50 protein-coding genes, 1 tRNA gene and 3 pseudogenes are annotated in these 55,493 nt (G+C 68.3%); 14 read left to right on the plus strand and 40 right to left on the minus strand.

Annotation, left to right across the window (positions count from 1 at the left end):
- The 4 genes and pseudogenes from ACTMTI_RS51445 to ACTMTI_RS51460 all read right to left on the minus strand — a co-directional run.
- Positions 1-63: pseudogene (locus ACTMTI_RS51445) on the minus strand (IS200/IS605 family transposase); the annotation flags it as partial.
- Between the two features lie 131 nt (positions 64-194).
- Positions 195-521: a DUF1048 domain-containing protein gene (locus ACTMTI_RS51450; protein ID WP_441128228.1), complete on the minus strand. Its 327-nt coding sequence runs from the start codon at positions 519-521 to the stop codon at positions 195-197.
- Between the two features lies 1 nt (position 522).
- Positions 523-879 carry a DUF1048 domain-containing protein gene (locus ACTMTI_RS51455; RefSeq protein ID WP_441128229.1) on the minus strand — a complete coding sequence of 119 codons (357 nt, stop codon included), beginning with the start codon at positions 877-879 and terminating at the stop codon, positions 523-525.
- Positions 876-1,202 carry a PadR family transcriptional regulator gene (locus tag ACTMTI_RS51460; protein ID WP_441128230.1) on the minus strand — a complete coding sequence of 109 codons (327 nt, stop codon included), beginning with the start codon at positions 1,200-1,202 and terminating at the stop codon, positions 876-878. Before ACTMTI_RS51460 ends, ACTMTI_RS51455 begins: the two co-directional genes overlap by 4 nt.
- A gap of 438 nt (positions 1,203-1,640) precedes the next feature.
- Between ACTMTI_RS51460 and ACTMTI_RS51465 the strand changes: the two genes are divergently transcribed.
- Positions 1,641-1,901, plus strand: a complete 261-nt coding sequence (locus ACTMTI_RS51465; RefSeq protein WP_441128231.1) for a hypothetical protein — start codon at positions 1,641-1,643, stop codon at positions 1,899-1,901.
- Between the two features lie 49 nt (positions 1,902-1,950).
- Here the strand turns inward: ACTMTI_RS51465 and ACTMTI_RS51470 are convergent, their stop codons facing one another.
- The 6 genes from ACTMTI_RS51470 to ACTMTI_RS51495 form a co-directional block, all read right to left on the minus strand.
- The gene (locus ACTMTI_RS51470) at positions 1,951-2,607 is read right to left on the minus strand and encodes a TetR/AcrR family transcriptional regulator (RefSeq protein WP_441128232.1); all 657 of its coding nucleotides are present in this window, start codon (positions 2,605-2,607) and stop codon (positions 1,951-1,953) included.
- Positions 2,604-4,133: an N-acyl homoserine lactonase family protein gene (locus ACTMTI_RS51475; protein WP_441128233.1), complete on the minus strand. Its 1,530-nt coding sequence runs from the start codon at positions 4,131-4,133 to the stop codon at positions 2,604-2,606. Before ACTMTI_RS51475 ends, ACTMTI_RS51470 begins: the two co-directional genes overlap by 4 nt.
- A 537-nt stretch (positions 4,134-4,670) precedes the next feature.
- Entirely contained in the window at positions 4,671-5,135 is a 465-nt protein-coding gene (locus ACTMTI_RS51480; protein ID WP_441128234.1) for a hypothetical protein, read from the minus strand.
- Between the two features lie 216 nt (positions 5,136-5,351).
- Positions 5,352-5,549 (minus strand): Tn3 family transposase, encoded by a 198-nt coding sequence (locus tag ACTMTI_RS51485; RefSeq protein ID WP_441128275.1) that lies wholly within the window; start codon positions 5,547-5,549, stop codon positions 5,352-5,354.
- Positions 5,550-5,865: 316 nt separating this feature from the next.
- Positions 5,866-6,186, minus strand: coding sequence for a hypothetical protein (locus ACTMTI_RS51490; RefSeq protein ID WP_441128276.1), 321 nt, complete (start codon positions 6,184-6,186; stop codon positions 5,866-5,868).
- On the minus strand, positions 6,129-6,332 hold the full coding sequence (locus tag ACTMTI_RS51495; protein ID WP_441128235.1) for a hypothetical protein: 204 nt from the start codon (positions 6,330-6,332) through the stop codon (positions 6,129-6,131). The genes ACTMTI_RS51490 and ACTMTI_RS51495 overlap by 58 nt, the downstream gene beginning before the upstream one ends.
- Positions 6,333-6,604: 272 nt before the next feature.
- Between ACTMTI_RS51495 and ACTMTI_RS51500 the strand changes: the two genes are divergently transcribed.
- Positions 6,605-7,879: a hypothetical protein gene (locus ACTMTI_RS51500; protein ID WP_441128236.1), complete on the plus strand. Its 1,275-nt coding sequence runs from the start codon at positions 6,605-6,607 to the stop codon at positions 7,877-7,879.
- A gap of 85 nt (positions 7,880-7,964) precedes the next feature.
- Here the strand turns inward: ACTMTI_RS51500 and ACTMTI_RS51505 are convergent, their stop codons facing one another.
- From ACTMTI_RS51505 to ACTMTI_RS51520, 4 genes are all read right to left on the minus strand, one after another.
- Positions 7,965-8,228: a transposase family protein gene (locus tag ACTMTI_RS51505; protein WP_441128237.1), complete on the minus strand. Its 264-nt coding sequence runs from the start codon at positions 8,226-8,228 to the stop codon at positions 7,965-7,967.
- Positions 8,225-8,575, minus strand: coding sequence for a DUF4158 domain-containing protein (locus ACTMTI_RS51510; protein WP_441128238.1), 351 nt, complete (start codon positions 8,573-8,575; stop codon positions 8,225-8,227). The genes ACTMTI_RS51505 and ACTMTI_RS51510 overlap by 4 nt, the downstream gene beginning before the upstream one ends.
- A gap of 100 nt (positions 8,576-8,675) precedes the next feature.
- Entirely contained in the window at positions 8,676-9,515 is an 840-nt protein-coding gene (locus ACTMTI_RS51515; protein WP_441128239.1) for an MBL fold metallo-hydrolase, read from the minus strand.
- Entirely contained in the window at positions 9,509-9,826 is a 318-nt protein-coding gene (locus ACTMTI_RS51520) for a hypothetical protein (protein ID WP_441128240.1), read from the minus strand. The genes ACTMTI_RS51515 and ACTMTI_RS51520 overlap by 7 nt, the downstream gene beginning before the upstream one ends.
- 180 nt (positions 9,827-10,006) lie before the next feature.
- Between ACTMTI_RS51520 and pdxR the strand changes: the two genes are divergently transcribed.
- Positions 10,007-11,443, plus strand: a complete 1,437-nt coding sequence (gene pdxR, locus ACTMTI_RS51525) for a MocR-like pyridoxine biosynthesis transcription factor PdxR (protein ID WP_441128241.1) — start codon at positions 10,007-10,009, stop codon at positions 11,441-11,443.
- 9 nt (positions 11,444-11,452) lie between these two features.
- Here pdxR and ACTMTI_RS51530 read toward each other — a convergent pair whose 3' ends face one another.
- Both ACTMTI_RS51530 and ACTMTI_RS51535 read right to left on the minus strand, forming a co-directional pair.
- The gene (locus ACTMTI_RS51530) at positions 11,453-12,541 is read right to left on the minus strand and encodes an FAD-binding oxidoreductase (RefSeq protein ID WP_441128242.1); all 1,089 of its coding nucleotides are present in this window, start codon (positions 12,539-12,541) and stop codon (positions 11,453-11,455) included.
- Positions 12,542-12,554: 13 nt separating this feature from the next.
- Positions 12,555-13,439, minus strand: a pseudogene (locus ACTMTI_RS51535) (FAD-binding protein); the annotation flags it as partial.
- Here ACTMTI_RS51535 and ACTMTI_RS51540 point away from each other — a divergent pair.
- The 3 genes and pseudogenes from ACTMTI_RS51540 to ACTMTI_RS51550 form a co-directional block, all read left to right on the plus strand.
- Positions 13,369-13,726 (plus strand): annotated as a pseudogene (locus ACTMTI_RS51540) (phosphotransferase); the annotation flags it as partial. The pseudogenes ACTMTI_RS51535 and ACTMTI_RS51540 overlap by 71 nt on opposite strands.
- A 209-nt stretch (positions 13,727-13,935) precedes the next feature.
- The gene (locus tag ACTMTI_RS51545) at positions 13,936-15,138 is read left to right on the plus strand and encodes an ISAs1 family transposase (RefSeq protein ID WP_441128243.1); all 1,203 of its coding nucleotides are present in this window, start codon (positions 13,936-13,938) and stop codon (positions 15,136-15,138) included.
- Between the two features lie 197 nt (positions 15,139-15,335).
- Positions 15,336-22,115, plus strand: coding sequence for a DNRLRE domain-containing protein (locus tag ACTMTI_RS51550; RefSeq protein WP_441128244.1), 6,780 nt, complete (start codon positions 15,336-15,338; stop codon positions 22,113-22,115).
- A gap of 58 nt (positions 22,116-22,173) precedes the next feature.
- Here the strand turns inward: ACTMTI_RS51550 and ACTMTI_RS51555 are convergent, their stop codons facing one another.
- Complete coding sequence (locus tag ACTMTI_RS51555; RefSeq protein WP_441128245.1) at positions 22,174-22,728, minus strand: hypothetical protein; 555 nt, start codon at positions 22,726-22,728, stop codon at positions 22,174-22,176.
- A gap of 359 nt (positions 22,729-23,087) precedes the next feature.
- Here ACTMTI_RS51555 and ACTMTI_RS51560 point away from each other — a divergent pair, with 359 nt between their 5' ends.
- On the plus strand, positions 23,088-24,287 hold the full coding sequence (locus ACTMTI_RS51560; protein ID WP_441128246.1) for an ISAs1 family transposase: 1,200 nt from the start codon (positions 23,088-23,090) through the stop codon (positions 24,285-24,287).
- 238 nt (positions 24,288-24,525) lie between these two features.
- Here the strand turns inward: ACTMTI_RS51560 and ACTMTI_RS51565 are convergent.
- Positions 24,526-24,600 (minus strand) — tRNA-Val (locus tag ACTMTI_RS51565).
- Positions 24,601-25,446: 846 nt separating this feature from the next.
- Between ACTMTI_RS51565 and ACTMTI_RS51570 the strand changes: the two genes are divergently transcribed.
- Together ACTMTI_RS51570 and ACTMTI_RS51575 are read left to right on the plus strand one after the other, a co-directional pair.
- Positions 25,447-25,866, plus strand: coding sequence for a MerR family transcriptional regulator (locus tag ACTMTI_RS51570; RefSeq protein ID WP_441128247.1), 420 nt, complete (start codon positions 25,447-25,449; stop codon positions 25,864-25,866).
- 580 nt (positions 25,867-26,446) lie between these two features.
- Entirely contained in the window at positions 26,447-26,905 is a 459-nt protein-coding gene (locus tag ACTMTI_RS51575) for a hypothetical protein (RefSeq protein WP_441128248.1), read from the plus strand.
- 476 nt (positions 26,906-27,381) lie between these two features.
- On the opposite strand, the gene ACTMTI_RS51580 is transcribed toward ACTMTI_RS51575, so the two are convergent.
- Complete coding sequence (locus ACTMTI_RS51580) at positions 27,382-27,807, minus strand: hypothetical protein (protein ID WP_441128249.1); 426 nt, start codon at positions 27,805-27,807, stop codon at positions 27,382-27,384.
- A 32-nt stretch (positions 27,808-27,839) separates the two neighbouring features.
- On the opposite strand from ACTMTI_RS51580, the gene ACTMTI_RS51585 reads away from it, so the two are divergent.
- A complete protein-coding gene (locus ACTMTI_RS51585; protein ID WP_441128250.1) occupies positions 27,840-28,310 on the plus strand; it encodes a hypothetical protein in 471 nt (156 codons plus the stop codon).
- 463 nt (positions 28,311-28,773) lie between these two features.
- Here ACTMTI_RS51585 and rph read toward each other — a convergent pair whose 3' ends face one another.
- The 16 genes from rph to ACTMTI_RS51665 all read right to left on the minus strand — a co-directional run bounded on the left by rph (position 28,774) and on the right by ACTMTI_RS51665 (position 48,671).
- Entirely contained in the window at positions 28,774-31,371 is a 2,598-nt protein-coding gene (gene rph, locus ACTMTI_RS51590) for a rifamycin-inactivating phosphotransferase (protein WP_441128277.1), read from the minus strand.
- A gap of 553 nt (positions 31,372-31,924) precedes the next feature.
- Positions 31,925-33,076, minus strand: coding sequence for a SagB/ThcOx family dehydrogenase (locus tag ACTMTI_RS51595; protein ID WP_441128251.1), 1,152 nt, complete (start codon positions 33,074-33,076; stop codon positions 31,925-31,927).
- Positions 33,077-33,144: 68 nt separating this feature from the next.
- On the minus strand, positions 33,145-33,318 hold the full coding sequence (locus ACTMTI_RS51600; RefSeq protein WP_441128252.1) for a hypothetical protein: 174 nt from the start codon (positions 33,316-33,318) through the stop codon (positions 33,145-33,147).
- A 67-nt stretch (positions 33,319-33,385) separates the two neighbouring features.
- Positions 33,386-34,456: a hypothetical protein gene (locus ACTMTI_RS51605; protein ID WP_441128253.1), complete on the minus strand. Its 1,071-nt coding sequence runs from the start codon at positions 34,454-34,456 to the stop codon at positions 33,386-33,388.
- 21 nt (positions 34,457-34,477) lie between these two features.
- A complete protein-coding gene (locus ACTMTI_RS51610) occupies positions 34,478-35,479 on the minus strand; it encodes a phosphotransferase (RefSeq protein WP_441128254.1) in 1,002 nt (333 codons plus the stop codon).
- Positions 35,473-36,705, minus strand: a complete 1,233-nt coding sequence (locus ACTMTI_RS51615; protein ID WP_441128255.1) for an MFS transporter — start codon at positions 36,703-36,705, stop codon at positions 35,473-35,475. Before ACTMTI_RS51615 ends, ACTMTI_RS51610 begins: the two co-directional genes overlap by 7 nt.
- Positions 36,702-37,694: a 2,3-diaminopropionate biosynthesis protein SbnB gene (sbnB, locus tag ACTMTI_RS51620; protein ID WP_441128256.1), complete on the minus strand. Its 993-nt coding sequence runs from the start codon at positions 37,692-37,694 to the stop codon at positions 36,702-36,704. Before sbnB ends, ACTMTI_RS51615 begins: the two co-directional genes overlap by 4 nt.
- Positions 37,687-38,667, minus strand: coding sequence for a 2,3-diaminopropionate biosynthesis protein SbnA (gene sbnA, locus ACTMTI_RS51625; RefSeq protein WP_441128257.1), 981 nt, complete (start codon positions 38,665-38,667; stop codon positions 37,687-37,689). The genes sbnB and sbnA overlap by 8 nt, the downstream gene beginning before the upstream one ends.
- Positions 38,664-40,022, minus strand: a complete 1,359-nt coding sequence (locus ACTMTI_RS51630; protein WP_441128258.1) for a hypothetical protein — start codon at positions 40,020-40,022, stop codon at positions 38,664-38,666. Before ACTMTI_RS51630 ends, sbnA begins: the two co-directional genes overlap by 4 nt.
- Positions 40,023-42,413, minus strand: a complete 2,391-nt coding sequence (locus ACTMTI_RS51635; protein ID WP_441128259.1) for a hypothetical protein — start codon at positions 42,411-42,413, stop codon at positions 40,023-40,025. It abuts the gene before it with no gap.
- On the minus strand, positions 42,406-43,797 hold the full coding sequence (locus ACTMTI_RS51640; protein ID WP_441128260.1) for a pyridoxal phosphate-dependent aminotransferase: 1,392 nt from the start codon (positions 43,795-43,797) through the stop codon (positions 42,406-42,408). The genes ACTMTI_RS51635 and ACTMTI_RS51640 overlap by 8 nt, the downstream gene beginning before the upstream one ends.
- Before the next feature lies 1 nt (position 43,798).
- Complete coding sequence (locus tag ACTMTI_RS51645; RefSeq protein ID WP_441128261.1) at positions 43,799-44,548, minus strand: class I SAM-dependent methyltransferase; 750 nt, start codon at positions 44,546-44,548, stop codon at positions 43,799-43,801.
- A 15-nt stretch (positions 44,549-44,563) separates the two neighbouring features.
- Entirely contained in the window at positions 44,564-45,802 is a 1,239-nt protein-coding gene (locus ACTMTI_RS51650) for an ATP-grasp domain-containing protein (protein ID WP_441128262.1), read from the minus strand.
- 42 nt (positions 45,803-45,844) lie between these two features.
- The gene (locus tag ACTMTI_RS51655) at positions 45,845-46,768 is read right to left on the minus strand and encodes a TauD/TfdA family dioxygenase (RefSeq protein ID WP_441128263.1); all 924 of its coding nucleotides are present in this window, start codon (positions 46,766-46,768) and stop codon (positions 45,845-45,847) included.
- Positions 46,769-46,885: 117 nt separating this feature from the next.
- Positions 46,886-47,596, minus strand: coding sequence for a guanitoxin biosynthesis heme-dependent pre-guanitoxin N-hydroxylase GntA (gntA, locus tag ACTMTI_RS51660; protein WP_441128264.1), 711 nt, complete (start codon positions 47,594-47,596; stop codon positions 46,886-46,888).
- Between the two features lie 67 nt (positions 47,597-47,663).
- Positions 47,664-48,671 (minus strand): ParB N-terminal domain-containing protein, encoded by a 1,008-nt coding sequence (locus tag ACTMTI_RS51665; protein ID WP_441128265.1) that lies wholly within the window; start codon positions 48,669-48,671, stop codon positions 47,664-47,666.
- 464 nt (positions 48,672-49,135) lie between these two features.
- On the opposite strand from ACTMTI_RS51665, the gene ACTMTI_RS51670 reads away from it, so the two are divergent.
- The 3 genes from ACTMTI_RS51670 (at position 49,136) to ACTMTI_RS51680 (ending at position 51,723) form a co-directional block, all read left to right on the plus strand.
- Positions 49,136-50,833, plus strand: coding sequence for a hypothetical protein (locus ACTMTI_RS51670; protein ID WP_441128266.1), 1,698 nt, complete (start codon positions 49,136-49,138; stop codon positions 50,831-50,833).
- Positions 50,834-50,841: 8 nt separating this feature from the next.
- Positions 50,842-51,399: a hypothetical protein gene (locus ACTMTI_RS51675; protein WP_441128267.1), complete on the plus strand. Its 558-nt coding sequence runs from the start codon at positions 50,842-50,844 to the stop codon at positions 51,397-51,399.
- Positions 51,400-51,501: 102 nt separating this feature from the next.
- Positions 51,502-51,723 (plus strand): hypothetical protein, encoded by a 222-nt coding sequence (locus tag ACTMTI_RS51680; RefSeq protein WP_441128268.1) that lies wholly within the window; start codon positions 51,502-51,504, stop codon positions 51,721-51,723.
- A gap of 51 nt (positions 51,724-51,774) precedes the next feature.
- On the opposite strand, the gene ACTMTI_RS51685 is transcribed toward ACTMTI_RS51680, so the two are convergent.
- Positions 51,775-52,704, minus strand: a complete 930-nt coding sequence (locus ACTMTI_RS51685; protein ID WP_441128269.1) for a transglycosylase SLT domain-containing protein — start codon at positions 52,702-52,704, stop codon at positions 51,775-51,777.
- 95 nt (positions 52,705-52,799) lie between these two features.
- Here ACTMTI_RS51685 and ACTMTI_RS51690 point away from each other — a divergent pair, with 95 nt between their 5' ends.
- Positions 52,800-53,159 (plus strand): hypothetical protein, encoded by a 360-nt coding sequence (locus tag ACTMTI_RS51690; RefSeq protein ID WP_441128270.1) that lies wholly within the window; start codon positions 52,800-52,802, stop codon positions 53,157-53,159.
- A gap of 89 nt (positions 53,160-53,248) precedes the next feature.
- Here the strand turns inward: ACTMTI_RS51690 and ACTMTI_RS51695 are convergent, their stop codons facing one another.
- The 4 genes from ACTMTI_RS51695 to ACTMTI_RS51710 form a co-directional block, all read right to left on the minus strand.
- Positions 53,249-54,064 carry a sulfite exporter TauE/SafE family protein gene (locus ACTMTI_RS51695; RefSeq protein ID WP_441128271.1) on the minus strand — a complete coding sequence of 272 codons (816 nt, stop codon included), beginning with the start codon at positions 54,062-54,064 and terminating at the stop codon, positions 53,249-53,251.
- 127 nt (positions 54,065-54,191) lie between these two features.
- Positions 54,192-54,515, minus strand: a complete 324-nt coding sequence (locus ACTMTI_RS51700; RefSeq protein ID WP_441128272.1) for an AAA family ATPase — start codon at positions 54,513-54,515, stop codon at positions 54,192-54,194.
- On the minus strand, positions 54,497-54,976 hold the full coding sequence (locus ACTMTI_RS51705; protein ID WP_441128273.1) for a recombinase family protein: 480 nt from the start codon (positions 54,974-54,976) through the stop codon (positions 54,497-54,499). Before ACTMTI_RS51705 ends, ACTMTI_RS51700 begins: the two co-directional genes overlap by 19 nt.
- A gap of 122 nt (positions 54,977-55,098) precedes the next feature.
- Positions 55,099-55,443, minus strand: a complete 345-nt coding sequence (locus tag ACTMTI_RS51710) for an IS3 family transposase (RefSeq protein WP_441128274.1) — start codon at positions 55,441-55,443, stop codon at positions 55,099-55,101.
- Between the last annotated feature and the right edge of the window lie 50 nt (positions 55,444-55,493).

Consider the following 55,493-nt stretch of genomic DNA (forward strand, 5'->3'; position numbering starts at 1 on the left):
ATACTTGGGGCACCACACCACGTGGTAGCCCAAGTCGTAGGCCGCACCGGGGGAAGTACGCACCTGACGAGACACACGATCAGTATAACCATCGTGTTCTTATAACATCAGTGTTCGCCGGTACCCGCACGGTCCTGCGGCTCACAGCACGCTCAGGCACTGGAGCGCCTTCCCTGCCCGGCATTCCCCGCTCCCTAAAGGGAGCGGTCCCCTGCCTTCGACCTGATGGACTCCTGATAGATGTCCGCATAGGTGCGCGAGTCCTTGACCAGGTCGTCGCAGAAGGCAGCGACGTCGTTGCCGAGGAGTTCCAGGACTCCCTTGCCGGCCGCAACGCCCTCCTCGAAGAAATCGACGATCCCCGAGAGCAGGGACCCATCAGTCAGTCCGACCGGCCCGACCTTGAAGAAGTACCTCTGAATCTCCTTGTAGACGATCTGATAGTCCGGCGGGAGCGCCTTGACCCGCGCCATGTGCGCCCGCCACTGCTTCTTGCCCTCGATGATGTCTTGGATGCCCACGTCAGCCTCCTAGCCGGCCCAATTTCCTTGCGACGTTCCTGTTCAACTGCTCGCGCCACCGGTCGCGATGGCTCCGAGCCCCTTCTCCGCCGGCCAGCGCCGCGCAGAAGCCCCCGATGTCGTCACCCAGCACCTCGTGAATGCTCTGCCCGTCGGACGCTGTCTCTTCGAGCAGCCCCAGAGCACCGTCGAGAATCGGCATCAGGTTTCGACCTGTGAAGTCCCCGTAGGGAAAAAGATGACCTATGATCTCTCTCCACGCCGCCCGGTAGTCGGCCGGCAATGCCTCGGCCCGAGCTTCTAACGCCTTCCATTCCCTGGTGAGATCGCTGCCTGTGATGGTCTCCCAGAAGTTCATCTCCCGCCCTCCTTGAGCTTGTCGATCCGTGATGTGATGTACTCCCATTTCGCCCAGAACGTCGCGAGTTTTTCGCGCCCCGCGTCGTTGAGCGCATAGAACTTGCGCGGCGGGCCCAGCCCGGACGGTCGCTTCGTCACCTGGACGAGCCCGTTCTTCTCCAGCCGCAGCAGGATGGTGTAAACCGTCCCCTCGACGACGTCGGCGAAGCCGAGTTCGTTCAGCCGACGCGTGATGGCGTACCCGTAGGTCTCCTCGCTGCCGATGATTTCCAGCACGCAGCCCTCAAGCGTGCCCTTCAACATCTCCGTCAGGTCGTCCATCGTGGGTCCTCTTCCGTCACTGCCGGTACTCCGTGCTACCGAGTACTGCTACACGGTAGCACATAGTAGTGGACCCATGCCCAGCAAACGGCGAGCACAGACCACGGAAGCGATTCGAATCATCGGCGTCGTGCTCGGTGCGCGGCAAGTGAGGGGGACTGGAGGTTGCTTGCCGGCGGGGGCGTTGTCGTGCAGGCCGAACGCGATCCATGATCCCTGTTCGGACATGACGACCAAGCGAGCTCGTCTGTGCAAGTGTTGGCGTGGTCCCTGACGGAGGGCTCGCGGCTCGCTACGACAAGCACGCGACCACCTACCGCGCCGCGGTCGTCCTTAACGCCGACATCGCCTGGACCCGACAATTGTCAGACACGCACTCTAGTGCTGTGGCCTCTGCGTCCACGGCTGGAGCTTGTCGGGGTTGCGTACTGCCCAGATGTGCTTGATCCGGTCGCCTGCGACCTCGAGTGCCGCCACCTGGTCGCCGCGATCTTGGTGTGGCGGCCAGGCGGCGGCTCGCTCAGGCCCATCCTGTACGCGGTCGTGTTCTTCGGGCTCACGCTAGCGCAGATAGCACTGGGCATAGCCCACGTGAAGACCCCGCACGTCCCCTTGGGCGTCCTGATGTTCGGCATGAGCGTCCTTCGGCTCGGCGGGGTCTGGGCCAGCCGCCGCACTCACGTGGCCGCCGCGACATGATGGACCCGGCCGGCAGGGATCATGTGCTGCTGGACGTCGATGTGTCCGGTCATGCGGGTTCTTGTCCTTCTTCCTGTTGATGGGGCACGTCAGGGAGCCGCAGCAGCCGGTTGGCCTGGCGGAGGACGGCCTCCAGGTACTGGCGTGTGGCGGCGGGGTCGGCTGGTTCGTCCGGGTCGATGAGCATGCGGTACATCGCTGCGCCCACGACCATGTCGATCACGGTGTCGAGGTCGGCGTCGGCGGCCAGCTGGCCGTCGCGGCGGGCGCGTTCCAGCGCGGCGTGGATCAGCCGGCGGCGGGGCTGGATGTACTGCTCGCGGTAGGTGGCCAGCAGCGACGGCTGGGTGACGCTGGAGCCGATGAGCTGGGCGAGGATCGCCCGGAAGCGGGCGTCGCCGAGGGTGTGCACCCAGGAGTCCATGAGCCGCTCGTCGACCGGCTGCGCCGTGGCGTCGGTGGTGGCCCAGATGTCGTTCTCGGGGGCGAGGGTGCGGGCCTGCTCGATCGCCTGGGTGAGGAGTTCCTCCTTCGACGACCAGCGCCGGTAGACGGTCACCTTGGCCACGCCCGCGCGCTTGGCGATCTGCTCGAAGTTCGCGCCCTCCAGGCCGCGTTCCACGAACAGCTCCAGCGCCGCCTTCATGATCGCCTCGTCGGCCTCGGGGTCGCGGGGTCTGCCCCGGGTGCGCCGCGTAGAGGTCATCGGAACTCCACCCGCCCCGATCCCGTGCCGGACGCCGGCGGAACGAAGCGGGGAGTGTGCCCGGGCCGCAGCCGCCAGTCGGGGGTGTGGACGGCCTCCATGTGCCGGCGCAAGTCCCGCAGCCCCTCCTTGCCGGGCGTCCCGTGGGCGAACGCGGAGGCGACCCGGTCGGATTGGTAGTGGGTGTTGTCGTGGGCGAACAGCGGCACGGTGGCGGGGTCGGAGGCCAGCAGGTGCTGGATGCGCCGGGCCGCCTCGATCTGGTGGATCGCGTCGGCGCCGCCGAGGGTCATCTGGCGGACCTGGCCTGTGGCCAGGTGGGGCAGCGTGTAAAGGGTGTCGCCCATGAACAGCACGCTGCCGGCGTCCATGCGCAGCAGCACGCACATGTGGCCGGGGGAGTGGCCGGGGGTGGGCAGCAGGATGAGGCTGCCGTCGCCGAAGTGGTCCTGGCTGTCGGGGAAGGCACCGAAGGCGCCGGAGTCGAAGGCTGGGAAGGAGAGGTTGTCCTTGACCAGGTCGAAGGAGTACGGGTAGAGCACGCCATGGTCCCAGTCGCGGCGGTCCACCACCACCGTCGCCTGGGGCAGGTAGCGCAGCCCTCCCGCGTGGTCGTCGTGGACGTGGGTGAGGAACACGGTGGTGATCTCCTTGGCGTCGTAGCCTAGCCGGGCCAGGCGGACCCGCAGGTCCTGCTCGGGGGTCATCTGATACTCGTCGCGCTGGGTCAGCAGGCGCGAGACCATGCGGTTGTGGTCGTAGTATCCGTCGTGATCGTGGGCCTGTTCCCAGTTGACGCCGGTGTCGACCAACAGGAGTCCGTGCCGGGGGTGGTCGATGAGATACGCGTAGACGGGCACCGCGATCTGCGTCTTGTCGACGAGGGTGCGCACGTAGCCGTTCAGCCCTTCCCAGCCGTCCGGACCGCCGTAGAACTGGCCGTAGGTGACGATGGTGTCGCCGGTGTGGATCGGGAACACCCGCACGGTATCGTCGGCGATCCGCCGCCGCCCGCCCGGAGCGCGTACGGCCGCTTGCCGCTCCTGCTCGCCCCGCGCCAGCACCTCGCGGCGCTGCCGTTCCACCCGGCTGACCGACAGCCCGCTCAGCACGCCCAGCACCAGCCCGCCACCGCCCAGCAGGAAGGCGCGCCTGGTATGCCGGGCGCCCCGGCCGCCCGCCGCCCGGCGTCCGCGCAGGAGGGCGGCCGCCGCCCATGCCAGGCATCCCACAGCGGCCAGGACGAGCAGCACCGGCAGGTCCGTGACGTAGTAGACGACCGCGAGGTAGAGCCCCAGCGTGCCCAGGCCGACCGGAACCCCGAGGAACGCCAGCACCCGGCGCCGCGTGGACAGTCGGCCGAGCACACCAGGCCACAGCAGCCCGACCAGCAATCCCACCAGCAGCAGCCCATAGGCCACCAGCAGCGGCACCGGCACGTCCTTCAACCGCAGGACAAGCACCCAGGCAGCGCCCACCGCGAGGGCGGGAACGAGTAATCCGATCTTGCTCAGGGTCTTCAGCATCCGGCCACCTCATTTCGTAAACGCATACGGATGCGTTTGCATAATAGGCCAGCCGCCGCATTCACGTGGCCGCCGCGACATGACGGACCCGGCCGGCCGGTGCTCAGCTCAGGCGGGCTCGCGGAAGGCAGAATTCGTTGCCTTCGGGGTCGGCCACTACCCGGCATCAACCGCAGGCCGCCAATCCTTGAACGCCCAGGTCCATCACGTAGTGGGCACTCGGGAGCGGCGGGCAGGCCCGGTGCGCGCCCGGGCTGCCTTGCCGCCCGGGACCTTGATCAGTTGGCCCTGGGCGCGAACAGGACGCGGGGTTTCAGATCAAGTCGGGTGGTGGGGGCTTGGTCGGGGATGAGGTTGAGCGTCCAGTTGCCGAAGCGGGGGAGCTGATCAACCAGTGCGCAGGAGGAAACCGACCCTGAGCGGCAGCTGACAGCCTGGGAGACGCCCGAAATCTGAATCTCCTGGCCTGAGGGCACCCGGCTCAAAGCATCCACGAAGAAGATCGACGGCTAGTTCAGAGAATTCGCCGGGGCGCAGTCAGGTGGCATCACCCAACTGTTCGGCCATCCGCTCCAGGCCACCCTTGATGAGCTGCCCATACTCGTCGTCGCCAAGTGCGCCGATCCCGGCCCGCGCCTGCTGGAGGTGCTCGCGGGCGCGGCCGAGATCGCCCAGCTTGCGATAGCACTCACTCAAGTTGAGGTGCAACGACGGATACAAGCCGGCCACCGAAAGCGGCACCCCAGCCTGCGCCACCCGCTCGTCCGTGATCAGGCCGACGGCGGTAAGCGCTCGCAGATCCCACATCAGCTCCTGCTGCACGTCGTCCTGCACATCGGCCATCGAGTGGGCAAGGACGCAAACATGCAGCGGGTCGCCTTGCTCACCGCCGATGTCGTCCCAGATCTGCGCGAACAAGTCGCGCGCGGCTTCGCGCTGACCTTGGTGGTGATGCAACTCCACCCCCTGGCCGATCCGGGTCATCGTTGGGTCGGTGGTCATTAGGGGCTCCTTCACCGTCGCGGACGATCAAGGTCAGCTTACTTGCCTGACATGCCTTCACACCTTCAAGCGGTTGACCAGCTAGTTCGCTTGACTCCCCAGATAACGGCCTGCCAGTAGGAGTGGAACGGAGAACCGGGTCTAGTGTCACATCCGTTGAGACTGCAGGTCTGACCAGGGCACTCTTGCCCGGTGGCGGATTCTGAGGGTGTGGCGTTACTGCGTGCCGATGTTGATCGTTTTTGCCGGGAGATCGTCGATCTCGCGCCCGCGCTGCGGCTGCGGCGGCTGTCGGACCAGCATGTTGAAATGCTCAAAGCCCAGGGGTAAGAGTCGGGCGATGTCGGCGGCGGAGATCTTCTTACCCTCGGCCCGCATTTCTTCCAGGGCGCGAGCCGTATAGACCGTATTTATTCAGGCCAGGCGCATTCTGCTGTGATGTGATGGCGGTGGGTGATGGTCGTTGGGCGTGAGTCGTCACGGAATGTGGCCATGGGTGGGTCAGACCGCAGCCGGGTCGGGCGGCATCCCACGGGCCTGCCGAGCAGGGCGTCGCGGATCGCGGCGATGACGTCGGCACCATTTTTGCGGCGGTGGACAGGTAGCTGCGGATGGCGTACCGGTTGGTGGTGGCGGTCTCCGAACGGAGCCGGCCCGCGATCTTCTGCTGGGTTTTCGCCGGACGAACATCGCGTTCGGCTTGATTGTTCGTCGGGGGAATCCTGGATAGTCAGGTTGTTGGTCGCGCGGGGTAGCCGCGGCCGGCGGTGTGGATCAGCGCGGCCGCGTCCTCGGTGAACAGCGGGTCGGGGCGGCCGACCGAGGCGAGGTGGTGACGGAGGCAGTCGACGGTCTCCTGGCTGGTCATGCCGTTCATGTGGTAGCGGACGGCGATGCGCTGATCGAGCGCGGCCAGCTTGATCTTGCGGCGCAGGGTCGGCTGGCCGATGAGCAGGCAGGCGAACGGGCTGGAGGAGTTCATCTCGTGGTTGGTCAGTATGCGGACCGACTCCAGCTCGTCGTGGCCCAGCAGGTGCGCTTCGTCCAGGATGAGTACTGGCGAGCGGCCGCGTTCGCACTCTGTTCTTCCAGTTCCGCGACCCGCGACACCTGCTCGGCCAGCCGAGCGATCTGCCCCTGCTGAGCGCGCGCAAGCACGATCAGGTCATCGCGGGACATCTCCTCCAGGGCGGACACCTGATGATCTCACCAGATCCACCCGCACTGATCAACTTTACAGACCGTCACATCAAATGAGACGGGAGACCGCCTTCATCACAGTATGAGCCTTTCCGCGCAAGGGGTTAATGACTGATGGTAGTCAGGTTATGCAGCCGCGGTCGGTGTACGAGGACAAGGACGGCGATGGCGACCTAACTGTCGATCCAGCCGCTCCAACCGTGCAACGCAGGTGGCTCTGCCCGAGGCTCATCCCCGGGCCGGTGCCTGGATCGGGATGGAGTGCCAGTATGTCCACCGTGTCGTGTTCGCTCGCCGAGATGGAGGCATGTCTGATCATGATCCAGAGTATCGAGGAGATCGTCTTCGATGAGGAGTTGTCGGTCGCGGCGAAGGGCGAGCGCGTCACGGCATTGCTTGCCCTGGCCGGCACCGAGGGGATTGCCGCAGCGATCACCTGTCTTATGGAGACATCGGACAGTCGGGTCGCCGAGCATGTGGCGGCCTACCTCGAGATGATCCCGGGTGCGCAGGCGGAGAAGACCAGGGCAGCGGAACGGCTGCGTCGTACGGTTCCGCTCGCCCGATCAGCGGCCCGGCTCGTCCCGTGGCTGCCGGCCGCCACCCTGGACGCGTTCATCCAGGATTATTTGGCCGTCCCGTACCCAGATTCGCCATATTCCGCCGTCCTTTTCAATATTGGGATCTACTTCCCGGAACGCCTACGCCACTGCGCCGACCGGATCGACAGCCCGTCCATCAAGCAGAGCTTGCTGTCCGGTGCCGCGGACGACCTGGCCGACGCCCTGTTGGCCGAGTGGAAGAACGACGGCGACCTGGACCACCTGTGGGCACTGGCCCTCATCCGCACCGAACACGCCGCGGAACTCATCGCCTCCGTACGCGACGAGGTGCCGAACCCGGAGGACTGGGAATGGCTGATGCCGCTCGCGGGCCGACTACCCGACACCGGGAAAGCGGCCGGCTTCCACCCCGCGTTCATGGGGTTCGTCGCGGACAAAGGTGCGAGCAATCACATCATGGGCGGCACGTACTCGCACCAGGTTCCCCTCTGCGCAGAGTGCGGGGCGCCGGCCGAACGCGTGCTCACTCTGTCGGCCGGCGACTTACCGCACAACCTGAGCCACGATCCATCGTTCTTCTGGTTCTCGTGCGACTGCGACGAAGTTGACGTAATCACCGTGCGGTTCACCGGACAGGGCACGAAGGTCTACTTCAACCCTCAAGGCCCCGCGAGCCGCGAGCCACGACTGATACCTGGCGAACGGTCCATGGTCCTCGAGCCCCACCCCAACCAGACGGGTGTCAGCAAGACTGCCATCCCCGGAAGCGTCACCAGAAACTCCCACCACCAGGTAGGCGGCCTACCGCGCTGGCCAACGCCCGAGACGCATCCGATCTGCCCTGAGTGCGGGAACTTCATGCCCTTCCTTGCCGCTGTCGACAGCGGCCCCACGCCCTTCGGTCCGGTGCAGTTTCCCTGGCTGCTCTTCGGTTTCTGGTGCGATGGCTGCGCCGTCTCCACCACCCGGACCCAGACATGATCGCAACAGCACATTGAGCCGTCCCGCGCAAAACTGGCTGACTACTGAACGCTGTCGTGGGACTGTACGGCTTCGGCTCTGTCTCTCACTGGACAGACCCCTGTCGTGTGGTGCCGGTGTGGTCGACATGGAGGATGACGAGCGCCGCGGCGACGATCTTCCCGATCCGCCATGGGTCCAGGCTGACGTTGCGTAGTGCCTTGAACGTCATCTTCAGCAGTGAGTTGCCACGCTCGCCGATCGCCCGGACGCCGTTGTGGGCCTTGTTCAGCTGCTGCCGCACGAGCGTGAGGCGGGCCGCCCTTGGGCTTCGTGAACGCCACGGTGATGGTGTCGGACTCGCCTTCATAGCCAGCAGGCCAGCGCGAACCACTGCTCGCCTTCAAAGGCGGTGTAGCCGTAGCCGGTGCGGATCTGCTCCTGATGATCCCAGCGCGCCTCCTTCTCGCCGTACCCCTTCAGATCGGCTGCCTGCAGGCCGAGCTGCTCGGCAACGTAGTCGACCACCGCGGCGGGAACGTCCTCGGGATCGTCCTTAAGAACGGTCTGGACGCCGCCCGCGCACGCGGCCGGGGCGGCGGCCGCCGCCCCGTTGTCGACGACGACGAACGCGCCGCGATCCTCGGCCGCCGCAAGCGCGGCGAATCCATCCGCACCATTGCCGCCGGAGTGAAGGTCTCCGTCGGCGTCGTCCACAAGCCCCTCACAGACGCCGAGCTCGCCGCCGCAGAGGGCAACCCCCGCTGACCAGCCCGACTGGCGACCCGCGCGTACTGGCTGTGTCGCACACCGATCGCTAGCGGGGCGTCCCGTCGCGCTCGCTTCTTTGGGCGAGGCTCTGGAGTTGCCCTGTGTGCACGTCGCTCACCCATTCCCAGCCGGGCTTGGCCGATGGGCCGATCCGCGGGTCGCTGGGATCCCGGCCGTCACGCAAGGCGTGCACGTACGCCCGATCTTGATTGATCCGTGCGCGTACCTGCTCAGCTCCGCCGACGGACCCGTGGCCAGGGACGACGACATCGACATCGTCCGCCACCTCCTCGAACAGCCCCAGCGCTGCGAGGTAGTCCTCGATCGGGTCATTGGTGCTGTTCAAGTCGTCGAGCATCGGAATCAGGACGTCAGAGAGCATGTCGCCGGCGACGAGAACCCCGCGTTCTTCGATCAACAGCGCCGCGTGGCCCGGGGCATGCGCTTGATGCTCGATGATCCGGACTTGAGGGCCATCCCAAGGAATCTGCGCCGTCTCGGCAGGCAGGCCGGTGATGAGGCCGAGCAGGTCCAGCGGTACCTGCCCCGCGATTTCCGTCTCGAGCAGGTGGTCGGCGATGCGGGCCTTCGCACCTGCGTCCGACAGCAGATCTCGCATATAAGCCGCGCAGCGCGCCGTGCCGTAACGGGGCACCTCGCCGAGCCGGGCGTGCCAGAGCACGTGATCCCAATCCGGATGCGTAGAAAACCCTGCCACAACGGGCTGACCCAACTCGCGAAGGTCGTTCGCGAGGCAGTCGATCTCGGAGCCGGTCACCCCGGGGTCGATGAGCAACACACCGGCCCGGCCCTGCACCACAACGGCGTTGCTCTGCACGAACTCGCTCTCGTGGACCAGCACACCCTCCGCGACTTGCCTCAGCACGGGCACGCCTCGCAGTTCAGGAACGTGACGTCGGCGGCGGGCGTGGCATCCTCGGGGTGGTGGGTGAGTAAGAAGATTGGTCCTTTCCAGTCGCCGCCGTACGGTCGGGCGTCATTGTCGATGCCCCAGCCGTCTCGACCCCCCAGCACGGCGCCGGTGGTCTCGATGTATGCGTCGATCAGGCCCGGACGAGATGACATCCCGGTCATCCAGTCCGTGGTGTGGTTCGGCACTGCCACGAAGCCGTCCAGGGACATCGTGAAGTGCCAGAGCACCTTCCCGCCTGAGGTCTGCGGCTCAATGTCGTTCATTCGTCGCCTCCTGCGATCTGCTCGCGGTTTGTGACTTGTCGAAGAGAGATGAGAGATGGCCCCAGTCCCCGTGCCCCCGGCCAGGAGCTCATCTGGATGGTTCGCCACCGAGGAACCCGGCAGGTCACTCAGCATGGCAGGAATTGGTACACGCCGGTAAGGTCCGATCCTGTGGGGCGATTGACGACCAATTCCGGGCCGGCCGAGGACTTGCTCATCGAGCTGGACCGCGACGCCGGGGTGCCGCTGCACCGGCAGATCGAGGCGTCCATCCGCGCAGACATCCGGGCCGGCCTGCTGCGAGCGGGCGCGTCGCTGCCACCCACCCGCACCCTCGCGGCCGGGCTCGGGGTTTCCCGCGGGGTGGTCGTGGAGGCCTATCAGCAGCTCGTGGCCGAGGGCTACCTTGCCAGCCGATCGGGCGGTTACACGCAGGTCGCCGCGTCGATGCCGCCGGCCGCCGCGGGCTCCGCGGCTTCGACGGCGGCTTCGACGGCACAGCCGGCCGCGCGCAGCGTCGGCTTCAAAGTCGACTTCGGGTACGGGCGCACCGACGTGTCGCAGTTCCCGCGGGCTGCCTGGCTGCGCTCGGTCCGTACCGTGCTCACCACCACGCCCAACGACCGGTTCGCCTACCTCGACGGGCGTGGCGTGCCGGAACTGCACGAGGCCCTGTGCGACTACCTCAACCGGGTGCGCGGCACGCTGGCCGTCCCCGGCAACGTGGTGATCTGCAACGGCTACGGGCAGGGCATCTCGCTGCTGATCCAGGTGCTCGCGCGGCGCGGCGCCAGGCGGATCGCCCTGGAAGACCCGTCGTCCGACGACGACGCCCGGGTGCTGGCCGGGGCCGCGGGACTGGACGTGGTCGGCATCCCGGTGGGTCCGGACGGCGTCCAGGTCGACGTGCTCCATCGGGCCGACGCCGACGCGGTCGTGCTCACGCCGTCGCACCAGTGGCCAACCGGCGGGGTGCTGTCGGCGGCGGCCAGGGCCGAGGTGATCCGCTGGGCGAAACGCCGCGGTGCGATCGTGATCGAGGACGACTACGACGCGGAATACCGCTACGACCGCTCGCCGGTGGGCGCCATGCAGGGCCTCGCGCCCGATCACGTCGTCTACTGCGGTACGGCCAGCAAGACGCTCGCGCCGGGGTTGCGGCTCGGCTGGATGGTGCCGCCTGCCCACCTGGTGACCGACGTCTCCACGGCCAAGCTGCTCGCCGACCGCGGTTCGTCGGTCATCGACCAGCTGACGTTCGCCGACTTCCTCGCACGTGGCGAGTTCGACCGTCACCTGCGCCGGATGCGTCCGGTGTACCGGCGCCGCCGCGACGCGCTGCTGGACGCCCTGCGCACCCATCTGCCCGATCTGGAACCGGCCGGAATCGCCGCCGGGCAGCATGTGGTCGCCTGGCTCCCGCCCGACCTCGACGAGGCGGCGGTGGTGGCGGCAGCCGTCCGGCACGGGCTCGGCATCCAGGGCGTCGGGCCGTTCCGGATCGCCGGCGCCGGGCCGGGTGGCCTGATCTTCGGCTACGCCATCCTCAGGGAGAGCGCCATCGCCGAGGGGGTTGCGCTGCTGGCGACGGTCATCCGGGAGGTACGGGGATCCTGACACGGCCCGTCACAGTGCCGGACGGATGTTCTGGTTCAGGTGGAACACGTTGGCCGGGTCGTACGCGGTCTTCACCTCGGTCAGCCGGGCCAGCTTCGCGGCCGAATACGCCCGCCGTACGCCGCGCTGCCCAACGGCCAGCTCGTCGGCCGTCAACGAGTTGACATACACCCCACTCGCGTACGGCTCGAGCGACGCACCGGCGGCGCGGGCGGCACCCATCCTGGCGTCGTCCTCGGCCGGGTCGCTCCAGCGAGAGCCGGCACCGAACTCGAACATCGTGCCGCGGTGACTGAACGCCGCGTCTGCCTCCGGGACATCGGCGATGGCGCCGCCGTGCGCCTGCAGGCCGACGCCCGGCAGGTCCAGGCTCGCGCTCAGGTCGGCGCCGCCGCGCAGCAGGAACGCCTCGATCGCCGCGGTGGGAAAGCTCCGCAGGTAGTGCCCCTTGGAATAGCGGCGGTAGGCGTGACCGCCGGTGGAGTCGTCACGCTGCTGAAGTTCGAGGTAGGAGGGTGTGGTGACGCGGGAGGCGACGGGACGCCCGAGCGCCCGCATCGCGGGCAGCAGCCGGCGGCCCTCGTCCGGGTCGCCGACCCACACGAACCCCAGCGTGGCGATCGGGCCGGCGGGACCGCTGCCGACACTGGCGGTGAACGTCGCCTGCCGGGGCACGACGGCGTTCAGGTCGCGCCAGCCCTCGATGACCGGGACGGCGTCCTCGGCGCGGAAGTCGAACTCGGCGACCAGCGTCCGCGTGCCGATGCGATGCAACTGGAACTCGAACTCGGTGACGATGCCGAAGTTGCCACCACCGCCGCGCAGGCCCCAGAACAGGTCGGGGTTCTCGATGCGGCTCGCGGTCACCACGTCCCCCTCGGCGGTGACCATCGTGTAGGAGACGACGTTGTCGCAGGCCAGACCGTACTGGCGGGCCAGCCAGCCCATGCCGCCGCCGAGCGTGAGCCCGCCGACGCCGGTGTGCGAGACGTTGCCCGCGGTGGTCGCCAGGCCGTACGCCTGGGACGCCCGGTCCAGCGCGCCGAGTAGCGCGCCGCCCTGCACCCGAGCCCGGCGACGGGCCGGGTCGATCCGCACGCCCCCCCATGAGCGTCAGGTCGATCATGAGACCACCGTCAGGCACGGCGAAGCCGGCGACGTTGTGGCCGCCGCAGCGTACGCCGATCTCCAGGTCCAGTTCCCGGGCCATCCGCACGGCGGCGACCACGTCGGCGACGCCTGCCGCGCGGACGATCATGCGTGGATGCCGGTCGACCATGGCATTCCAGACGGTACGGGCGGTGTCGTAGCCGGCGTCGCCAGGCGTGAGGAGCCGGCCGTCGAAGCGGGTCGCTGTCGTTGTCATGCCACTCAGCCTGGCAGGAATCGGTACACTCGATAAGGTCCGATCCTGTAGGCCAATTGAGGACCAATTCAAGGGGCCGGTCGAGGACCTGCTCATCGATTTCGCACCCGGTATCTGCCGGGTCTCCGTGCCCAGCGCGCTGGTCGCGGTGGGGACCGCGGCCGCGCGAACTCCAGGCCCTGGTCCAGGCCCGCCGCGGCCAGGGCAGTATCCATGCTTGCCACGAAATGCCCAGTCTGATGCCCAGAAAAGACCAGGCTTGATTCTCAGAAACCCTCGATTGCCAGAGAAGATCAGGAGAGCCTCGCCGGGGAAGGCGTCGAGGACATCCGCCAGGACCTGATCATCCCGACCGGAAAACGCAAGGGCGAGAACCCGTCCCTGGCCAGGATCTACCGGGCCCTCGCCGAGCATGGGAAGACACAGGCCTACCCCGAAGCCCTCGAGGCCGCCCACGCCGACTTCGCCGTCCTGCAAGGCGAAGACCTCCCCCGACCCCGCCTGGCCCGCATCCGACACCCGGGCCAGGCGCCGACGGCGCAGGAGGCCGAACTTCGGCTGGGCAGGCCCGGCGCTATGGCTCCACGGCGACCTGCATCCGGCCAACGTCCTCACCACGGACGGCACCATCTGCGGCGTGATCGACTTCGTCGACCTCTTCGCGGGCGATCCGGCCGGCGACCTCGCCGCCGCCTGGACTCTGCTGCCGAACGGCGCCGCCGACCGCTTCCATGGCGCCTACCAGCCGGCCCCGGACGCCGCGACCCTGCGCCGCGCGCGGATGGGCGATGCTACGCGCGCTCAGCGGCATCCTCATCGGAGAAGCCGGCGTCCGCGGCCGCCCAGGCGGCAAGGCCACGTGGGGCCCACCTGCCCACGCCGCACTGCGACGCCTCATCGCAACGACCCAGCACTGATCAATCGCTTTCCCACGCGCTCGAAGACCGTCGCGCCGGTCCCAGCCATTGGAAGGCTTCCAGGGCTGAAGCGTTCTCAGCTGGTGGACACATGCGGTGCATGACGCGACTGGGCGGTGAGGGGCACCCCGGGGCGCGAATGACAAACGCGACCCCTGATGATCGTTGGTTGTCTACGCCAGTCGATCAAGAACAGGGGCCGCGTTCGCGTGCCATCATCCCCGATCGACGTGCTCGCCCGCCACCTGGAGCACGTCACCGTCGCCGACCCGTCGACCGACTTGCTCGATCTGCCGACCCTGGCCGAGGTCTTGGACACGGTGCCCGATCCGCGCAGCCGCCAGGGCCGCCGCTACCGGCTCGGCCCGCTGCTGGCGTTATCCCTGCTCGCCGTACTCGGCGGAGCCACCTCCCTGGTGAAGATCACCCGGTTCATCGCCGGATACGACCCTGACCTGCGCGCCCGAGCCGGCTTACCCGGCACGGTACGGCTGGCCGCCAGCACACTGGGACGGTTGCTCGCTCGCCTGGATGGTGACGCCTTCGACACCGCCACCTGCGGCTATCTGGCCTTGCTCGCCGCCTGCGCCCCGCCCGCCACCACAGACAGCCGGCCCTCAGGCCGAACCGAGCTCGTCGGCCTGGCCGTGGATGGCAAGACCCTGCGCGGCAGCCGCACCAGCGAAGGCGTGATTCACCTGCTGGCCGCCACCCGCCACGACACCCAGACCGTCCTCGCTCAACGGCAGGTCGAGGCCAAGAGCAACGAGATCCCCGCGTTCACGCCCCTGCTGTCCGAACTGGACCTCACCCACACAGTGGTCACCGCCGATGCCCTGCACACCCAGCACTCCCACGCCCGGCAGATCGTCGAGGCGGGCGGTCACTACCTGTTCATCGTCAAGGGCAATCAGCCCACGCTGCTGCGTCGGCTCAAGGCCCTGCCCTGGCGCGAGGCGATCCTTAACGACCGCACCGACGAGCAGGGACACGGCCGCCGCGAGATCCGCCGCATGAAGATCTGCACGGTCCGCCCGGGGCTGCCCTTCCCGCACGCCGCCCAGGCGATCCAGGTCAAACGCCGCCGCACCAACCACAAGACCGGCAAGACCACCATCGTCACGATCTACGCCGTCACCGGCCTCCCACCAGGACGGGTCACTCACACCCAGCTCGCCGCACTCATCCGCGGCCATTGGAGCGTGGAAGCCCTGCACCACATCCGCGACGTCACCTACCGCGAAGACGACTCCCGCGTCCGGACAGGCACCGCACCCCGGATCATGGCCGGCCTCCGCAACCTGGCCATCGGCCTGGCCCGCCTGATCGGCTGGACCAACATCGCCGCCGCCACCGACCACTACCGCAGCCACCCCGCGGACGGCCTTCAGCTACTCGGTTTCACTACATGAGAACGCTTCGACCCTGGGTCGGACCCGCTCCCGGAGGGACCTTTACAGGTGATCGCAACGCATGTGATGATCACTACGTTTTTGCTACTTCTGTTCGAAAGGGCTAAGTGAACAAGTTACGAACAACGTCCGGCTTATCGGCCCGGACGCGCCGCCGCGCGGCCCTGATCACGGCTCTGACGTTGCCGCTCTCGCTGATGAGCGGCCCCGCGATCGCCCAGAACTCCACGCCACCCCCCACCACTCCAACCCCCGCCCCGTCGACGCCGCCGAGCGCGCCCGCCACGCACACGACCAAGGCGCTGGCGCAGGCCAAGAAGGACAACCGGCGCATCGAAATCGAGCCGCTGCGCTCAGAGCGGACCACCTTCTACGCCAATCCGGACGGCAAGACAGTCCGGATGGAGCTCAACACCCGGCCGATCCGGATCAAGAACGCCGACGGCAAGGGCTTCACGCCGATCGACACCACCCTGGTCGAGTCGGACGGCGCGATCAGGCCCAAGGCCGTGCACGGTGATCTGGTCCTGTCCGACGGCAAGGACCGCACGCTGCTGCAGAGCAGGGTGGCCGATGCCACGGCGAAGATCAGCTCGCCATCGGCGCTGCCCGAGCCTCGGCTGAAGGGCAACACCGCCACCTATCCCGGTGTTTACGGCAAGGGTCGCGACCTGGTGGTGAGCGCGGACCCGAGCGGGTTCCGGCAGCAGGTCACCATCGCCGCCAGGCCTGGCGGCCCTGTCTCCTTCCAGGTCCCAGTGGACCTGCCCGCGGGCCTGTCGTTCAAGACCAACGCCACCGGCCAGCCCGCCATCGTCGACAAGGACGGCGCGACGCTGACCGAGGTGCGGCCGACCCTGCTGCGCGACGCCACGGCTGCCGACACGGGCGCCCCGCTGGACGCGGGCAAGATCGGCAGGGCCGCCGTCACACTCGCCGAGGACAACAAGACCCTGGTGTTCACGCCGGACGCCGCGTTCCTGGCCGACCCGGCGACGACATACCCGGTGACGCTGACCGCCGCGGCCTCCGACTGGTGGGAGGGCCATTCCGGCCAGTGGTGGCGGGACGGCGGCGCCATGGACACCTGGATCAACGACTACGACTATCAGGACAGCTGGGACACCTTCACCCAGACCCAGATCGTGGTCGGCAAGTCCTACGCCAGCAGCATCGCTAAGCGCTGGCGCGGCTACCTGAAGTTCCCGAACATTCCCGCCGAATTCGCGGGCAGCACGGTGGACAACGCCGACCTGCACCTGTGGAACTACGAGTCCAACGAGTGCGGCGTATCGGTTGGCACCGGCATCACGGCGCGGCAGATCACGTCCAGCTGGGACGAGACCACGCTGACCTGGAACAGTCAGCCGTCAGTCACCAGCACGGGCGCGGACACCGAGTACGGCGCCTACGGCGAGAACTGCACCGGTTCCATGGCCTACCCTTGGAACCTGACCCACACGCTCAACAGGATCGTCAAGGCGTGGATCGACGGCGCCCCCAACTACGGCATCCAGCTCACCGCTGGCAACGAATCCGAGCTGCGCAACTGGCGGCGTTACACCTCCGAGGACGCCGGCGGCTGCATGACTGAGCCGCTGGAGGACTGCAAGTTCGAGCAGCACCCGCCCATCCTCACCGTGGACTTCGAGCCCCCGGTCCCTCGCCGGCGCGAGACAGTCGTCATCGCGACCCCCGAACTCCTGGGCACGTTCCCCGAGTACGAGGAGGCGATCGAGCGGTCGACGTACACGCCGGACAGCTTCGACGAGGTCGCGTCGATAGGACTCAGCCCGGAGATCGCGGCCAAAGCCGAGACGCAGCGTGACGGGCAGCCATATTTCGTCGGAACGGACAAGCTGGACCTCCCGGAGCAACCCGTCGACCCGGACGAGCCCACAGACCCGGACGGAGAGGACACTCTCCAGCCCCGCGTGGTCGGTCATGACCCCGCGGCCGATGCCACAGCTGTGCCTCTCGACGCCAAGGCGCGGGTCACGTTCTCCGAACCGGTCGGCGGCGCGGTGGTATCCGTGAAAACGGCACAGGGCACGGCGATCACCGGCACGACAGCGTACGACGGTACCGAGAAAATCCTGACGTTCAGTCCGCAGGATCCGCTGAAGCCGGGCTCGACGTACACCGTTGAGGTCTCAGAGGCGATCGATTCGTCGGAGAATGCGATGGACCCCTACACTTGGTCCTTCACCACACTCCAGCACGCCGCGGGCCAATGGAAGTTCGACGAGGGAACGGGCGGCACGGCCGTGGACTCGTCGGGGAACGATCATGACGCGAACCTGACCGGGACGGCGGCGTGGATCGCCGGCAAAAGCGGGAACGCGGTCTCCAACGCGCCGGCGCAGGCGCGGATCGCGGCCTCCCGAACCGCTGCCCAGCAGGGCAAGGCCGTGGAAGTCACCGACGAGACGACCGCGACCAGCATCACCCACGCCCAACCGGACGGGAAGACGTTCAAGACCGAGATCACGGCCGGTCCGGTACGGAGCCGGCATGGCGGCGGCTGGACGCCTATCGACACCACCCTGGCCGAGCAGAGCGGCAGACTGCGGGCCAAGGCCCTTGCCGAGGGCGCGGTCGTGGAGATCTCCGCTGGTGGCACGGACCCGTTCGTGAAGATGTCCGCCGCCGGGAAGTCGTATGCACTGCGCTGGCCGACGCCGCTGCCCAAGCCGACGGTCACGGGCAGCGTGGCCACCTACGCCGATGCCGCCGGGGTCGGGGCCGACCTGGTGGTGACGGCGTTGCCGGACGGATTCCGGTATGAGGTGGTGCTGCGTCAGCGGCCGTCGAAGCCGCTGGAGCTGCGGATCGGCGTCGAGGACGAGGGCCTGACCTTGTCGGAGGGCAAGGACGGCCGGTTGCTGCTGAAGGGCGAGGACAAGAAGCTGGTGGCCGCGGCGGCGCCGGCGACCGTGTGGGACGGCGCCGAGGGCCGGCCGGCCCAGCGCGGCACGGCCGCCGGCGATCTGGTCACCAAGGACGGCCGCACGGAGTTGGTGGTCAAACCGGACCAGGCGTTCCTGACCGACCCCGCCACCACCTACCCAGTGAGCGTGGCCGCGGCGGTCACCCTGCCGACGCTGGCGGACGCGTGGATCTCCGACTACGGGGTCGTGGGATCGAGCACCTACCGCAACACCACGCTGTGGGTGGGCAGCTACGACGACGGCGATCCGGCGCCGCTGGTCGAGCGCGCCTACATGAAGTTCGACACCGCCACGCTGAGCGGCACGAACGTCTCGGCGGCGACGCTCGGCGTGCGCACGACCGAGGCCTACGGCTGCGGCGACGCCCAGTCCGGCCTCAAGGCCCAGCGGATCACCACCGCTTGGACCGACACCGCGCTGACCTGGGACAACAAGCCGGACACCACCACCGCCGGAGAAGCGTTGGCCACCGACCGCCCCACCTGCGCCGTGCCGGGCACGTTGAGCTGGAACCTCGCCGCGATGACCCAGGCGTGGGCGTCCGGCACCGCCAACCACGGCATCCTGCTGCGTGGCGTGGACGAGACCTTCGATGGCGGCCGACCGCCGTACAACCGGGCCTTCGAGTCGTTCAACGGCACCAACAAACCCACGTTGAACGTCACCTACACCCTCGGATCCACACCCACCGTCAGCGCTCTGCAGATCAGCCCGGCCACCAATACCGGCGGAACGGTGACCGCCACCTCACTTACCCCCCAACTGGCCGCCACCGTCGCCGACACCGCGGGCGGCAATCTGACCGGCCAGTTCGAGGTCGAGCACGACCCGGCCGCGACCGGGCAGGGCAGCGGCCAGATCTGGGCCGGCGTCTCGCCGGTGGTCACCGGCCGCGGCCAGGCCGCCGTCAGCGTCCCCGCCGGGAGGTTGGCCGACGGCTGGAAGATCCGCTGGCGCGCCCGCGCGGTCAACGCCTCCTCCACCTCGGCCTGGTCGGACTGGCAGACGGCCACCGTGGACGTCCCCAACCCCACGGTGAGCGCCTTCCAGGTCACCCCCTCCCAGGTGGTGAACGGCATCACCGTGGCCACCAGCCTCACCCCGGCCCTGCTCACCACCGTCACCGACCCGGCAGCCCAACCAGTGCGCGCCGAGTACGAACTCGAACACGACCCCGCCGCCACCGGGCAGGGCACCGGTCAAATCTGGACCGGTGCCGTCGACAACGTCGCCTCCGGCACCCAAGCGTCGGCCACCGTCCCCGGCGGGAGGCTGACCGACGGGTGGAAGGTGCGCTGGCGCGTCCGGGCCGCCAACACGGTCAGCTCACCGTGGTCGGACTGGCAGAACCTGACCATCGACGTGCCGGATGCGGTCTCCGAGCCGGCCGTCGGGGCGCTGCAGGTAAGCCCGTCCGAGCAGGTGGACGGCGTCACCGTCACCCCCACCCGCACCCCGGCGCTGCTGGCCCAAGTGAGCGACCCGGCCGGCAAACCGCTGAGCGCGGAGGCCGAGATCGAGCACGACCCGGCCGCGCCCAGCGGTCAGGGCAGCGGCCAGATCTGGACCGGCAACGCCGACAACGTCCCGGCCGGCACCCAGGCGAGCATCACCGTCCCGGCGGACACGCTGACCGACGGATGGAAGGTCCGCTGGCGGGCCCGCGCGGTCTCCGCCACCGCCGCCTCGGCTTGGTCGGACTGGCAGTCCTTCACCGTGAGCCTGCCCAAGCCCACCGCCACCGGCCTGGCCATCACCCCGTCCAAGGTGGTGGACGGCGTGACGGCGACGACCTCGCTCACCCCCACGCTGCAAGCCACCCTCGCCTATCTCCCCGGTCAGACGCTGCGGGCCGAAGCCGAAATCGAGCACGACCCGGCCGCTCCCTCCGGTCAGGGCAGCGGCCAGATCTGGGCCGGCGCCGTGGACAATGTCGCCTCCGGCACCCAAGCCTCGGTCACCGTCCCCGGCGGGAAGCTGACCGACGGGTGGAAGGTGCGCTGGCGGCTGCGCGCGGTCACCAGCGATGTCTCCTCCGCCTGGTCGGGCTGGCGACAGGTCACCGTGGACGTCCTTCAGCCGGGTGAGGAGCCGCTGGCGCAGACCGCCGGACCGGTGATCCGCACCGACCAGAGCTTCACCGTCGCCACCTGGCTGCGCTGGAGCGACAAGGACGGCGACTACAGCGTGGCCGAGCAACGAGGCACCCACCAGGCGCCCTTCAGGCTCGGAAACACCGCCGACCACGGCCTGGTGTTCACTCTCGCCAGCGCTGACGCTGCCGATGCGACGGCCGAGGGTGTTCTGTCCGACGTGGAACCGCCCGTCGACGAGTGGTTCCACCTGGCGGGCGTGTACGACGCCACGGCCAAGACCGCCTCGCTGTACCTCAATGGAACCCTCGTCAAGACCTCCCCCGTCGGCTTCACAACCTGGAACGCGGACACCGCCCTGACGCTCGGCAGCAGGATGCGGGGCGATCTCGACGAAGCCCAGGTCTATCAGCGGTCGTTCGACGCCGCCGAGATCGCCGCTCTGCTATCGGCTCCGGCCGCTCGGAAGGAGTCCTCGGCGGTACCCACGTCGGCGGCGGTGTTCAACTACAACTTCGATTACGAGCACATCAATGCGCAGAACTGCAAGGACACCGGAGGATTCGACTACAAATACTTCCAGGCGCGCATCCAGCAGAAGCCCTACGTCTCCTGCTGGTCTGCCTACCTCTATGTCCAGGACTTCGAAGAAGACCCGATCAGCAGAACGATGAAGAAGTCCGCGACGAAATCCAACATCTACTCGTACCTGACGAGGGAGTTCGGCAGCGCGATCTTCGAGGATGACGACCAGTTCAGGTTCCGGGCCACCTGGGTGATGCACAGCTATCTGGGCGACAAGACCGGCAATGCGATTCATCCGACGCCATCGGGTGACCTGAGGCCGCAGGACATCAAGGTCTTCACCCGTCTCGACGAGATCGCGGTGGAGGACTCCACGGGCCGGGTCAAATTGTCTTCGTCCCAGCTCAGAGGGCTGGACATGGGGATAGGCGTGGAGGTGGAGGCGGAGGAGCCGAACACGAGCTGCAGCGTGCGCAGCGGTACCGAACAGACTAAAGACGTATCCGCATGGCACACCGATCCTGACGACGAGTTCATCATCCGAGCAGCCGCCTCCAACGCTGACCTTACCCCGAACTGCATCATCAAGCCCATGGCGGCCATCTGGGATGACCCGATAGAGCCATCCTGGTTCTACCTGTGGAGCCAGTACGTCAAGGACGAGCAGGGCCTTGAGCGCGGTGTCCGGCGGAAGGGCGACACGAGCAACCAGGACGGAGAGGTCTACGCGCCGTACTTCAGATGCGACTTCAAAACGTTCAAATCGAAGGCGGGCTGGCGGACTGGAGCCTGCATCAACCCCACGGCGAGCCGTATCTTCGAGATGTCCCTGAGCAAGGACAAGGCGTTCATCGAGATTACCCAGCACATCCAGGACGCGCTGTATCCGGCGACGAACAAGTACTCGTTCCCGCCCATGCGAGAAGAGGGACATGACTGGGACGAGCCGTCCTATCCGCCCACCAAGATCGAGATAGGAACCCGGATAGCGAAGGACATTCCAGGAAACTGGGCGGTCGCAGGAAGCGACCCGCTGGTCCGAGGGGGCAAGGACATCGATGAAGTCAATCGGGGAGAGTGGTCCAACCGCGAGCTTTTCATGGACGTGGGCACGGATCGCTACAAGCACTGGATCAATACCAGAGGAACGAACTACTGTAAGTACTACTTCTCGGAGAGATATCCAGCGCAGGTCCATCCCGACTATCCAGCGCCAGCAATCTGGATGAACTGCGATGAGTACCCCTTGGCCACAACCAAGCAAGGAGCGGCCTCCGCGGAGGGCCACTACTCCCTGCGGGCGGTGAGCGCCACACAGAATCGCGCCCATGGGGATGCTCTGGGGGCCTTCTATTCGCATTACCGCGTGGGCTCTAACAACCCGTTCTGGGTGGCGGTCGTAGACTAGCCGCTTTTCACGGTGACCATGATGAAGGGAGGGCGCCCATGGCCCCTCCCTTCATCGCTCAGACAGTGCCCGAAGCGTGGGCGTCTGGGTCGAACCCATCTGGATGCAGAAGGTACTGGAAATTCCTGGTCGTGGCCTTGAGCACGGCGGGATCATGAAAGGGCTCAGGCCAGATCTGCAGGTGGTGAACCAGCGCTTCCGCGCGATCGTCCAGTCCTGTGACATGAAACCTGATGCGGTATGGTCCGGGACCGGCCGGTAGCGGGGCGAGGTCGTGGGTCCTGGGTTCATCCCAGTCCCACTCGAGCAGAACGATCCGGCCTGACAGGGACTCGAAACTGATCTCCACGGCGTCTTCATGGCTTTCGAGGTCGGCACCCGGATCCCGATCGGCCACGACCACCGTGATGGGAACTTCCCCCATGTCGATGCCCATATTCAGGGTGGCAAGGCCGGGAGTCACGCGAATGACGCCCACTGAGGAGGTGGGCGAGTCTTCGGAATCGCCTGAAACATCTCCGTCCAGCGATGCGTCCGCCAGGTAGACCTGCCCGTACCACACCTTGACCATTAATCGGCTGGCCTCGACGGCGATCGGCTCTTCTCTGCTCATGCGAGCGAGTATAGAGATCGACTTGATGGCGGGGCACCTGGTTCTCGTGATGATCGCAGCGGCTTACCTATGGGTTCTTGGCCTCGCCTGTCGGCACATCGAAGGCGTCCAGTGCGCCGAGCAGGATGAGTGAACCGCCCCAACTTTGATGGAGACCTTGGGGTGCCCCGTGTTTGATGGAGCCGCGTTTCTGGATTGTCATGCCACGGTGGACGCGTTCTCGAACTGTATCGGGGTGAGCATTGCTGCACCCCTGAGCCGGGTGGGCAAGTAGGGCGCCCCGGTGCGGAGATGACGAACGCGACCCCTCATGATCGTCGGTGTCTAGCCAGTCGATCAAGAACAGGGGCCGCGTCCGCGTGCCATCATCCACGATCGACGTGCTCTCTCGCCACCTGGAGCACGTCGCCCTCACCGACCCCGCCTCCGACCTGCCCACCCTGGCCGAGGTGCTGGATGCCGTACCCGACCCACGTCACCGCCGAGGACGTCGCTACCGACTCGGCCCGCTGCTCGCGTTATCCCTGCTCGCCGTCCTCAGCGGAGCGACATCCCTGACGAAGATCACCCGGTTCATCGCCGGATACGACCCGGACCTGCGCACCCAGCTCGGGCTCCCGGCCACCACCCGGCTGGCCGTCACCACCCTCGGGCGGCTGCTGGCCCGTCTGGACGGCGATGCCTTCGACGCCGCGACCTGCGCCTACCTCTCCGCGATCACCATCGGCCACCCGCCAGAAACGACCACCCAGACGATCACCGCCGCAAGAACATCCCTGCTCGGCCTTGCCGTGGACGGCAAGACCCTGCGCGGTAGCCGTACCGGCGACGGTGCCGTCCACCTACTGGCCGCCGTCCGGCACGACACCCAGACCGTCCTGGCCCAGCGGCAGGTCGAAGCCAAGAGCAACGAGATCCCCGCGTTCACACCTTTGCTGTCCGGCCTGGAGCTGTCCGCGATGGTCATCACCGCCGACGCCCTGCACACCCAAGCCGAGCACGCCCGGCAGCTCGTCGCCGCCGGCGGCCACTTCCTGTTCATCGTCGAGGCCAACCAGCCCACGCTCCACCGCAGGCTCAAGGCGCTGCCCTGGCGCCAAGCAGTCCTCAACGACCGCACCGATGAGCGCGGGCACGGCCGCCGCGAGATCCGCCGCATGAAGATCTGCACCACCCGACCCGGCCTGCCCTTTCCCCATGCCGCCCAGGCCATCCAGGTCAAACGCCGCCGCACCGACCTCAAGACCGGCAAGACCACCATCGTCACGATCTACGCCATCACCAGCCTGCCACCAGGCCGCGCTCACCCATGCCCAGCTCGCCGCGCTGATCCGCGGGCACTGGAGCGTCGAGACCCTGCACCACATCCGCGATGTCACCTATCGCGAAGACGCCTGCAAGGTCCGCACCGGCGCCGCACCCCGGATACTGGCCGGCCTGCGCAACCTGGCCATCGGCCTGACCCGCCTCATCGGCTGGACCAACATCACCGCCGCCACCGACCACTACCGCAGCCACCCTGGCGACCCTGCCTTCAGCTACTCGGTCTCACCACATGAGAACGCTTCGGCCCTGGGAAGGCTTCGACGAGAACGGAAGCCAGGAATAGCGACCCGATACCCAGACATCCCCAAACCGATCCGCTCCGGCATAGTCATAGTCAATCCCGACACCGGCACCCCCAACGCATCATCCTCCAGTTCAACGCGACACCGATGGTCACTCCTTCGAAGCTCCCTCCGCACCGGCAACCGCGCCACGTCCGCCCCGGCCCCCACAATGGCGAGGAGGATCAGGTCGGCCCGGCAGGAATCGAACCTGCGACGCCCGGTTTGTAAGACCGGCGCTCTGACCATTCTGAGCTACAGGCCGGATATAGGTTTATACGTCTAGAAGCGAGTCAAGACGTAATTGCACTTGCTGCGAAAGGATTCCTCCTCCGTTCCAGGTGCAAGGCCGAGAGCTCGCAGGCGGCCGGAACGTGGTAGCGCTGATTTCGGCGAGCGAGCCGGCGATCGCTCTGCGCAGGCCGTCAGCTTTGACGGGGGCCACATGGGGCGAGGTTATCCGTCGGCGCCGACAATGAGCCGACTTCCCAAGCTCATGTCAGGGCAGCCGTGCTGACCCCGCTCGCCGGCCCCGCCATCCTGGTCACCGCCCTCGCCGCGGACAGCCTGCGGCTGCGCCGTCTTGTCGACGCGGCATACCCCATCGCGTGAACGCGTCGCGGTATCGCCCCTGATCGGCTCTGGCGCCGGTAGGAGTAGGCAGGCGCAAACTTATGGGCAAGAACTACGAGAATCAATTCGAATATACTGAATGGGTCGTGGCCCAACCCCTGCCCAGCTATTCGGCGGAATGCAGGCATGGGCGGAAGAGCACGTACCGCTTCCGTCGCAATAGTGGAACCCGATAAATACGATGTCATGGTTTCGAGTATTGTAGGTGCTGAACCCACGCGCAGTGACCGACTGGGAGTCACTCGTCACGACTTGGTACTTCGCAACGATCCGCCCACGAAGATCTGGCTCACTGTAGATGCACGCGTACGGATAGGGACATCCGTGTGCGCTGTCAGCGTGAGCAGGCGGCGGCACCGGCCAGAATGCCGACAAGGCCAGCAACGAAGAAACGACCACTAGTCGTCTGATGGCGATCGTCATACAGCGAACGCTAAACCCTAGAGTGCACTCTAGGTCAACCCATATGCTGAGCCGCATGACCATACGTGCAAAGGGCCTGTCCATTGGAGAGGTCTCGAAAGCAACCGGGCTCGGTGTACACGCACTGCGGTTCTTCGAACGAGAGGAGCTGTTCCTCCGCCCCATTCCACGCTCCGCCGGTGGACAGCGGGTTTACGCATCTGCGGACGTGGAGTGGCTGCTGCTGTGCAACCGGCTTCGCGACTCGGGAATGCCCATCGCCGTGCTGAAGAGGTTCGCTCGGCTCGTCAGGTCCGGCCCAGGCAACGAACGTGAGCGACTCCTGCTTCTGGAGGAACACGAAAAAGTCATCCTCGACAAGATCGCTGACTTGAACGCCAGCCTGGAGATCATCCATAACAAGGTCGTCACCTACCGCAAGCATGTCGAAGACGGGACTGCGGCCCGTCTTTGGTCACCCACCTCGTCCCGATAACAAGCCGGCGAACGTGCGGATTCTCTGTGCCGCATGTGTTCGACGAGATTCAACGAAGGTGCCTTTCTGCGACGAGCGGGTCATCGGGAAATCCGTTCCGTTGTCGACCAGCTGGTCCCAGGCATTTCACGGCGGAGAGGAATCACCCGGAGCGATCTCCTCCATCAGCACCACGCAAACACCCTGCGACGTACCCGCCGCCACCGACTTGGCGATCCAGCAGAGTGACGGGTGAGGACCCGCCAGAGGAGGCCATCGCCGACAGCGGCCACGACGTGCCTGACAGGCGCACACAGGTGCCGATCTCGGTCCAGATCTGGGACTGGGACACCGCCAGGCATGCCGAGCCGGCCGGCCGGAACCGCCGACGGTAACGCTGGCGCGGCGCCGGGTCAGGCACGCCGACTCCCGCCAGCCGTGGACTCGTGAGGAGGAGGCGAAGCTGCCGGAGCCGGCGGGAGGTCGTTACTCCCTCGACATGCGGGCTGCAGCCACCATGCAAGCGACACCTGATCAACTACCGGCATCAGAACGGACAAGGCCGGCCCACCAGGCCCCGCCCATCAGCGTGAGGAAAACGATGGCATCGATCGTCTTCGGGACACTCGCCGTAATTGCACTGATCGTGGGTGTGGTGCTGTTCCTCGTGTTGAGGCGGAAGCCGCACACCCGGGTCGGGGCGTACGTCAGCGCGACATTCCTCCTCCTGGGCGCGGGGATGCTCACCATGGGCTCCATCTCGTTCGGGAGCCTGGAATCCGCTGCGCTGCAGACCTTCACGCAGGAGGAGCGCGCGGCGGCGGTGCCGTGCAGCGCGGCGGTCCTGAGGGCCGAGGAGACGTCCAACAAGCTCAACGGACGCTATATCTGGCTGTTGCGGCTCCGTGTGACCCCTCAGGCCGGCACCCCGTACGAGATCGAGCGCACGGCCCGGCTCACCTCGTCCATGGGGGAACGCCTGGAGCGGGGGAACGTCGTGCTTTCCTGCCTGGTGGCCCCCACCGACCACACCCGGATCGAGATCTCGGCCCTGGCCTGAGCCGTCCATGCCGGGCATCTGGGGTGACCTCGCGGCCAACGGGTACTGGCCGCTGGCCCGCGCCAGACGGTGGTGCGCCGTGCGTGGCGGCACCTACTCCGCCCAGGAACCCGCGGCTACGCCGCTTGCCGACGAAAAGCCCGCCTCGCCCGGCCCAGGACAGCCATTACGCGCCTGAGCTCGACGCTCAAGCGATGAGGCGCTGCTCAGAAGGTGTTCTTGACAGGCCGCCGGCGACGCGGCGCGGCGAGGCTGCCTCGTCAGGTATGGAATGGCGTTGGTGCCTGGCAGGGTGTTCGTGTGCGTTCACCGGGGTAGAGCGCGATCGTGCGACAGGTCCAGCGTGCGGGCTGGGCTTTCTTTCGTGGTGATCGGCCGCCCCGGACGCCGGTCCGGGGCGGCCGTCGTGACGGCCGCACGTACGAGACGTCACCACGGGGATGATCTGCTGCTTCTGATGGAGAAGAACTCATCGCTCATTCTTCGAGTTTGGTGGTCACCTTTCCGGCATCCGGCGCTTTGATGGAGACCTTGCCCCCCCAACCCGTGAAGCGGGTCTCGACGGCGAACGTCTTGCCCTCCCAGGCGTTGCTGTCGAAGACGCCGGTCGCCGCGTAGGGGCTCGTCACCCTGGTGACGAGCCCCGAGGCGCCGACCGTGAGCGTGTAGGAGACCTGGGTGTCGTCGTGGTACCGGAGGGGGATCGAGGCGCGGAACCACGGCGACACCTGGTCGAGCTCCTTGAATGTGATCTTGCCGGTGTAGGCGTTCTTGACCTTCTTGGCCTTCTTGATCAGCGTGGCCAGCGTCGCGGGCTCGACGGGATTGATCGGCTGTCCGAAGTATCCCGAGGCGCCGCTGGAGAAGCCGTCCGACTTGTACCAGCTCTTGCCCGCTGGCATCTTCTCCTTTCCACATGCCGCCGGAGAGGTAGGTGACCTTTCCGATCGCGATCGCCGAGGCCGCGCCGCGGCCGATGCGGGGCGAGCTGGTGGAGACCCTGGAGGTGCCGGACGGCAAGAAGGTTTTCACGCTGGAGTGGATGCGCACGGCGGTGACCAAGCTGTCGGGCACCGGGATGGAGCAGGCGCTGGATCGGGCCTCCTACGTGCGGGGGCAGGGGGGTGGACTGCAGCGCGGTGGCGCCGGTGAAGCAGTCCAGGAAGTGCGTGCGTGCGTCCAGCTCGATCAGCAGGGACGCGATCGGTGCGAATGGCGGCATCGCGGCCAGCTCGGCCTTCAGTGCCTTGGCCTCGGCCGGTACGTCCTCGGCCGACAGCGGCGGCACCACCCGGTGCGCATCCTCATCCAGCCGGACCAAGCCGGTGTCGTCGGGAGCGGGGCGCGCCCGGTTGATCGTCGAAGAGGGGCGTTACTCACGATGAACGCCGTGAGGCCGGGGTAGCCGCCGGATGGAGGCCGGCCGCTGCCCTATCGGAAACCCGTCTGGTCGACGTCCCAGCTCGGCCGGCCCGGCATGGCCGCGATCAGATCACCCTGCATCTGCCCGGACACTGCCCCTGGCAGACCGCGTGGACGAACGCCTTCGACGCCGCTCACGGCCCACCAAGTCCGCGTGGCCTGATCCGCCTCCAACACCCATGCACCGCACGCTCTTCGACGACCGCGACGGTCATCCGCGCCCCGAACGCACGCCTCTCCCCGACCTTGTGGACAGGCTGCGATCCGCGCACGGCGAACCCTGCCACACCCAGAACAGGCCTGTATCCGCGGAAACGGCCCTCACGGAGGAATCGAAGACCAACATGATCAGCCGGAATCGGGCCGTGAATTCAGTTCAGGCTCAGTGATCGAGTGCCGAAGACGGCCCACCTCGAATGCTGGAGTCCCGCGTCCGACGCGACGGCTCAGGCGAGGATCTGGACGAACCCGTCGGTTCCGTGAACGCGGATCCGCTGGCCGTCCCGGATCAACCGGGTGGCCTGATCCACACCCACAACGGCCGGCAAGCCGTACTCCCTCGCGATCACCGCCCCGTGCGTCATAAGGCCGCCTACCTCCGTCACCAGTCCGGCGACGGCGACGAACAGGGGGGTCCAGCTGGGGTCGGTGTAGGCGGTGACCAGGATGTCGCCCGCCTCAAGGTCGGCCCGCGCCATGTCCATGACGACACGGGCACGGCCCTCGACGGTCCCGGCCGAGACCGGGAGGCCGGCCAGCGCACCGGGCGGGGCGTCGTCACGCCGATACTGGCCGGTGATGGCCTCGCCGTCCGACGTGAGGACCCGGGGCGGGGTGAGCGCCTCGTACGACCGGAACGCCTCCCGCCTTTCCCGAATGAGTTCGGCGTCCACGTCGTCGGTGCGCACGACTTCTTGCAGCTCCTGGAACCGGAGGAAGAAGATGTCTTCTTTCTCGCGCAGGGTGCCGGACTGGACGAGGTGATCGGCTTCCCGCAGCAACGCCTGCTTGTAGGCGAAGTAGCGGCTGACCATGCCGTACTTGGGGTACTCCCGGTACCCGGCGAAGGTGCGGACGCGGTCGATCATCCGCTTGGTCTCCTCGGCCTTCTGCTCCCCTTGGGGTAGGGCGCGCAATCGCGTCAGCAGTTCCTGTTCTTTCCGTCGTGACTCTTGGCGTCCTTGTTCGAAGTGTCGCTTGCCGGCGCCCGGCTCGAAGTTCTTGATGTTGCCGAGGATGGTGGGCACGAGCGTGGCGGGATGCTCGCTCCAGCGCGTTCTGGTGATGTCGATCTCGCCCGCGCAGCGCATGCCGTACTCGTCGAGGTAGCCCCGGATGGCGTCACGTGCTTCCCGCCCGCCGGCCAGCCCGGCCAGCTCGTTCAGGAAGCCGTCGCCCTCCCGGCCTTCGTCCACGACGCGGTGCAAGTACGCCACGACGTCCGCGTGCGGCCGGATTGTGTCCGCGACGTCGAGGAGCGCCAGCCCCATCTCCGACGTGACGTTGTGAGGGACGGATTGCGTGAGCGCGTCGGCCGCGTTCTTCTCGCCCAGCCACGCCTCGAGGTGGTCATTGAGCCACCAGGTCGCCTCCATCGCCGCCATGATCACCTGGTGGCTCTGCGGATCGAACAGGATGCGCTTCAGCTCTGCGATGTCGGCCAGGATGAAGTCGAGCAGCGCCGGCCCGGATAGACTCTGGATCTTGCGCTGCAGGGTGGCGACGGACGCCCGATTGTGTCGGATCAGCTGGGTGACGATGGCCGGATCGGTCTCGATCGGGGCGGGTGAGTCACCGGCGGGTGCGGCGCCAGAACCGGCGTCCGGAAGCGAGCGGATGAAGTCGCCGCGGTCGAGGACGGTCTGTAGCGCGTCCCGAATCAGCGGGTCGGACTTCCCCGCGGTCCCGAGGAGGCTCGCGCGACCCGCGGGCGTCGCCAGGGCGGGGGCGACGTCGACGAACAACCGTCCGCCCGCCTCGTGCATCGGCCGTGGGGTCGTCAGCTGCCACAGGGAGAGTCCCAGCGGCTTCATCGCGTCGGTCATCATCTGCTGGTGACCGACGGAGATGTAGACGTGGTTCTCTTGGTCATCGGTCGTGGGGATGGGGAACAGGGTGGTGATCGGCCGGCTCTGGACGATGTGGAAGTCGTCGCCGGCCAGGCACCATTCGATGTCCTGGGGTCGGCCGAAGTGCGCTTCGATCCGCCGGCCCAGCTGCACCAGGCGCACGACTTGAGCATCCGTCAGAGCCGGCTGCGTCTGCCGCTGCGGCTCGATGGGTGCGTCCTGGATACCGCCTCCCGGCGACGCCTGGACGAACCGCGGCTTGGTGGCGACCGCTGTGGTGACGACCTGATCGTCGCGCACCGTGTAGACGTCCCCGGCGACCAGACCGGAGACAAGCGCCTCGCCGAGCCCCCAACCGGCTTCCACAGTGGCGATCTTCCGGTTCGAGGTCACGGGGTCCGCGGTGAAGAGGATCCCGGCCGCGTCCGGGAACACCATCTGCTGTACGACCACGGCCATCCGTACCTTCCGGTGGTCAAAGCCATTACGGCGCCGGTAGGTCACTGCCCGCTCGGTGAACAGCGAGGCCCAGCACCGCCGGACGTGCCGAAGGATCGACGCCAAGCCCACGATGTTCAGGTACGAGTCCTGCTGGCCGGCGAAGGATGCGGTCGGCAGGTCCTCGGCCGTCGCGCTGGAACGCACCGCGTAGGAGGCTTCCTCCCCGAGCCGGGCGAGCGATTCGCTGATCGCCGCCACAAGATCATCGGGCACCGTGACGCCTTCGATGACGCGGCGGATATCGGCGCTCAGGGTGCTGATCGCCGCGCGGTCGTCCGGTTCCACGCGCGACAGCAGGTCAAGCTGAGCGTCGATCGACGGCGCCGCGGCCACGACCCGCTGGAAGGCGTCCGTCGTGACGCAGAAGCCGTCCGGCACGCGGATGCCATCGATTCGCGAGAGCTCGCCCAGGTGCGCCCCCTTGCCGCCGACGTCTGCGACATTCGTCGAGTTGATTTGCTCGAAACCCAGCACGTAGCCCAATTCCGTTGCTCCATCGTTCGTCGGGTTGGTTCGCAACGCGCAAGTATGAAGCATTTTCTGGCGCCTCATGAGACGCGCGAGTCTGATATAGAGTGAAAGTGACGAGGAGCGGTGCGCGTCGCCATCGTTATCTGGGGTTGTCAAGCGAACCAGCTGGTCAGTCGGTTGAAGGCCAGTAAGGCGCGTAAGGCAAGCAGGCCGGCCGCGGATGCCGCGCCGGTGGCTCGCCGAGAGGTCATGCTCTCAGCGCTGGATGGAGCTCCGGTTGGCGTTGAGCCGGCGGCTGCGGGTGATATGGCCCGTGAATTCGGCCACCTTGTCGTAGAGCGTGCGAGTGGATCTCAGACCAGAAGCCCCAGGGTTTCGGGCGTTTCCCAGGCCGTCAGATGCCGCTCGGGGTCGGTTTCCCCCTGCGCCGCAGTTCGCATTCCGCTCCCACGCTTCACCGGTATTCACCTCCGTTCTGCTGGGCGCACGGAACGTCCTCATCGATGGGAACTGTGCGCGGGATGATCGTCATAGAGGGTGGTGCGCGGGATGATCGTCATAGAGGGTGGTGCGCGGGATGATCGTCATAGAGGGTGGTGATGGCAGCCGCGCTCAGACCCGCAGGCCTCAGTCTGCCGGCCGGGTCGGCGGCGGGGACGCCCATGCCCAGCATGTACAGAGCGGTCTCGGCACGGCCGTCGATGCCGAGCGTCTGCTCGACCTCGCTGTCCCGGAAGGCGGCGGTCTGGTAGGGCCCCAATCCGTACGCGGTGGCGACGAGTGCGAAGTTCTGGCCGAGGTGCCCAGCGTCCATGTAGATCACGCGTAGCGCGCGAGCATTGTGATACTTGTGCGCCACGCGCCCCACCACACCGGTGACGAACAATGTCACCGGCGCGTCGCCGCACATCGACTGCTGGTGCGACAAATGCAGCAGTGCAGCCTTGTCCAGAGGTTCGCGAAGGAATTCCAGGCAGTGCGAGATCGGCCCATAGTGGTAAAGTCCGTCGTCCAGTCCGGACACCCCGCGGGCGTTCAGGTAAATCTCTAGTTCGGAGCGGGCTCCGCCGTTCGCATAGGTGCGCAGCGGCAAAGCGCCGAGCCCGTCCAGGTCGGCAAACTGTTGTGGCGCGAACGAATAGTGCAGTACGGCGGAAAGTTGTTCCACGTCGACGGGCGTGTCCTGATACGAACGGATGGTCCGCCGCCGCAGGAGGACGTCGGTGAATCGCGGCGAATCCGCTGGACGCGGCCGTGGCAGTATGACGATCGGCGCGTTCGGGTAACGCTTGAACAATGCCGGCGGGGCACTGGCGGTGATTTCCTCGTATACCTGCCGGGCCTGTTCAGGGCTGTTGACGTAAGGAAGATCCTTGGTACCGAAGTGGAACAGCATCGCCTCCGGAGTCCACCGCGACCAGGCATCAGGCCCGCCGACGGCCTCCCCGTCGCAGAGCAGACCGGCTTTCGCCAGCTCGGCAAGCGTCTGGCCGACCTCGTCGGCGGTCACGTCGTAGCCGTCGGCACGCAGGGCCTCGGTCACCTGCACCGCTGTCGCCCCGCTCGCGCAGCGGTTCAGGATCGCGATCGTGTCCTGGTTGATTTCGCACGTCCGGCCGCTCACCGCCTCCAATGCCACGGCCTGACCGTCGCGCCAGCACACCGCAAGGGTCGGTCGGGTCGTGTACGCGTACTCAGCCATCTTCATCGGCCTCTCAATGCGGTGCCGGTGCGCGCCCGCAGGCACACACCGGCACGTTTTGCGGATTACCACTATTAGGCAGCCGGCGCGTAAGCCGTGCTAATGGCCGGCGCGTAGGCCGTGCTGACAGCGGGGGCGTAGGCCGTGTCCTTGCGCGACTTCGCCACCGGCACCGCAATTGCCTGGAGCTTCTTCAAATCAAACACCTCCCTGATGTGTTTTCCTGTGGGCATCTGCTTGCCCGACAAGGTTTTCTAAGTACATTTCAGGACGGCCAAGATCGTCAAGACTGAATAACTGTACGGCCCTGTCGGCTCAGCCCAGGTAATCCTCGTTGCCGCCGTCGCGTACGACATCCAGAGTGACGCAGTGCAACCCGCCGCCGAGCACCCGGGCATGCCGCAGCCGGCGCGGGACGACGGTAATTCCTTTGCTTTCGAGGGCGCGCAGGAGCGCCGGCTGGGTGGCGTCCACGATTGCCGTCTCTGGATTGACCATGAGCAGATTCATGCTGATCCACCGCTCGCTGAGCGTGTGCGGCAGCGCCGTCGGTTCGGTGGTGATTTCAGGGCACCAGAGGATGTCCCACTTGTCGAACGGCGCCGGCACGTTGCCGGGCTTGATCCGCTCCGGGTTCAGCATGACCAGTCCGGGGCGCAGCAACGCGATGGTGCTGTCGATGTGCGTGTAGCCATAGACGTTCCGCAACGGGTGGAGCCGCAGCGACGGATCGATGAGACGCAGGGTCGAGGCCAGCCACTGCATGCCGAACTCGTTGCCGCTGCGGGAGACCTGATAAAACAGGTCCCGGCCGAGGCGCAGCACGTTCGCCGCGTCGAACACCGGCTCCGCCTCGCCGAGCAGCGGCCGCTCCTGCTCGTCCCACTCGTACAGGTGGTCCGGCAACTGCGGCCGAGGACCGGCGATCCACGTGGCGCCCTCTCGGAGGTAGTCGTGGAATATCGGGCGCAGGTTGAAGATCTCGAAATACCGGGACCGCATGGGGCTCGGCACCTCGATGATGGTCGAGCCGACGATGAGCGTGAGGTCGCGCGGGCAGTACGAGATGTAACCGTCAGCGGTCCAGTCAGGACTCGAGAACCCACGGCGGTGATCCACGGCGGGCGGGCGATGGGTCTTCACACCCAGCTCGCGAAGCGTGTCCGCCAGCTCGGCGAGGTCCTCGTTGGACTCCTCGACGACCTGACGCGGGAACTCGCCCTGATGCACGGCCGCGAGCTCGGCCCGCGTCAGGGTCGGATAGCAGGCGAGCCACGCGGACGGATCCGTCATCCGGGGCACGCGCGCGTGCGTGGCGTCGCCAACGATGATCTCACGTAGCTGAGTGAACTCGTCCCAGGAGTTGACGGCCGGGGTACGGGACATGTGCAGCATCCTTTCGAGTGGTCATCGACGCCTTCCGCTGACGGCGCCGTCTTCCAGGTAGTCGCGTGCGGCCCGGACGGCGGCGCGTCCGAGCGTGATCAGGTATCGCGTCTCCTCGCTGCGGTTGCCCTTCACAGTCCATTCGCGGGCCGCGCCGAGCAGCTCCATGGCGGCGGCCGCGTGCACGTACCGCGGCAGAGCACGATGCTCGGCCGCGGTCAGCGGCGGCGCCGCATCGTAGAGGTCGGCCAGGGCGGCCACCCGCTCGCCTGGCGACCGCGGATCGCCGTGCATGAGATTGACCGCCACCATGGCCAGCTCGTGCACGCGCGGGTACCGGTTCGCCACCGCGAAGTCGAGGATGGCGGTCTCTGCCGGCGAGGTGGGCACGACGTTGGCCTTGGTGAGGTCCCCGTGCACCAGGGCATGCGGCAAGGCGCTCCGATCGACCTCGGCGAACGACGCGACCGCCCGATCCACCTCCGCCCGGTCCTCGGCCGGCAACAGCGGCCGCATCTCGCCGGCCAGCGCCTCGATGTGATGGATCGCCCACCAGTCGGGCACCGGGGCGAAGTCGCGCTCGATTCGGTGGATCCGGCTCACCTGACCCATGAGGTCGGCGAGCTGGGCGGCGTTGGGATACGTGCCGAGGTCGAGGAAGGTGCCGGCATTCAAGAGCTCCATGACGATCAACAGATTTCCGGACGGGCGATGCCGCAACAGCACCTCACCGTCCACCGGGTACAGCCGGGGGTGCCGTACGCCGGCCGCCCGCGCCGCCTGGATCACCTCGACGTATCGAACGGTCATCGCCTCCGGCCGGTGCACGGTGAAGACCTTGAACAGGTACCGGCCGGTCTCGGTGCGGACGAGGACGTTGCAGTCGTCGTAGCCGACAGGGCTGGGCCGATGGTCGCCGACCCGGCCCAGCCCGCACTCCGCCGCCGCCCAGGAGACGAGGTCCGGCAGCAGCTCGGGCCGCTTGATCCGCAGGAGCGGATCCGGATCGTTGGCGGTCAGCATGGTGGCTCGCCGTCGGTCTCCGCGGACCACACCGTCAGCTGCAGCCCGGCCGCCGCCACGGTGAGCGCCGCGGCGGCGCCGAACGTGGAGGTCAACCCCGCGCCCGCGATCCAGCCGCCGCACAGGGCGCCCAAGGTCGCGCCGCCGTACAGTGCCATCCGGTGCACCGACGTGACCCGGCCGAACAGCCGGGCCGGTGTCCGCCGCTGCCGGGTGGCGAAGGCCACGACGTTCCACACGGCGAACCCGGCACTGCTCACCGCGAGCAGCGGCAGCACGAGCCACAACGGCGGAGAGAACATCAGTGCCAGCGTGGGCAGGCCGGCGACCAGGATCGTGCCGACGAGCAGCGGCACCGGCCGGAACCACCTGGCCAGGCGTTCAGCGGCCAGCCCGCCGCCCGCGCCGCCGGCCGCCCCCGCGGCCAGCAGCAGGCCGTACCCCTGCGGCGGCAGGTGCAAGACGTCGCCCGCGAACACGACCAGCACCGCCCACCAGGCGGCGTCCGCGAAGGCGAGCAACGCGCCGGCTGCGGTCACGGTGCGCAGCAGCCGGTGTCGCATCAGCCAGCGGATGCCGGTGCCGAGCGCGGTGCGCAGCCGCCGGTCTCCCGGCACGGGTGCGGGCGCGGCCGTCGCCAGATGGACGGTCCTGGGCAGTGACAGCACCAGTGCCACCGCGAACGCGAGCACCAGCCCGTCGATCGCGACCGGCAGCGCCATCGAACCGGCGAACAGCGCCGCGCCCAGCAGGGGGCCCAGAAACTCGTTCCCCACGACCTCGCCGCTGACGAGCCGCCCGGTGGCGCGTTCCAGCAGCGGGTCGGGTACCAGGCGGGACAGCAGGCTGGGCGCGGCCGTGTCCCGGAACGTCTCCGCCGTACCGATGAGGAACGCCGCGCCGGCCAGCAGCGGAATGCTCGCCGCCCCCGCCGCCACGCAGCCGAGCAGCAACGCCAGCACGGTGACTCGGCACCCGTCCGCGACCAGGAGGATCCGCGTCGGGGGACACCGGTCGGCGACCGCCCCGGCATAGAGCCCGAACAGCAGCCACGCGCCGTGCTGCGCCGCGAACACCGCGGCCACTCCGAGCGGATCGCGCGTGAGCACGGCCGCGAGCAGCGGGAACGCACCGGCCCGGATGCCGTCGGCGATGTTGGTCAGCGTGGCGGCGGCAAAGTACCTCCAGAACGGGCCCTGCAGTCGCCCTTCGACCGCGACGGTCATCGGTCGTCCTCGCCGGCGAGGAAGCCCGGCACGGCGATCGCGCTGCTTTCCCTGATCGCGGTCGTGAGCACGAAATGTCCGACGGCTACGTCGAGGGCGCCGAGGCCGAACGGCGACACGATGACGGGCCGGGCCGGGTCCGGGGTGAGGTCGCCGCGGAGCAGCCGGCCGATGGTGCCCGCGATGAACGATCTGTTGCCGACCAGGCGCTCGGCCAGGTGGGGCGAGGTCTCCGCCTTCAGGCAGTGGTCGATGTCGTCCACGATGTTGTACCCGGTCAGCAGCACCTGCGGCGGCAGGTCGCGGAGCGAGATGTGGAGCAGGAGCTGGCCGCTTCGCAGCACGGTGTGGGCCGGGACGTACGGCACCGCCGCGGTGGTCGCGAACACCACGACATCGGCGGAGAGTGCGGTGGACAGACCTGTGGTCCGGCCGGGCAGCCCCCGGACGCGCCCGGCGAACTCGGCGGCCCGGGAGTCGTCCAGGTCGTGGCAGATGACCTCTTTGACGTTCAGCCCGGCGTCGAGGAGGTGCTCGAGAACGGTGGCGGCGATGACCCCGGCGCCGATGAAGGCGACGGTGCGTGGGAGGTCGTCGGATATCAGGGCACGGGCGGTCACCGCGGCGGAGGCGGCGGTTCGTACGGCGCTGATGCCGCCCGACTCCAGGCACGCGACCGGGCGGCCGGTGCGGTAGTCGTTGAGGATCAGCACGGCCGACGCCCGGGGGAGGCCCGCGCTCACGTTGCCGGGAAAGCTGGAGATCCACTTCAGCCCTACGCGGTCGACGGGCGGCCCGACATAGGCCGGCAGCGCGATCACCCGCGAGTCCGGTTTGTCGGGGAACCGGAGGAAGTAGCTGTCCGGGTTCACCGTCGCGCCGCGCTCGTGCGCGAGGTATGTCTCCACCACGATCTGCCGTACCCGATCCGCGGAGCGGTCGAGGATGTGCCGAACCACGTTTCCGGGTACGACGTGGAATTCAGACATGGATTCCCCCAATCGGCGCAACGTTCACGACCCCGTAGCGGGACTCGCACCACTTGTCGTTGTAGACGGTGTCCAGGTACCGGTCGCCGAGGTCTGGACTGATGGCGACCACCCGGGAGCCGGCCGCCAGGGTGTGCGCCAGCCGGCGCACGGCGGCCAGGACGCTGCCGGTGGAGGCGCCCACCAGCAATCCATGGCGCCGGGCCAGCTCCCGGCAGGTGGCGATGGTCTCCACCTCGCCGATGTGGATGAGGTCGAAGCCCGCGTGATCCCGCAGGATCGGAGGGCGGACGCTGGTGCCCAGTCCGGGCAGGTGCCGTGCCCCGGGCGGCGTTCCGAACGTGACCGAACCCTCCGCGTCCACGGCCACGATCCGGGTCTGCGGACTGTGTTCGCGAAAGTAGTCGGCACAGCCCATCAGGGTCCCGGTGGTGCCGGTGCCGACGAAGACAGCGTCCACCTTCCTGAGTTCCTTGTGGATGCTGCGTGCGGTGTGCGTGCGATGCGCGCGCGGGTTGGCCGGGTTGGCGTACTGGTTGAGCCACACCAGATCCGGGTCGGCGGCGAGCGCCCGGTGGATGTTGTCGAGGCGGCTTCGCAGGAAGCCACCGCCGGGATCGGGCGTCGCGATGACGGTGACGGTCGCGCCGAGGCAACGCATCGTGTTCACGGAGGCCCGGGTCGCGTTGAGGTCGGTCACGATCGTGAGCGGGTAGCCCTTCGCCGCGCACACCATCGCGAAGGCGATGCCCAGGTTGCCGGAGGACGACTCGATGACGCGCGAGCCCGGGTACAGGATGCCGTCGTGTTCGGCCTGCTCGATCATGGAGACCGCGGTCTTGAGCTTGATCGAGCCGGCCGGATTGAGTGCCTCGATCTTGAGGAACAGTTCGACGTCGTCCCGGCCGGTGAACCCGGGCAGGACCAGAAAGATGTCGTCGGTGACTATTTCGTGGACACTGCGAAAGATCATCGCGTTGCTTCACTCCAGATGCTGCCGCGGGCCGCGCCGTAGGCGGCGTTGGTGATGGCGGGCTTCTCGCCGCGCATCAGCCGGGACCACCACCCCGCCGGGCGGCCGGCGACCGTGAACAGGCCAGGAAGGATCTGGACGGCGTCGAAGGTCAGCCGGGCCTCCTCCAGCCAGGCGAACGGCGCCGTCTTCGGGTACACCAGCTGCTGCAGCACGTACGGCGTCTTCCCGGCGTGATCGCGCACCCCGGACCAGAAGTCGTCGCCCTGGCAGAGCGCGCCGATGAGCACGCCCTGGCCGAGGCTGCCGAGGCACGGCTTCGCCACCAGCGACTCCGGGGCGAGTGGGAACGGGCCGTCCGGGCTCAGTGTGGCGTGCCGCAGTCCCGTACCGGATTCGTTCAGCATCCAGGTGGTCGGCACGTACTGCTCGACGAGCTCGCGTTCGCGTTCGGAGAGGACGCCCCGAGCGGCCGCTTCGTGCAGCATGGCGAACGAGCCCTTGTGCGACAGCCATTCGTGGCGGAAACCCGAGATCAGCACCACGTCCCCGGCCTCGGCCGCGGCGAGGATCTGGTACGCGGAAGTGACCTCCTCGGTGGTGAGATCCTCGAGGAGGAACTCCCGGTGCACCGCGTGCACCGGCCGGCCTTCGTACCAGAGCCTGCCGTGCTCGTGACGCAGCTGCGTCTGCGCGCACACCACGGTGTCCAGGCCACCGGCCCGGTATTGCGCCGCGAGCTGGGGATACTCGAGGGGGAACTCGTCCATGTGACCCGCCCAGTCCACGATGGCCACCGTCGGCCGGCCGTCGATCGGCAGGTCGTCACAGCGGGACAGCACCTCGGCGGCAAGCACCCGCGCGGGCGAGGTGTTGCCGAGCCGGCGCCGGTCGAGGAAGTCGGTGAGAAACGGCCGGGCGCGCACCCGACGGTCGTAGTCGCCGACCAGCAGGCCGCCGACCGACGCGCCGTTGTTGATCTCGATGAACCGCCATCCGTCGAGGCCGAGCATGAAATCGGTCCGCGCGACGGTGATCTCGCGTGGCACCTCGGCCCGGATGAACGGTCGCATGGCGTCCGGCACGGCGAACGCGTCCATGGCCGCCTCGAGATCGCCGAACAGCAATCCGGGCAGGCGGGGCAGCAGCGAACCGGCGAGCAGACCGGCGGCCACGAGCGCGCTGTGATCGGCCCCGTCCAGGAGGATCGGCACCACGCCGAGAGGCGCTCTCAACTCCGGCGACCACTGTAAGACCTCGTCAGCCGCCAGATCACGGGCCAGCGCACGCAGCACGATGTCCGCCTGCTCGCGGTGCTCTTCCAGGTAGGCGATGAACTCGGTGTGCAGGCGCATTCAGTCTCCTTCTGGGTACGGCGGTCGGCTGCGCCACCAAAGCGTCCGCAGCTCGGAGGCGAGGGTCCCGTCGGGCGTGCGCAACCACAGCCGTGACGGCTCGGGCAGCATCTCCGTAATCGTGAGCGCCGTCGCCGTCTCGACCGCGCGGGCGAAGCTGCGTACCGACAGCACCGACAGGAAGTCCAGGAACATGGGCTTGGACTCGGTGTCCACGAGGTAGAACGTGTGCCGCGGCAGCGCCAGCCGACGGCGCCAGGCGTGCAACCGGCGCCAGTCCCGTGCAGTGGGCACCCGCCCCGCGAAGCCGGGGACCTCCTGCGGCAGCGGGTCCCAACGCCGCCGCTGGAGCACCACCCCGTCGACCACGACGCGTGGAGTGTGCTCGCCCAGCCTCAACCGAGGAAGCTCCATGGCGGGGATCGCGCAGTGCGCCAGGCCACCGACCTCAACGCCGGCGTCGTCGTACTCCGGCAGCAGCCACAGATCACGGCCGGTACGCGGATCGTGCAGGCCGATGAACCCGCTGTCCCATCGGCGAACATGCACCGTGTCCACCTCGATCGCACCGGGTTCCGGCGACGTGGCGTCGAGGCAGAGCAGCCGGTGCCCTGCGGGCGAATTGTCGGCGCCTTTCTGGGTACGCCGGATTTCTTGCAGCGTGGGCTGGGCCGGTGCCAGCTGCTCGGCGAGCAGCCGGCTCAGCTGCGCGACCCCCAGCTGCTCATCGGAGTACAACCCGCGGACCGGCCGGGCGAGGTTCGGCCAGATGTGGTGCAACTCGCTCAGCACGAGCAGCGGCTCGCTCCCGCCGGCGAGCATGAGATCGGCGGCGCCGAACAGCGGCCACCGCTCCAGATCGTCCCGGAGCAGCCCGGCTGCCTCCAGGTCGTCGCGAGTCAGCCGCACGACCGGGACGCCGGGATCGAGCAGCCCGGCCAACCTCTGGACCCGGCCGGTCCCGGGCGGCGGGACGGGGGCCGGCCATTGCCGCACCACGGCGGCCGGGAGGTGCGCGCGTCCTTCTGCCCGCATCAGCCGTGCGAGCTCCCGCTGCCCGGCCGCCCGCTCGTCCACCGCGAGTGAGGCGAGCAGGTCGAGCACGGTGCCGAGCTGCTCGGTCAGCCGGCGCGCGCCGGCCGTGCTCACCCGCAACCCCTGAACGTTGTCCAGTGCGTCCTCGAACAGGATCGCGCGGTCGGAGGAGATGCGGCCCTCGCCTCGCCAAGCCGGTTGCCCGGTCAGCTCGCTGAACCTGGCGGTGAGGTCGGTCAGCGCCCGCAGGCGCCGCTGGTACGGCAGCCGCGCGAACGCGGAGACGTCGTCGAGCACCGACCCCGCCGCGGCGGCGGTGGCCGTGCCCGCCTCGGCCAGCCGCTCACGCAGGTCGGCGCCGGGGTCCGCGGTGTGGTCGGGCAGGTGCCGGTCGAGTCGCACCAGGCGCCGGTCCGCGAGGCCGTTCACGATGGTCGCGCTCGCGTCCGCGGGTTGGCCGATCATGGTCGCGATCTCGGCGAGCGTCCTGCGGCCGTCGGCGGCGTCGAGCACCGCCCGCTGTGCGCTGGTGAGGTCCTGGGCCGGCTCGAGCCCGGCCGCGGCGAGTACGCGGCGGGGCCGGTGCAGCCGCAGGCCGAGCTCGCGATCGCGCAGGACGGCGTTCGCCAGCGCCTCCGCCGCCCAGTAGCTGATCGAGGTACGGCGCTCGGCTCGGCGGCCGTCCCCCGCGCTCCAGTACGTGAGCTCACCCAGCACCGGGTCGTGGTGGTGGAAGAACGTGCCGGCACCGGGATCCGCGTCACCGTCGGCCACCCGCACCAGATTGAGCGGTCCCACGTGGCCGGTCGTCTCGGCCTTGGCGCAGAAGCGTTGCAGATACCGGTAGGCGGTGGTCTCGGCTCGCGAGGTCAGCCTGTCCTGCCGGATCGAGCGGACCAGCTCGTGGTGCGCGTGCGGGCTGGACATCAGCACACCCTCAAGGAACAGCTCGTCCCGCACGTTGTGAAAGAGGCTGGCGCACTCGGCCTCGACCGTGCGGGCGAGGGATTCGTCCAGCAGGTTGTGAGCCCGCTGGAACTCGGCGATCGCCTCCTGCCAGGGTTCGGCCGCCGCCACGGCGACTGAAGGCACGACGGGCACCGCGCGGAAGTGGATGACGGCCTTCAGCGTCCTGTTCAGAGCCGGCCTCTCGCCGTCGTCGCACTCGGCCTGCGCCGCCTTCAAAGCGGCGATCACCTTGGTCCGGACCACCGCGAGCTCGTCGGCCGCGGCCGCGGCGGCATCGGTCCGGTGCAGCAGATCCGGTTGGGCCATACCGTCCAGCCACGCGAACGGCAGCCCGGACGAGCGCAACAATCCGATGGGGAACAGACGCCAGGCAAAGCGGCTAGCCATCGTCGGCCAACCTCCCGCAGGCGCTGGCCAGCCGTGCGATGCCCTCCTGCCACCGCGCGGGCGGGAGGGCGAACGACAGCCGCAGGAAATACCCGCGGCGACGCCACCATGGTTCGGAGGCGCCGAACGCCGGTCCGGGCAGGGTCTGGAGGCCGTACTCGCGGAACAGGCGATGGGTCGTGTCGAGGTAAGCCCGTCCGTCGAGAGCGCCGATCCGTACGAGCGTGTTGAAATCACCGCGCCACGGCGGCACCTCCGTGATGACCGCACGCCACTCGTGCAGCGACGACACGTTGGCGGCCAGGGTCTCCCGCAGCGAGGCCCGCCATGACGCCAGCCTGTCCACGCTCTCCGTCGCGGTGAGCACGGCTCGCGCACGCTCGACGAACTCCGCCAGCCGGGGCGAGACGGCGTGGTACGGGCGCAGCAGGTCATCAAGGTGGCGCCACGGTTCGGTGCCGCCCGAGCGGTCGCCGTCCACCGCGGCCGTCAGCATGCGGTCCATGAGCAGTGCCGGTGCGGCCGGCCCGGGGGAGGACGGCGCGATGAGCTCGTTGAAGCCGGCCAGCCGGGCGATGAGCGCGGCGTCGCCGATCAGCCAGCCGATGCGAAACCCCGGTACCGCACGCGACTTCGACAGACTGCCGACGGTGACCACCCCGTCCCGGTAGCCCTCCTCGGCGGCGATCGACAGCAGGTGGGGAAGCCCGTCCACCGCCGAGACGTCGGAGGAAACCGTGTCGTGCAGGACGATGACGCCACGCTCGCGGGCCCAGCCGACCAGCTTGCGCAGCTCCGGCTCGTCGTAGCGTTCGCCGGTCGGATTGTTGAACGTGTTGACGTAGACCACGCGGGTGTCCGCGGTGGCGGCGGCGGTCAGCTCCTCCACGGTGGGCAGCCATCGTCCGGTCTCCGCCGACGTCACCTCGTCGAGCGCGAACCCGGCGTCGGTGAGGCATGCGCCGACCAGCGGGAACGTCGGCACCGGGAGCACGGCGTGCGGCCGGGCGCCGTTGCCGGGATGCAGCCCGCGAGCGACCAGGGCGAGCGCCGCACTCGCTCCCGCGGTGACGAGGACGTTGTCCACCCCCACCAGAGTGCCGCCGACCCGCCACGACTCGTATGCGGCGATCGCCGCCCGCCCGACGAGGTGGCCGTCCGGGCCGTCGTAGTCGTGCCAGAACAACGGATCGCGGGCCGCGCCGAGTGTGAAGTCCACCAGCTCCCACGGCGGCTCGGTGAAGTTCACGCCGGACGACAGATTGATGATCGGCTCGCCCGGGTGGCGGCTGCGGAAGCGGACCTGCTCGTCCAGGGCATAGTTCACGGCATCGACGGCGAGCATGAACCGCCACGGCGCGAACGGTATCTCGAGCGCGGGCATGCTAACCCGCCTCCGCAGGCCGGTACACGGAGACGTGCTCGGTGCTCGCGCCGGTGAAGCCGGCACCCGTCCAGTCGGCGTATCGGGCCGCCTGCCTCAGTCCGGCGATGCGGGCCATGAGATCCAGCTCGCTGGGCCACACGTAGCGCTGTAGCAGGGGACGCATCTGGATCCCATCGCTCTTGAAGAACATCTGCTGGGTACGGAGGTGCTGCCGCACGGGATCGTGGATGGTCACGTTCAGATCCACGTAGTCCCTCTCCACCTCGAACAGGCGCACGTGCTGGCCGTTGTGGAGCAACGCGGAGTCCGGCGTGCTGACCTGCACGACGAAGGCGCCGCCCGGGGCCAGCTGCGCCGCCGCGTTGCCGAACGCGGCCACTTGCTCGTCCTGGGTGAGCAGGTGGAGCAGCGTGTTGAAGACGGCGTAGACCACGTGGAATCGCCGCTCGCCGAACCGCGCCGTCGTCATGTCGCCGTGGACCAGGCGCAGCCGCCCCTCGGTGTCGGCCGCCCGGCAACGCTCGAGCATGGCCTGCGAACAGTCCACTCCGGACACCTCGCAGCCTTTCGCCGCGAGCGGCAGAGCGACCCGTCCGGTGCCGATGCCCAGTTCCATGGCCTGGGGCCGCTCTGCGCCGGCGGCCGAGGAGGCCAGGTCCCAGAGGAACGCCGCGGCCTCGTCGGCGTCCTCCGGCGTCTGGCCTGGCTCGTCATAGATGTCCGCGATGTGGTCCCCGTAGGTGGACACGGTGTATCCGTTCAATTAGGTCCTCGCTCCTGAGCCGGTTTCCGCTGCGGTCGTGTCAGGGGTGTCGATCCGTGGCGCCAGGCCGGCGGCGATCCGGTCGGCCCGCTCCTGGGCCTGCCGCCAGGACTCGCCCTCTGCCACCACCCAGCCGATGCGGTCCTGGCCACCACGCGGGGTCCGCACCGCGGCGCCGTACGGCTGATCGATTCCCAGGTGGAGGAGGCCGGGCAGCGTCAGGGCGTGCTGGACGTCGGCGAGACCGGCGAATCGTCCCGTGCGGTCGGCGGCGACGAATCGGATGGCGGCCGCCGACCGCCATTCCGGCCGCCATCGCGGCTCCTGACCCAGCGCCAGGTCGTACATGACCTCATAGGGGTTCACGCCGCAGGAGTGCGCGACGAGATCCATGATGCGGTCGCCGCCGGACCGGGTGTTCACCTCGACGACCTTCGGGCCGGCCGCGGTCATGAAGACCTCGGTGTGCACGAGCGTGTGGTCCGCATCCACCGCGCGGATCGCGGCGAGCGCCAGCTCCAGCACGGCGTCGCCGTCCGGGCCCTGGTAGGGGAGTGCATGCCCGAGCTCGACCGGGTAGGCGCCGCCGGTGGTGAGCTTGCGGGTCAGGCAGACCGGCGTGATCCGCCCGTGCTGTACGAATGCCTCGACGCTGTACTCCTGGCCGAGCATCAGCTCCTCGATCAGCAGCGGCACCTCCTCCCGCAACCGGAGACCGGCGACCTCCTCGTACGCCGCGACGAGCTCGTCCGGCCCGGCGACCCGGATCTTTCCCGCGCCGGCCTGGTCGGCGACCTTGAGGATGGCCGGATAGCCGAGGCGTTCGGCGGCCACGCGGACGGACCGGAGATCGTCGCAGGTGGTCCAGCTCGGGATCGGCACTCCGGCCGCCGCCAGAGCGGTCCGCTGCTCGGACTGGTCGGCGTTCAGCAGCGCCGTCCGGTGGCCGACGAACGGCAGCTCCAGGTCGGCGGCCACCTCGGCGACGAGCGGGAAGAGCTCGTCGTAGAAGGTCAGTACGGCGTCCGGGCGCGCCACTCTGAGCGCTTGCTCGATCCCGGCGCGTACGCACTTCTCGTCGAGGATGTCCGCGACCGGCACCGCCACATGTGCCCACGGCAGCAATGCGGAGCCCGGTTCATCCACGACAACGAGCCGGTAGGCCCGCTCCAACGCGGTGTGCACGGCCAGCTCCCGGTGCTCAACCGCCCCGACGATGAGGACGACTTCGGACGACAACTCGCGGACTCCCCTCCTTGTGTGGGCGCGTCGGCGACGCGGTCAGATGATGCGGCCGCCGTGCTGCCGGAACCGCTGCAGCGACGTGCAGGCCATGGTGCGCAGCAACCACCTGTCGGTGCCGTCGTACCGGGCGGCGAAGGGCGTACGGGAGTGCACCACCCGGCGGTTGTCGATGATGAGCAGGTCACCGGGTCGCATGACGTGTCCTTGGTGGACGGCGTCGAGTTGCCGGCGCAACGCCAGCAGCGCTTTCTCTCCCGCGGTGTCCAAAGGGGACAGATAGTGGTCGTCGTAGCAGATCTCCGGGGCGTGCGCCGGGCCGGACAGCACCGCGGTACGGCACGGCGAGCTGTCATCGAGCATGTGCGCCGAGTCGGGCGCCATCTCGAACCTGGGCTCCGCCAGCACCTGACGGTCGTGTCCGTCGAGGACGACATCGCGAGCGGCCGCGTAACGGGTGACCGCGTCGTCGGCGCCGCGCAGGCACAGCAGCCCGAAGTAGTCGCAGCGATCCGCGCTGAAACCGTCTTCCACGTGCCAGTCCAGCATGCCGCTGCTGCTCTCGCTGGTCTGCGTGTATTCCATCCGTGGGGCCGGTACGACGTGCTGGACCAGACGGCCCTCGTACAGACTGCGGAAATTGAACGGCTCGCCGAGCAGCAGCATCACGCCGAGCAGCTGTAGCGCCGCCTGCTGGACGGCGCGCCCATGAAGCGGCGCGGCTGAAGCGGTGGGGTTGGCACCGAAGTTCAAGGTCGGCACGACGCCCCGGACCAGGAGGACGTCACCGTGCTCGGCGCGGCTGCGATAGGCCTGCATCGCCCCGACCAACGACGCTGGCGCCGCCGCCGTCACCGCGGTGGCACACGCGACCGTCTCCTCAGGATCGGCGTGGACGAGATCAACCGAACGAAGATTGTCCCCACCGGCGGCCCACATGGACGCCATTTCCGCCGCGCTCAAATTCACCACATTCCCTGCGGCGATTGATACATCGGTCATCCGTCCCCCAAGTTTTACAACCGTCAGATATTGTTGTGTATCCAGCGAGATCGGCGATGGTCAAGGGCGAAGGATCGCTCAGTTCCGCACCCGCAACGGGCAGCGCCAGTCCGGGCCGATCGGCGCACCCGAGAATCCCGGTGCCTGCGGATCGTCCAAGGTCGGCGGAAGCGACGAGTTGACCGATCCCTGCAGCCGGGAGTCCCGCAGGCGAATCCGGTCCTGGAAGGCCAGAAACTCCTCGTCCGACGGAAACTTCGCACGATCCTGCTCGGGCGGGTTGAAGATGAGCGTCGGCCACGCGAACCGGCGAGCATAACGGGAGGCACCCGGATACAGCGTCACCACCAGTTGGCCGAGACCCGCGAACGACAATGCGAAATCGGCTCGGCTCGGGTCGGTGGAGTACCGCTCGTCCCACGGCTCGTCGTCGAGGTCGTGCAGTTCCTGTAACACCCGCCAGACCAGCCGGTCCCAGCTCGGCTCGTCGCGAATCATCCTGGGCTCGAGGAAGCTCGCCACGTACGTGTAGAGATCGCCCATCTGGCGGCGCACGTCCCGGAAATAACGCAGATCCGCGGCCAGACTGCGCAGGCTCACCGGAGAGCCGAGTTCACTGTGCACATTGAACAGATAACTGCCGGCGCGGAACGCGGAACGGGCGCCCAAGCAAGGAAAAGGGCCGTCCAGTACGAGTGCACGCAGCTGCGCCTCGATGAGGTGCTTCACGTTATCCGGCACCGGGTCCTTGTCTTGTACGGGTACGGTCCAGCGTTCTTTTCTGCTCATCCGTCCACTCACCCGTTCAACCGTGGAAATTCCACAGTTGAACGCCTTAAATGAAATGAGAACATTGCTAAGCCGACTCGGTGGCCTGGACTCTGCGTTCCAGCTCCCCGGCAAGCTCGCGCCAGGCGGCGGCGCAGTTGAGCGCGATGTCGGCGACAATATAGGCGCAATGCGCCGGCAGCACCTCGACCAGATCCGACCAGTCATCGGTGCCGATCACTCTCGCGTTCAGCCAACGCAACACCTTGCGCCCGGAATCGCTGTGCAGCGACGGGTCCTGTTTGAGTCCATACAGCCGATCCCGTTGCGACTGCGGCGCGGGGCGGTTCGCCAGCCGGAGCGGCACCGCCGCGGCCGACCGCGGCCGCCTGCCCCGCGCCCTGACCGGCACCGGGGCCAGCCCCTTTCGCATTCGCTCCTTGACGTCACGGGCGGTGCCCAGGGAGAGCCCCGCGAGCCGGGCGACCTGCCGCAGCGACATCTCCGGATGGTCTCCGATGAGCTTCGCGGCCCGCAGCCTGCCCTCCGTGGCATCCAGCGGTCTGGCCCTGCCGTCCAGCCCGATCCGAGCGGTCGCGGGCGGTTGTCCCGGAGCCGAGCGGTTGCGGATCGCGGCCACCGTCTTGGCCGTCAGCCCTGTGCGAGCCGCGATGGCCCGATCCGACCAGTGCGGATACGAGGCGACTATGCGTGCCGCCGCAGCTTCCCGGTCCGGCAAGGTCAGCGGCAGGCCATGGCGGATGTTCGCCTCCACTGCGAGGACGAACGCCGCATCGGCGTCGCCTTCGAAGAAGTAGGCCGGGATGCGGTCCTCCCCTCGCATCACAGCGGCCCGCAGCCGGTGCACCCCGTCTATGACCCGCATCGTCGGCCGGTGGACCAGGATCGGCGGTAAGGGCTCCTCGGTGCCGGCGAGCGCCCGGACGTGCTCGGGATCCTCGCCCGCGAGGCGCGGCGAGCCCTTCGCAGTGACGCGTGCTATTTCCACCAACTCTGCTTCTCGTTCGTTGCCGATTGCCGCTGCCTCGTCGCTGGACGCGCTCGTCAACGCCACCGCCACCTCCCCGTCGTGCATGGTGTCGTGGGAACTACGCAGGGACCCGCTTCGACCTGTCTCGCGGAGCTTCGAAGACGCGGCTCCCCACCCGACGCGGTACGGCAGTTGCGCCAGCGGCCACAACACCACAGACCCACGCAACGTCTCCACGCTTCACGATGCTGCGGCGCCGCTGGCCTTTCGTTGGGACGTCTCTCACTTCCCGTGCCATCCGCGTCCGTCCATCGTCGCCGGGCGAGAGAACAGCGGCCAGGACATTGTGCGGTCACTATCCGGACATTCCCCGCGACGATGACCGAGCGGGACGAGTCAGGCACTTAGCGTAGAGCCGGCGCAGCATCGGCTCCTGCCGCACATTCATAGAGAGCTCACAGAACCCGCCAGGTGATGATCTCTTGGCGTTCATGTCCGCTTCATCCGGTTCCGCCACGCTCCGGCCGTAGCCGGCGCACCCTCATTCCGGCGGGACGGAGAAAGCGACCATGGGTCACGGGCATCACCACCATCATGAGCTCCCCGGCGAAGGGGATGCGACGACGGCGCGGGACCTGTCGGTCCCCGACGAGGAGCTGTCCCCCGGGGAGTTGTCGCGGCGCAGGATGTTCCGGGGGGCGGGGCTGCTGGGCGCGGGGCTGACGGCCGCCGGCGTGCTGGGGACGGCGGGCGAGGCGGCGGCGGACGGGGACCAGCAGATCCTCGGGCGCGGGCGGGAGCCGAAGGATGGCTACCTGTGGCTGGCCGGCGACCACCACATCCACACCCAGTACAGCTCCGACGCGGTCTACCGGGTCATCGACCAGGTACGGCACGGCAACGCCTACGGCCTCGGCTGGATGGTCATCACCGACCACGGCGGCGCCACGCACGCGAAGATCGGCGTGGACAAGGTCAACCCGGACATCGTGGCCGCCCGCGAGGCGGTCAAGGACACGCTGGTCTTCCAGGGGCTGGAGTGGAACATCCCGGCGGCCGAGCACGGCACCGTGTTCGTCGCCCCCGGGCAGAACGAGGTGGCGACGCTCAAGGAGTTCGAGAACTCCTTCGACGGCTCGGTGAAGGGCGCCGGGTCGAACACGCCGCAGAACGAGGCGCTGGCCATCGCCGGACTGAACTTCCTGGCCGACGCCGTCAGGCGGCGGCGGATCCCCGACGCGCTGTTCTTCGCCAACCACCCCTCCAGGAAGGGCCTCGACTCGCCGCACGAGATCCGCAGCTGGCGGGAGGCGCAGCCGTCGATCGCGGTCGGCATGGAAGGCGCGCCCGGCCACCAGGCGGCGGGCATCGCCAAGCCGAACGGCCCGGGCGGCGGGCGAGGCTACTACGACAGCAACCCGGGCGCCGACTCCTTCCCCGGCTACCCGGCCGAGAGCTACAAGACGTTCGGCGGGTTCGACTGGATGACCGCCACCGTGGGCGGGCTGTGGGACAGCCTGCTGGCGGAGGGCAAGCCGTGGTGGATCACCGCGAACTCCGACGCCCACTGGGTGCACGGCGACACCAGCGACCGCGGCCCGAACAGCAACTTCAACGCCAACGGCAAGTACGAGGACCCGATCTACAAGGGCGTGGCGAACTTCGGGGCCGGCGACTTCTGGCCCGGGTACTACAGCCGCACCCACGTCGGCAGCCAGGGCTTCTCCTATCGCGCCGTCATGGACGGCCTGCGGGCCGGGCGGATCTGGGTCGACCACGGCGGGCTGATCAGCGGGCTGGTGGTGCGGGCCCGGGCGGCCGGGACCGGGCAGCGCGGCGTCACCCTCGGCGACACGCTCCACGTGCGGCAGGGGGCGCGGGTCGAGCTGGTCATCGAGATCGCCCTCGCCGGGCGGCCGAACTGGGCGCAGTTCGTGCCGGCGCTGGCCCGGGTGGACGTCATCCAGGGCGACGTCACCGGCCCTGCCACCGACAAGGACGCCTTCACCACGCCGAGCACGAAGGTCGTGCAGTCGTACGAGGTGAACAAGAACACCGGGACCATCGCCTTCACCTACCAGCTGGGCCCTGTCGACCGGCCGGTGTACGTGCGACTGCGCGGCACCGACGGCAAGCGCGGCGCCCCCGGCCTGCTGGGCGCGGCCGTGGACCCGCACGGGCCGCAGATCGACGTGTACGGCGACGCCGACCCGTGGAACGACCTGTGGTTCTACAGCAACCCGATCTGGGTGCTGCCGCGCCGATGACCGGGCCGATGATCCTCGGTATCGACGCGGGGTCGCGTACCGTTCCGGAGGCCGAGCACCTGCTCCACACCGTGGCGCGGGCGCTCGGCCTGCCGGGTGACACCGTCGGCTGCACCCATTTCGTGCCGGCCGGGACAGGCGCGTCCGGCGAGCCGCACGTCGCGTGCTCGCTGGCCGTTCCCGGGCCCGTGTCCTCCGCTCTGCCCGCCGAGGTGTCGTGGGCGCTCGGCGACACCCGTACCGGGCCGCTGGCGGACGGGGCGGCGCTGGCGGCGGCCGAGCACACGGAGCGGCGGGGCGGGCGGGTGGTCACCTATCCCGGCCTTGATGGGCTCACCGGGACCGTCAGCGTGGGCGCGCTGCTGGGCGGGTCGGCCATCGAGCGGGTCCTGGTGCTGGCCGCCCCTGATCCGCCCGGCGACGACGTGCTCGTCGTGACCGCCGGCCATGTGCGGCCGGTGTGGCGGGACGGCCTGATGACGCTGCTCACCATGCCCGCCGCCGGCGGCCGCATCGCCCCGGCCGAGGTCCCGAACCCGACCCCCTGCTGCGCCGACCACGCCTAGATCCCCTTACGGCGCCGAAACCCGCCTCCGGAGACAATCCTCCCCGGCTCTTGCCGCTACCTGGTGAGTGCAGCGGCACGGGCTCTTCACCGGAGCGCGCTCGTGGCCCTGTACCAGCGGCAGGTGGTCGGCCAGGAGGCCTTGGACGGGCATGCGGCGCCGGAGCCGGGGCCCGAGGAGATCGCGCTGGATCGCCCGCATGCGCGGGCGGCACTGCCCGGCCCGAAAGGGCTGTCGGACGCCCTGTTCGACGGGCTCGGGTGCGACTCCGACGCGATCGCCGGCACGGCGGTGTACGAGATCGTCCGGCGTATCGCCTGGTGAGCGGTGTCTTGCCGGCTGCTGATCACGACCGTTGACGGCGCGTAGGGCCGCTTACTTGGGGCCGGTCAGACGGCGCTCACCGGCCGTGGTGAGGACGAACACCTGCCAGTTGTAGTACGCGTAGTAGTTTCTCGGGTCCCGCTTGATCTGGCGCGCGTGCAGGAGGATGGCGTTCACGTACGCCTGCGAGTGGTTGTAGGCGTACAGGGCGCGCTGGTAGTTGCGCGGCGCGCCGCTCGCGCGCAGGTAGTTGGCCGCGGCCATGACGGCGTCGTGGGGGTCGTGGACGTCACCCCCCAGGCCGTAGGCCCGCCAGGTCCCCGGCATGAACTGCATGGGCCCCTGGGCACCGGTGTGGCTGGGGGACTTGACCCGGCCGAACTTGGTCTCGGCGAACATCACGGCCGCCAGGACCTCCCACTCCACGCCGAAGCGGCGCTCGGCCTTCTTGAAGTAGCCGAGCAGCTCGGCCGCGGGGCGGGGCGGCTGGACCTTGAACACGGCGGACGGCTTGATCGGCCGGGCCAGGGCGAGCAGGTCGCGGATGGCCTTGGTGTTGTCCTTGGCCTGGGCGGCGAGGGGGGCGGGCAGGCGGGCGAAGGCGCGGTCGGCGACCTCGGGATGGCGGGCGGCGTAGCGGTGGATGCGCTGGTGATAGAGGGCCAGGAGCTCGACGTCCGCGGGCGGTTCACCCTTCTTGTCCCACCGGTCGATGGCCGCGTTGAGCGCGGTCGTGGTCTTGCGCAGGGCGGTGGCCAGGCGGGTGGCGCTCTCCGGAATCGGCTGGCCGGGAGCGGGGAGCTTGGCGCCGGAGCCCGCCTGGGCGCTCGCGGTCGGGGACGCCGGGCTGGTCGGCGCCGTGCCGGCCGCGCTTCCGGACAGGGCCGGTGCGCCGCAGGAGGCGATGCCGATCAGGGCCGCCACCGCGGCGGCGGCGAAGGCGGGGCGTCGTGGGCGGTTCTGGCGTTCGCGTTCCTCCATGGTCGGCCAACATACCGGGTACGGCCGGCCCACGGACGCAACGTGCCCGCCCTCGGGGCAGGGCGCTGGCGTGCAGCAGCTCCATGGTCAGGTCGTTGCCGCCCCCGGTGAGGTCGCGGACGACCGCGCCCGCCGGGACGACCACGCCGTCCGTGCCCGCGCCGGCCAGCCCCTCGGCGTCGAACCGCCAGTACGCCACCGTGCCCCTCGGCATCACGGCCTTCGCCGGCCGCGGCGGGGGCGGCGTGCGCGGCGCGAACCCGGCGAAGCGCGCGTCGAAGTCGATCTCGATGCTGAACCGGTCCACGGGGCCGGTCAGCTCGAGGTTCTCCGCCTCCAGCGGCGTGCGGTCCTCCGGGTCGCGCTCCAGCAGCCATGGCGACAGCGTCTCCACGTCGATCACTTTCCGCACCAGGTCGAAGGCGTACAACCGGACCATGCCCGCGCCGCCGTAGCCCCCGGTTATCTGGGGTTGTCAAGCGAACTAGCCGGTCCGCCGCTTGAAGGTCGTTAAGCCACGTTAGGCAAGTAGGTGCCCCAGACGTCAGGTGTGGCGGGCCATCTTGATGGCTGAGATCAGCAAGACGATGGCCAGGATGGGGATGAGGACCAGGTCCGGGATGACGCCGAGCAGCAGTCCGCCGAGCAGAGCGCCGGTGATGGAGCCGGTGACCATGACGGCGACAAAGCGGAGGTTGGCGCCCAGGACGGCGAAGCTGCCGTCGCGGCTGTAGCGGGCGAAAGCCACGAGCATGGTGGGCAAGGAGACGACCAGAGACAGGCTGCCAGCGATCTTGATGTCGACGGAGTAGAGCAGAACGATCGTGGGGATCAGCAGCTCACCGCCGGCCACTCCCATGATGGCCGCGACCACGCCGATGCCGAAACCGGCCACGAGCCCGGCGATCGCCTGTGCCGGGCCGGGCAGGGCCGGCGTGCCCAGGGCGGTGGAGTGGGCGAGGACCAGGGTGGCGGCCATGAGCACCATCAGCGCCGCGAGCACCTTGTAGAGGGTGGCGCTGCGCATCCGCACCGCCCAGGATGCTCCTGCCCAGGCGCCCAGGAGGCTTCCAGCCAGCAGGTTCGCCGCGACGGTCCAGTGCGCGGCCAGCTCCGCAAGCGAGACGGCGGCCAGCCGGGCGGGCAGCGCGGTGAGCACCACGATCAGGCTCATCGCCTTGTTCACGATGACCGCCGACAGCGCGGCGAACCCGAAAAGGCTGATCAGTAGCGGCAGCCGGAACTCGGCGCCGCCCAGGCCGACCATCCCGCCTAACACGCCCACCGCCGTGCCGGCGGCGAACGCCAGTGGCAGCGAGCGCACCACGCGGGCAGACCTGGCGTCTTCACCCAGGGGCATGCCGATCACGCTCCCTGCCAGCCTCGGTCCCCGCTTCGGATACGCCATTGTTCCGTAGCGGATACCTGGAGACGAGGGGGACCCGAAAGGGCGGCGTCCGCCGCCCTTTCGGGATTTCGGGACTCCTTTACGCGGACGCGTGACTACAGCGATCCTCGTCGCATGTGTGACAGCGGGCCAGCCGCTTTTCGATGCCTGGCATGCCGATGAGGATCAGCCCCAGGCTGCTGCGGGCGTAGAAGTCGCGGACCTGCTCAAGGGCGCGGGTGGTGAGCCGTTCGGACTCATCGATGGTGACGAGTTCGGTGTAGAGGCCGGCACCGTGGAGATTGGTCTCGCGCTTGGGGTCGTCGATGTCACGGGCGCGGACCATGGCATGACGGTTGGCCAGGTCGGTCAGGTCCGTGAGGGCCCGGCCGGGCGGGGTATTGATCAGCGGCGTGTAGAGCACAGTGTGCCATTCAGGCCGGTTGGCGCCGACGTGGAACCAGTCGGCCAGGGCGTGGGCCGGGCGCTGGCCGCCCGCTCCAGCATGTAGATCCGCTCCATCTGCGCGAACATCGCCAGCAGAGCGATAGCCATGTCGGCCGCCGGACCTGGCACGCTGGTGTCCACCGGAATCTGGTCCTTGAGTGTGCGCAGGCCGATCCCGCGCTCGGTCAGCTCGTGGGCCAGGTTGAGGCACTCGCGCATGTTGCGCCCCAGTCGATCCAAGGTCACGACGGTGATCCGGTGACCGGCGTGAGGCGGCACGCGGCGCAGCAGGTCCTCCAGGCCGTCGCGAGCCATCGTGGCCCCGGTACGCCAATCAGACCAGATGAGCTCTTCGGGAATGCCTCCGGCCTTGAGGGTGTCGATCTGCCGGGTGAGATTTTGAGCGGTGGTGCTGACCAGGGCGTAGCCGTAGTCCACGAGTCCCACGGTATCGAAAGCTGACGCCGTAGCAGGGGTTATGGGAACCACTTTCGGGACCAGCTTTTGAGACTGGCCGACCTGCGGGAATGTCTTGGAGTTGCCCCGGTTCAGTAGACACATCAGGGCTTGCGACTACGCGGCAGCATAGTCGAGATCTTGGGCGTTCTTGAGCACGTATTGCCGCTCGTATTCGGCAGGGCTGAGGTGACCGTTGGCGGATGCCGTCGGCGCGGGTTGTAGAACCCCTCGATGTAACTGAAGAGCGCCCGCTCGGCTTCTGACCTGGTACGGAAAGTGCGCCGGTCGATCAGCTCGCACTCCAGCGAGGCGAAAAAACTCTCAGTGATTGCGTTGTCGAAGCACGTCCCGGTCCGGCCCGTCGAGGGACGGACCCTCGCCTGTTCGCACCGCCGGCCGAAGGCGATCGAAGTGTACTGCTTGGGTTCAAGGGGTCGTCGCAACACTGCTGCTCAGCAGCGAGTTTAGATGATCGCTGAAGGCTTCTGCAGGCGTC

Origin of the sequence: Nonomuraea sp. H19 (genome assembly GCF_052068215.1) — a bacterium.
Lineage (GTDB): Bacteria > Actinomycetota > Actinomycetes > Streptosporangiales > Streptosporangiaceae > Nonomuraea.

Bases quoted from the DNA above. Each gene is read 5' to 3' on its own strand.
- ACTMTI_RS51630 (WP_441128258.1), bottom strand. From the start codon at position 40,022: ATGCGCCTGCACACCGAGTTCATCGCCTACCTGGAAGAGCACCGCGAG.
- ACTMTI_RS51455 (WP_441128229.1), bottom strand. From the start codon at position 879: ATGAACTTCTGGGAGACCATCACAGGCAGCGATCTCACCAGGGAATGG.
- ACTMTI_RS51675 (WP_441128267.1), top strand. From the start codon at position 50,842: ATGATCCTCGGTATCGACGCGGGGTCGCGTACCGTTCCGGAGGCCGAG.
- ACTMTI_RS51635 (WP_441128259.1), bottom strand. From the start codon at position 42,413: ATGGCTAGCCGCTTTGCCTGGCGTCTGTTCCCCATCGGATTGTTGCGC.
- ACTMTI_RS51475 (WP_441128233.1), bottom strand. From the start codon at position 4,133: ATGCTGAAGACCCTGAGCAAGATCGGATTACTCGTTCCCGCCCTCGCG.
- ACTMTI_RS51640 (WP_441128260.1), bottom strand. From the start codon at position 43,797: ATGCCCGCGCTCGAGATACCGTTCGCGCCGTGGCGGTTCATGCTCGCC.
- ACTMTI_RS51615 (WP_441128255.1), bottom strand. From the start codon at position 36,705: ATGACCGTCGCGGTCGAAGGGCGACTGCAGGGCCCGTTCTGGAGGTAC.
- sbnA (WP_441128257.1), bottom strand. From the start codon at position 38,667: ATGATCTTTCGCAGTGTCCACGAAATAGTCACCGACGACATCTTTCTG.
- ACTMTI_RS51575 (WP_441128248.1), top strand. From the start codon at position 26,447: ATGGCATCGATCGTCTTCGGGACACTCGCCGTAATTGCACTGATCGTG.
- ACTMTI_RS51580 (WP_441128249.1), bottom strand. From the start codon at position 27,807: ATGCCAGCGGGCAAGAGCTGGTACAAGTCGGACGGCTTCTCCAGCGGC.
- ACTMTI_RS51670 (WP_441128266.1), top strand. From the start codon at position 49,136: ATGGGTCACGGGCATCACCACCATCATGAGCTCCCCGGCGAAGGGGAT.
- gntA (WP_441128264.1), bottom strand. From the start codon at position 47,596: ATGAGCAGAAAAGAACGCTGGACCGTACCCGTACAAGACAAGGACCCG.
- ACTMTI_RS51695 (WP_441128271.1), bottom strand. From the start codon at position 54,064: ATGCCCCTGGGTGAAGACGCCAGGTCTGCCCGCGTGGTGCGCTCGCTG.
- ACTMTI_RS51500 (WP_441128236.1), top strand. From the start codon at position 6,605: ATGTCCACCGTGTCGTGTTCGCTCGCCGAGATGGAGGCATGTCTGATC.
- ACTMTI_RS51520 (WP_441128240.1), bottom strand. From the start codon at position 9,826: ATGAACGACATTGAGCCGCAGACCTCAGGCGGGAAGGTGCTCTGGCAC.
- ACTMTI_RS51595 (WP_441128251.1), bottom strand. From the start codon at position 33,076: ATGAAGATGGCTGAGTACGCGTACACGACCCGACCGACCCTTGCGGTG.
- ACTMTI_RS51610 (WP_441128254.1), bottom strand. From the start codon at position 35,479: ATGCTGACCGCCAACGATCCGGATCCGCTCCTGCGGATCAAGCGGCCC.
- ACTMTI_RS51460 (WP_441128230.1), bottom strand. From the start codon at position 1,202: ATGGACGACCTGACGGAGATGTTGAAGGGCACGCTTGAGGGCTGCGTG.
- ACTMTI_RS51550 (WP_441128244.1), top strand. From the start codon at position 15,336: ATGAGCGGCCCCGCGATCGCCCAGAACTCCACGCCACCCCCCACCACT.
- ACTMTI_RS51480 (WP_441128234.1), bottom strand. From the start codon at position 5,135: ATGACCACCGACCCAACGATGACCCGGATCGGCCAGGGGGTGGAGTTG.
- sbnB (WP_441128256.1), bottom strand. From the start codon at position 37,694: ATGTCTGAATTCCACGTCGTACCCGGAAACGTGGTTCGGCACATCCTC.
- ACTMTI_RS51470 (WP_441128232.1), bottom strand. From the start codon at position 2,607: ATGACCTCTACGCGGCGCACCCGGGGCAGACCCCGCGACCCCGAGGCC.
- ACTMTI_RS51685 (WP_441128269.1), bottom strand. From the start codon at position 52,704: ATGGAGGAACGCGAACGCCAGAACCGCCCACGACGCCCCGCCTTCGCC.
- ACTMTI_RS51665 (WP_441128265.1), bottom strand. From the start codon at position 48,671: ATGCACGACGGGGAGGTGGCGGTGGCGTTGACGAGCGCGTCCAGCGAC.
- ACTMTI_RS51555 (WP_441128245.1), bottom strand. From the start codon at position 22,728: ATGAGCAGAGAAGAGCCGATCGCCGTCGAGGCCAGCCGATTAATGGTC.
- ACTMTI_RS51570 (WP_441128247.1), top strand. From the start codon at position 25,447: ATGACCATACGTGCAAAGGGCCTGTCCATTGGAGAGGTCTCGAAAGCA.
- ACTMTI_RS51505 (WP_441128237.1), bottom strand. From the start codon at position 8,228: ATGAAGGCGAGTCCGACACCATCACCGTGGCGTTCACGAAGCCCAAGG.
- ACTMTI_RS51605 (WP_441128253.1), bottom strand. From the start codon at position 34,456: ATGTCCCGTACCCCGGCCGTCAACTCCTGGGACGAGTTCACTCAGCTA.